The following is a 57,671-nucleotide window of genomic DNA, read 5'->3' on the forward strand; positions in this document are numbered from 1 at the left end:
GCGCGAATCGCGTCATCATTACCTGGGATCACATAGTCGATTTCATCTGGATCGCAGTTTGTATCAACGATACCTACAATTGGGATACCCAATTTACGTGCTTCAGCAACCGCGATACGTTCTTTACGTGGATCAATGATGAACAGAGCGCTTGGAAGGCCCTTCATGTTTTTGATACCGCCCAAGAATTTTTCAAGACGATCTTTTTCTTTGCGAAGGATGATAACTTCTTTTTTAGGAAGAACTGCGAATGTGCCGTCCTCTTCCCAAGTTTCCAACTGTTTCAAGCGGTCAATACGCTTTTGAATGGTTTGGAAGTTAGTCAGCGTTCCACCCAACCAACGTTGGTTGATGTAGAATTGACCAGCGCGTTCTGCTTCTTCTTTAACAGAATCTTGCGCTTGTTTCTTAGTGCCTACGAACAGGATTGTACCGTTCTCAGCTGCAATGCTTTTTACAAAGTTGTAGGCTTCCTCAACTTTTTTCACTGTCTTTTGCAAGTCAATGATGTAAATACCGTTTCTTTCAGTGAAGATATAACGATCCATTTTCGGGTTCCAGCGACGTGTTTGGTGACCAAAGTGAACCCCAGCTTCCAAAAGCTGTTTCATGGAGATTACTGCCATCTTCACGCACCTCCTAAGTTTGGTTTTTTGTGTGTCCTCCGCCGACATCATTTTTCATCAAGACTTTTCAGTTGAAAAGCACCCTTCATGAAATTAACCGACGTGCGTTTTTAACACCGTCAATTAATATACCATAACATTTGCATCGTTGCAACCAGCTTTTCGACATCGTTGAATCCATGCAAATTATGGCAGATCGCTTCCTTCTGGCAAGCATTTTGCGCAAATAAAAAGTCGTCCACTTGCCAGTTCGGTCAGTTGGACGACTTCTTTGTAATTTTGGTAATAATAGAACCAAAATCCTCACCTTTAGCAAATTCGTAAGTACCGGTACGGATTTTGGAATTAATTCTTTGAGCTTTAGCTGCCGCCTCGAATGCATCGGCATCCGAAACAACACCCGCCTTTTGCAGCCCGGATGCCACACTTCTTAAACTACTCCCCGATGCAATACTATATTGGATCTGCGGAGCAGCAGGCTGCTTGGGGATACCTGGAGCAGATGCAGCACCAGATTTTTTCGCAAGCGGCTTATCCGGATTTTTCGGTATAGACGTGCTGGACGCAGGTTTGGAAGCATTCGAGGGTGCGCTGTTCGCCGGTGTCTTTGGTGCTGATGGCGTTTGAGCCGGCTTGGCCTTTTGGGGCGCAGTCGGTGTTTTTCTACCTTCCTTGATCACCTTATTCCGCCATTCCTCTTCTGTCATCCTCGGATCAGAACTGTCGCTGATCTGAAGATTTAACCTAGCGGCCGCCTGTTCCAATTGCTCACGAGTCATTTTTTTCGGGTCAATTGGAGATTGCTGTGATTGTCCCTGACCGATCATGGCCAATTGCAACAGCAGCGCACCTGTTATAAGCCCAGTACCCATACCCAACATAAATGAACGATTTTTGATCATCTCAGATCCTCCCGTTCTTCCAGTTGCAATATGAGCTTTACCTCGCCCCGCTGGATGCCTAATTGCTTGGCTATGTAATCCACCGATTTCCCCTGCTCATGCAGCGCAAACAGCTCCTGATAACGATCGCGGATAGATTCCGTCTTCTGTTCAGTTTCAGTCTCTTGCAACACTGCCTGCTCATCCCCGGTTACGAGGAGAGCGTCCGAATGAGCATGCTCCTCTTGTGCGGGCCTCGCGGACGGCGGCCGATAGAACTGGCCATACGCAGCCGCAGCCTGTTGTGGAATCCCTGCATAGCCTACATTTTCATTTGTAGACTCCGCTTGTGTAGAGGCAACGGCAAATGCAGCCTGCCGCTCAAGCTCTACAATACGGTTCCGAAGCTCGGCTACCTGCTCCTGTAATGCAACCTGCTTAGCCGCATGTTCCTGCTTCATGCCGGATACAAGCTCAATCAGCTCGTTATTGTCGCTTTCAATATCGGCCATATATTGCTCCAGTGTGGCCTCGACCTTTTGGACGACTGCCTCTTCTGTTCCGCGGCCCGGCTGACGTTTAGGCAGCAGCAAGGCGTAGACAACAGCTGCAGCGCCCAGCAGAACGATATAAATCCATGGTTGGTCCACTCCCCATCGTCTCCTTTAATAATGCTTCTCCGCCTGTCGTATCAGAGCGAAAAGTCAATATGGTGCCCCTTGTACGGATGCTCTGCCGGATGCTCCTTAGGTAGCTCATTCTCACCAGACCGGGAGCGGCTTGGCTGTGACGGTTTCCTGCCTTGCTCTCCTGTTTGCCGCTCACCGACAAATGTTTCCGCAGACTCATCTACCCCGCTGCTTCTCTGACGCATATTTTCCGTTTCCAACGCGGCTTTTTGCCCTAGCAACGCCTGATCATTCATCGGCCGCTGCAGGAACTCATTTTGGTATTTACCCGCTTCACTGGTACGAGGTACGGCAATTTGCAATTCAACAGCTTTCAAGCTCATTGGACCACGTCCTTTCCGATTGAGCATCTGTATCTGTCTTCGAGGAATACAATGTTGAGTTATGATCTGTATATCAAAGTTAAACGTAAGCGGACATGCTGATGTCTCCCTCATGATAATAAAACGCCATTCTATCCACTGAATCTTTAATATATTTCGTATATCTGCCGATAACTATTTTAGAGCCGCCGTAAATTGTATTTTTCACTTCTACCCGTGCCTGGCTCGTATCTTCCAATGTTCGTTCAATTTCAAGCATTCTGGATTTGGTCTCCAAAAGCTCTTGTTCGTTCGATTTTTTAGTAGATGTCAGCTTGATCCGCATCGCCATTCTTTCAGGCGCAAGCTGTCCAGAGGCCGCCAGCTGATCCAAGATGGCAAGAGCCTTATTGGTTTTATCCTGACTGTCAGTCTGCTGCTTCAAACGCGCTCGCAGTTCTGTCAGCTCATCACGCAGTTCCGGAAGTACGCCCACTTCGATCGTGGTAGCTGTGGACATCGTGTTACCAATCGTACGCGCCACTACCTTTTCGCCAGCTTGTATATTGCCGCCTACGATGAGTCCTTTGGTTCTCTCGCAGATTACATTCCGGCTCGCCTTAAGCCTGGAATGCATAATACTCTGGGATACAAGTATATCACCTCCCGCTATGACGTTACCATCCTGTATAAAGGAGCATTTGACGTTTTGTGCTGCTTTTACATAGCCTTTGTGGTATCCAATAATACCCCCGCTGATCTCCACCGAACCTTCCGCTTCCAGTTCAGCACCTTCCACACCACCGACGACACGGATGTCGCCAGCCGCTCGAATACGAAACCCTGTCAAAACATTTCCACGAATGACGACGGTTCCAACAAAATCAATGTTTCCGATACTGTAATCCACGTCCCCTTTCACTTCATATACAGGGAATACATTAAGTTTGCCTTTTTCAGTTGTTGTCACCAATCCATCAATAGCCGCATACATCGCAATGCCTTCAGGATGAACCACTACATTTTTACCAACCTTGAAGCGCGCCTCCTTACCCGGAAGAAAAGGAATTTCCTCTCCGGTTACAGCAATCCCCGGAACACCAGGTACAGGTTCAACCCGTTCGGCAATCAGTTGTCCACGCCTTACATTTTTCAAACGGGTTAATTCTTTATAGTTCACCCGTCCATCAACGGTTTCAAGAGGCTTATGTTCATCTTCCCCGGTTACAATATCAGCCAGATTAATTTTTCCATTTTTTCCATGAATCGGTTGCTTTCCCTGAGCTATCAATAATTTGGTAAAGAAATAATCTTCCGGACATGCCGCAAAAGTATGAATCGCATCAGTAATCAAACCATAGGATATTTTTTGGTTGCGCAAATAACGTTCTAGTTCTTCCACAGAACAGGCAAAGCCTTCTTCACGCTTGGCAAATTCTAAGTAGGCGGTTTGTTTGTCAGGTGAAACAACCACTTTTAAAAATTGGTCCAAAGCAAATTGCTTCTCCATAAGGGGTGCTCCTTCCGTCTAACTGATACTGTAACCTCCCGTATGTTAATCTTTACGCATTAACAAATCCCGTTGTTTATCCAATGTCGCTCTCAAACGTAGTATTGCTTTGGAATGCAACTGCGAAATTCTTGAAGGAGAAAGCGACATGACCTCAGCAATCTCGCTGAGTGACAAGTCCTCGTAATACAATAAAGAAACAACGATACGCTCTTTTTCAGTCAATTTGTCAATGCCTTGTGCAAGCGCATCGCGGAGTGTAAATTCATTGACTTTATGATCCGGATTTTTTGCCTTTTCGTCCACCAGCAGGGAAAGCCGTGTTTCCGACTCTTCCTCGCGGATCGGGTCCTCTAGTGAAACGATCGACATCACGGCGACTTCCTGAATCATATTTTGAAATTCTTTTTCAGAGACGTCTAAATAATGGCTCATCTCTTTATCGCTTACCGTACGCAAATATCTCTGTTCCAAGTGCTGGTAGGCATCTTCAATTTTCTTTGCTTTTTCCCTTACCGAACGAGGAACCCAATCTCCTTGACGAAGACCATCCAAAATCGCTCCGCGAACACGCCAAGAAGCATAAGTCTCAAACTGTAAACCACGTTCATAGTCAAACTTTTCCAAAGCATCAATCAAGCCCATAACACCGTTACTCGCCAGATCGTCTTTGGATACATTTTTAGGTAAGCCTACTGCAAGCCGACCTGACACATACTCCACAATATGAAGATACTTTTCAATTAACTGCTTTTTTGCTTCCTTGTCACCGTGTTCTTTCCATTGCTCCCACAGCTCCGAATGGTTTAAATGAGCGGCTTTTCGCTCGTTCATCGGCTTCACCCTCCTTATTTGTCTGTCAGGTGACGAACGGCCTTGGCCAATTCTTCAGGGTTCTTGTTGGAAACCAGCTTAGGCGGGTTTAAAGGTGCAAAACCGTTATCTCCCACGTCCGTCTGCTCTGGTTTCGGTTTCAGCAAATCATTCAGATTCTCATTTTCGTCTGGTGTCGTCAAGTCCAGATTTTCTCCCACGCCATCCACTTGAGAGCTTGCCCGGCTTTGGGCGTTCCCCAGATCTGGCCGCGCTACAACACCAAGTGTCCAGCGCAGCACAAATGCAAGCAGGAACCAAAAAACAAAGGCGATCAAGCCACGAATTAAGCTCGTGGTCAGCAGATTGCTGCCAACGGACAACACAAAAGTCAGAATGAATCCGACTACTCCAGACCAAAGATTAATGCGTAAGCTGCCAAATAACATGATTATAATTCCTTTACACCTTTTTGTACGCTTCGAATGTTCAAAACGCCAGTTTCACTATCCAACTCAATCGTACGTCCGTAATTACCGCCCGTATCCTCTGCCACCAAAGGAATACCGAGATGTACGAGCATTTCCTTGCATGATTCTACATTACGCGGGCCAATCCTCATGGTATCTCCGCTTCCGGCGAAGGCAAACATCTGCGCTCCGCCTGCCATTTTGGCAATCAATCTGCGGCGTTCGGCTCCCAATTTCAGCATCCGCTCCAATAGCTCGGGCAGGGCTGTATCCGCGTATTTGGCAATGTTCAGTTGTCCTTCACGTGCAATGTCCGAGGACGGTAGCATCACGTGTGCCATACCTGCCAGTTTCAAATGCGGATCATAGAGGGTCAATCCGACGCAGGAGCCAAGTCCTGTCGTGCGAATCAAATTCGGGCTGCTGGTTACATTCAAGTCAGCCATGCCGACCTTAATAATGCTTTTATCCTCAATCATCGTTCAACGGGACTCCTAACGACCTAAATATTTTCTCGAACGAGTCTGGATCAGGAATCAGGAAAAATTGACCTTCAATCTGATTCTGCCCTTCCAAAAACGATGTGTCAATCAATAAAGCCGCATCCCCCATTTGCCCAAATTGCAGCAGGCCGTAGCTTAGGATGGCTCCCGCCATATCCATAGCCAGCGCAGGAACTGTCGGATACATAGACAAACGTGTGAAATCGGCCAGTGAGGACAGGTATGAGCCTGCTAAAATATTACCGATCTCGGATAAGGCTGAATGCTCCATTTCGTTAAAGCTGTCCTCGTCATCAGAAGGAATGCTCGCCAAACGGGAAAGAAGACTTTTGGCTGCCTGAGGCTGCAATATAAAAAACAGATTGCCGGGTGCTTCCCCTTCGACTCTAAAAAACACTGCAACAACAAGTTGTTCATAGCCGCCGACTTTTTCGGCAATTTCCTCAAAGGGTAGCATTTGTACTTTAGGCACACCCATGTCAATCGGTTTATTGAGAAGCCGGGAAAGCGCTGTAGCAGCGTTTCCCGAGCCAATGTTGCCAACTTCTTTCAAAACATCTAGCTTGAAGTCTTCGAGATTTCTAAGATTTTCCATAAAATTAATCCTCTAAGCCTTCCAGTTGGTTCATTTCGCTTCGATTGAGGACTTCGGACAAGTTCAGCATGATCAACAGGCGCTCTTCACCAATTTTAGCCACTCCGCGAAGGTATTTAGCCTTGACTCCGCCGATCACTTCAGGAGGTGTCTCAATGTTATCGGTATTCAGGTCGATAACGTCATTCGCTGAATCGACGATAAAGCCGACTTGCATCTCACCGACTGCAACGATAATGATCCGGGTTTGATCCGTATATTCAGCCTCAGGCAATCCAAAACGGCCGCGGAGGTCAATAACCGGAATGACTACGCCTCTCATGTTGAATACGCCTTTAACAAAATCATATGTTCTTGGGACCCGTGTAATCGGCATCATGCGTTCGATCGATTGGACTTTTTCTACTTCAACACCGTATTCTTCTTTACCAAGCTTAAATACGATAACTTTAATTTCTTCTCCCATGTCTAAAAACCCTCCTTATTGATGTCAGCAATCTCACATTTTCTTTCATTTTTAATGAAGACATTATTTAATGAAAACATTCGGGTCGATGATCAAAGCAACCTGACCGTCACCCAGAATTGTGGCGCCTGAAATTCCTTGGATGGCCGGAAGATACTTGCCCAAATTTTTAAGGACAATTTCACTTTGTCCCAAAAAGTCCTGCACAGAAAGAGCTGCCAGACGGTCTCCCTTACGGATGACCACAACTTCTGTCTCTTCTTCTTCATCCTCATTGAAGTCCGGCACCTCAAATAGCTGACTCAAGGAGATAAGCGGGATATGGGAATCGCGGAAAGCGATCATTTTATTACCATGTACCGAACGAATTTGTGTCCGTTTGACGATCGCAGTCTCCACAATGGAGGACAGTGGAATGGCGTATTTTTCAGAACCGATCTGTATCATCATAGCTGCAATAATGGACAGGGTTAGCGGCAATTGTACAGAGAAATTGGTGCCTTTGCCGAGTGTAGAATGAACGGTAACATTGCCGCCCAAAGCGGTAATTTTGGATTTAACCACATCCAGACCGACACCCCGACCGGATACGTCTGAAATGACCGCAGCTGTGCTGAAACCTGGAGCAAACAATACCTGATAGGCTTCCTCGTCAGTCATGACGGCTGCCTGATCTTCTGTTAAAATTCCTTTGGAAATAGCACTGTTTAGAACCTTCTCACGATTAATGCCATTGCCGTCATCTTCGATTTCGATAAACACGTTGTTTCCGCTATGGAAGGCACGCAATTGTACCGTTCCTGTCTCCGGTTTGCCAGCCGCAATACGGTCAGCTACTGGCTCGATACCATGGTCCACGGAGTTACGAAGCAAATGCACCAGAGGGTCGCCGATTTCATCGATAACAGTACGGTCCATTTCGGTATCTGCGCCAGTGATAACCAGCTCCAGTTTTTTATCTAGCGATTTGGCCAGATCTCGTACCATACGCGGAAAACGATTGAAGACCGTATCCACCGGAACCATCCGCAATTTAAGCACGACGTTTTGCAAATCGCTGCTCACTCGGCTCATATGCTCCACCGTCTCGGTGAGAGCCGGATTGGAAGCCTCGCTCGCCAGTTGCTCCAACCGCACACGGTCAATGAGCAGCTCGCTGAATAAATTCATCAGCACGTCCAGACGTTCAATATCTACACGAATGGTACGATTATGCGTAGGTGCAGCCGCTTTGGCTGCTGGTGCTTTACCCGCCGCCGGCTTAGCGGCAGAGGCCGCAGCTGAAGACTGCGGCTGGGATGGAGCGGGATGCCCTGCGGTAACAGATGCCTCCTGCACCACAGCAGCCTCTGCCAGTCCAGCAGTAACTTCGCTCATTTGTCTAAGCGATTCCTGATCCAACTTTACTACGGAGACAGTGTCGATTTCAGAAATACCCGCGATTTCCTTTTCCAGCTCCCCGACTTCTTTCTGCGTTATGTAATATAACGAGAAGCTTTGATCGAATTTCTCTTGTTCAATATCTTGTACTGATGGATAGGATTTGACAATTTCACCGGAGTTTTCCAAGGTGTTGAAGACCATAAAAGCACGTGCTGCCTTCAGTTGGCTGTCTGAACTGATGGTTACCTGTATATAGTGAACACGATGTCCCTCGGAAATGGATTGTTCCAGTACAGAATATTGAAATTGATCCAGCACAAGCCCCGTACTATCGCTGCTGTCCGCATTTTTGGATGAAGAGTCCTCAGAAACAGCACCCCTACCGGACTTTTGGAAATCACCGCTCACAATGGATTGCAGTGAAGCTACAATGGAGGAAACATCCGCTTTTCCATCGCCGCCCTCTGTAATGTTCTGCACCATGGACTCCAGAGCATCCAATCCTTTGAATAAGGTATCGAATATAAATTCATGCATCGCCAACTTGTTGTTACGTACCAGGTCAAGAACGTTTTCCATTTGGTGAGTAAGCGATGCAAGGTCTTCAAACCCCATCGTTGCAGCCATTCCCTTGAGGGTATGGGCAGAACGGAAAATCACCTGAACGATGCCGAGATCGGTAGGGTTACTTTCCAATTGAAGCATATTTTCGTTAAGAGATTGCAGATGATCATTCGACTCATCAATAAACATGTTTAAATATTGGTTCATGTCCATTGAGAGACACCTCCTCCATGAGTTACACTCCGATTATTTCACAACCTGTACAAGCTTGGGGGCGATCTCCTGCATCGGCAGAAGGTGACGCACACATTTTAACTCCACTGCTGAGCGGGGCATTCCGTACACTACACAGGTTTCCTCATTTTCGGCAAATGTAGATTGTACCCCGGCATCATAAAGCTTTTTCATCATTTTGGCTCCATCGCTTCCCATACCAGTTAACAACACCAGATGCCTTTCCAGCGATGTTAATGAGAGCAAGGATTCAAACATCGTATCAACCGAAGGACGGTGACCATTACGTGCCTCTTCCATCTTCAGGGACACGGTGTATTTGCTGCCCGCTCCTGATACAATTCTTAACTGATATCCCCCTGGAGCGATGTAAGCAGTACCAGTCTCCAGCGTCATTCCCTGCTCTGCCTCCACTACCCGAAGTGGACTGAGCGTATTCAGACGCTGTGCCAACGAGCGAGTGAAGTTGGGCGGCATGTGCTGAACGATGACGATGGGAGCCGGGAAATCTCCCGGAATACGCTCCAGCAGCGTCTTGAGCGCCCGTGGGCCGCCTGTAGAACAGCCAACTGCGACGAGCTTGCGAAAATTGGACGTATGCAGACCCTTTTTATGAGACAGTTCTTTGGGTGTAGTCGAAACCGCAGGTGCCGTTACCGGAGTCGCAGCGGCTGCAGGAGTGGAAGAAGCCGATGAAGTTACGGTCTTCCGTGTCTCCGGCTTGACGAGCCCTGCCTTGTCCATACTGTGCAGCGATTTGGCAGCAGTCGTACCGGAAATATTCAGCTGCCCCGGCGTTCGTGCCGTTCCCTTCGAAGGTTCCGGCTTCGGCTGCGCAGCAGGTGTCTTCCCTGGCTTGCCCGGCTGAGCCGAGGATGAAGCTTTGTGCTCACCTGCCACAGATGAGCCTGACTGCTGCCGTTTTGTTTCTGGCTTGGCCGCGGCCTGGGCGGACTTGCCGGCACCTCGCTTTGGTTGCGCCGATGCAACAGGTGGCGGAGTCATGCGAGCCTTCTCTGCCAATGCTTCCGTGCGTTTTTGTGCCGCCGGTTCCGCTGAAGAGGTCGCGGACGGTGTTTTTTCCGCTTGCTCCAGCGCCGCTTTGCGCTCATTAGCTTCCTTGCGCTCCATGCGGCTGCGTACGGCTTGCATAGCAGCATGCATCTGCTCCAGCAGCTCCTTACTCACCTGCTCAATGTCTTGCGCATGGGTAATGGAAGGCTTTCTTATGAAATCGAAAGCTCCTGCTTCCAAAGCCATGATCGTCTCCTTCATCCCTTGTTCATTAATGCCAGACAGCATAATAACAGGCAACGGATGTGCTGCCATAATCAGCGGCAATGCTTCAAGCCCATTCATTTCAGGCATTTCGACATCCATAGTAACCAGATCGGGCTGCAGTTCCTTCACTTTCTCTACAGCCTCTTTGCCATTGGCGGCAGTACCTACGATGTTGAACGACTTATCCCTTACAATTAAATCTGAAATAATTTTGCGCATGAAGGCCGAATCATCTACAACCAGCACCCGGTAAGCACACATGTTAAACACCTCTGTTTTCTCTCATCAAAATCAATGCATCGAACGCCGCAGCCATTTTTGCATAAAACCCTTAATTCCGCTGGGTGTACCTGATTGCGGGGCCTGTGGCATTGCTGCAAAACGGTGTGCCAGATTCAATACATCTCTGGAAGCCGCACATCCCGGGAAAGCAACCCAAAAAGGTACTTGTCTTTTGACCGCCTGTATGACATGACGATCATCACTGATATGCCCGAGCAACGGGATCTCGATCTCCAAAAAGCGTCTCGCAACAAGTGCGATCTTATCGGCAGCTTGACGAGCCTCATTATCGTTATCGGCACGATTGACGATAATTTTGAATACCGTATCCTTCTGCACCCCACTCACGACTTTGATTAGCGCATAAGCATCTGTTAAGGACGTCGGTTCCGGTGTGGTTACAACCAAGCATTCATCAGCAGAGGCGATGAATTTAAGACTTTCCTTAGACAAACCTGCACCCGTGTCAAACAAAACATAATCCATATTTGCCGCCATTATCTCCACTTCATTGGCAAAATAATTCAGATCATCATCTGACAGCGAAAACAGCTCACTTAAACCCGAACCTCCAGCAATATAAGGCAAACCACCTACACCATACTGAATAATTTCGTCTATTGATTTTTCCCGTTTTAGCAGGTGAAGAAGATTATATTGTGAATTGACCCCCATCAGGACATCAATATTGGCCATACCAATATCAGCATCAAATACAAGTACCCGTCGACCAAGGGATTGCAGGGCCAGAGCAAAGTTGAGCGTGAAATTGGATTTGCCTACTCCGCCTTTGCCGCTGGTGACCGTTACAATTTTCGCTTGGCGATCACGTGGGGGCAATCGGAATTTATTCAAGGCTAAAACCATTTGTCTAAGTGATTGAGCTTGGTCACTCATAACGAATCTCCGTTATCCCCTGATGATGATTTGGTTCCGAGCAGCATGTTTGTCACCATTTCTACGTCTGGATGAAGAAGGTCGTCAGGAACATTTTGTCCATTCGTGATATAAGCCAGCTGCATCGGAAAATGATGCAACAGATTAAACACTCCGCCACAACTGCCTGTCTCATCCATCTTTGTGAATACCACCTTGCCAAGACCGAACTTGCTAAAATGGCCGGTGATATTGAGCATATCCTTGCTTTTGGACGTCATGCTGAGCACCAGATACGTCTCACTTTCCTCAATAGGTGAAAGCAGGCTTTGCAATTCGGAAACCAACAGCTCATTCCGATAGTTTCGTCCCGCAGTATCCATGAGGATCAGGTCACAATGGTCCAGACGCTGAATGGCTCTCTGGACATCTCCAGGAGATTGCACAACCTCAAGCGGTACATTCAGTATCGCAGCATATGTACGCAATTGCTCGACGGCTGAAATGCGATACGTATCCGAAGTAATAAACCCAACCTTCCGATTATGCTTAAACAACTGCTCGGCTGCCAGTTTGGCAATGGTTGTCGTTTTCCCCCCCCCTGTGGGACCTGCCACATACACAATTTTGGTATCTCTGGAGATGCCCTTGTCCAGCCTTGTCCGAATAAATTCGCTTACTTCTTCGCGAAGGGCCTGCTCCCAATCAAATGACTCCGGAGCAAAAGGATGTACACTGCGGCGCTCATATACCCGCTCCAGCCAATACTCCAGCAGCTCACGTTCAACTTCCTGATCCAGCAAATGCTCACACATTTCATGCAGTGGCTCAGGCCAAGCATTTTCTAATGAAGAGTTCCGGGAAAAGCGAGCCATCATGGCTTTCATTTCCCGCAGCTCATTGAGCATGGTCTGACTTTCTTCTGTCTGGCTGTCAGCAGTGCCGATCATGGCTGCCACCCCTGTTTCAACTGGTTGCCTCAATTGCTCACCGGATGTCTTCAGATTTGAAAGTAAAGATTCCTTTTTGAGTACTTGAGAATGCTCAATTGCTGAAGCAGCTTGTTTTATACCAGCTGTTACAACAGCCGATCCCTCTCCGGTGGCGCTCGTCATTTGCGTCACTTGTCGGTAAGCTTCTGGGGCGGCTTGTCTGGGAACCACTGGCGCAGACGGCATCTCCGTCTGCTTAGGCTCCTTCCCCATAGGAAAAAGTTGTTGTGGCGGGGTTTCCATCTGCTGAAGCTTTTGAGATTGTTTCTCTTCTATCGCAGCGATCACTTCGATTTTCTTTTTAGTGAACATCCCCATAAACCCGCCGACCTTGATTTCTTTCGTGCTTAAAATGACGGCATCCGTCCCCAGGTTACCCCTGATCTGCAGCATAGCTTCCGGTATCGTATCCACTACGTATCGCTTAACTCTCATAAGTTCACCACCCCGACACTTTGAATTTCAACGTTCGGCTCCAGCTCACTATAGGAGAGTACCGGGACATCCTGCATGGTCCGTTCCATCACCTGCCGCAAATACATTCGAATCGTCGGTGACGTTAATACGATTGGCTGCTGACCGGATTGAATGAGACGATTGATTTGCTCCATCATCTTCTGATACACGGTTTGCGTTGACACCGGATCAAGAGCTAAATAACTACCTTGCTCCGACTGTTGTACACTTTCGGCAATTTTTTTCTCCAGTCCCGGCCCTACGGTAATGACACGCAGTGTCTCACCTTGCTGGGCAAACTGCTGTGTAATCTGACGGGACAGCGCCTGACGTACGTATTCTGTCAGTACATCAGGATCTTTGGTATAGGTACCGTAATCAGCCAGCGTTTCGAAAATGGTCACCAAATCGCGAATGGAGATTTTTTCTTTCAACAGCTTGGCCAATACCTTCTGTACATCTCCAATGGTCAGCACCGAAGGAATAAGATCGTCGACCAGCACCGGATAATTCTCCTTGAGATTATCGACGAGCGACCGCGTTTCCTGTCTGCCAAGCAGCTCATGAGCATGCTTCTTGATCGTTTCTGTCAGGTGAGTAGCGACGACTGAAGGCGGATCAACAACGGTATAGCCTGATAGTTCGGCAACATCCTTGGTATTCTCATCAATCCAGAGCGCAGGCAGTCCGAAGGCAGGTTCTGTCGTTTCGATCCCTGAAATCGAATCATCGTCAAATCCCGGACTCATGGCAAGGTAATGGTTCAACAACAGCTCTCCGCCGCCTACCGTGTTGCCTTTGATTTTAATTACATATTCGTTAGGCTTGAGCTGAATATTATCCCGTATGCGAATGACTGGTACAACCAGCCCCAACTCCAAGGCGCATTGACGGCGAATCATAATAATCCGGTCCAGCAAATCCCCGCCTTGCTGCGTATCAGCCAGCGGAATCAGGCCGTACCCGAATTCAAATTCAATTGGATCAACTTGAAGCAAATTAATGACACTTTCCGGACTGCGTACCTCTTCAATCTGTTGTTCCTCCTCCAGCTGTTCATCGGCTATCTGCTTGCGTGTCATATTGCCCTGCATTCTTCGGGCTGCGAAAAATAGCAGAACCGCCAGCGGGAGCGTTGTAATGATATGAATTGGTGTGAAAAAGCCTAATAGTGCAATCGTGACAGCTACAATATAGATCAGTTTTGGATAAGAGAAAAGCTGTCCAGTCAAGTCCTCTGCCAGATTTCCATCCGACGTGGCACGTGTAACAATCAAGCCTGACGCTGTAGATATAAGCAGTGCAGGAATCTGGCTTACCAGTCCGTCACCGATGGTGAGAACAGAATAAGTTGACAGCGCCTCTTGAAATCCTTTTCCCTGAATGGCGATACCGATGATAAAACCGCCGACCAGGTTAATGATCAAAATGATGATACTGGCGATGGCATCCCCTTTAACAAATTTACTGGCACCATCCATCGCTCCGTAAAAATCCGCTTCCTGTTCGATTTTACCGCGTCGTTCACGGGCTTGCTGCTCGTTGATCAGACCTGCGTTCAGATCTGCATCAATACTCATTTGTTTCCCCGGCATCGCGTCCAGTGTAAACCGTGCGCCTACCTCAGCAACCCGCTCCGAGCCCTTGGTGATCACAATAAACTGTACGACCACGAGAATGAGGAAGACTACAAAACCGACTGCAATTTGTCCGCCTGCTATCCAGCTGCCGAAAGTTGCAACAACTTCCCCTGCGTGCCCCTCGCCTAAAATGAGCTTGGTTGTAGAAATGTTAAGCGCCAAACGAAACAATGTCGTGATAAGCAGCAATGAAGGAAAGATCGAGAATTGCAAAGCTTCCTTCGTGTTCATAGAAACCAGCAGAATCATCAATGCAATAGATATGTTGATGACAAGTAGAATATCGAGCAGCCATGAAGGGATCGGGAGAATCATCATAAGAACGATGCCGATGACGCCTGCAAGGACAGTTATTTCTTTCATTTTCATGGGTCTCTAGGCCTCCGATCCCTTTATTTCACTTTACCTTTTAATTTATATACATACGCCAGCACTTCAGCGACGGCCTGGAACAGGTCAGCTGGTATCGCATCCCCGATTTCGGCTCTTTGAAACAGCGCCCGCGCCAGCGGCTTGTTTTCCATCGTTATAACGCCGTGTTGCTTGGCTATTTCCTTAATTCGGAGCGCTACGTAATCTTGCCCTTTCGCAATAATCTGAGGGGCTTCCATCTCCGCACCGTCATATTTCAAAGCCACAGCAAAGTGCGTAGGGTTGGTAATGATGACATCTGCATTAGGAACCTCCTGCATCATGCGCTGCATGGCCATCCGGCGCTGCCGCTCGCGGATTTTTCCTTTGATCAGGGGGTCACCCTCCATTTTCTTGTACTCATCCTTGATATCCTGTTTGGACATCCTCAGATTTTTCTCAAATTCAAAGCGTTGATACAAATAATCCAGTACCGCTAAAATGAACAGCACCACACCGATTTTAAGCCCAAGCTCCATCGTTAATGAAGCCGTAAAGCTCAGCATTTGATCGCCGGACATTTCAGCCAGTTTGGGCAGGTCGGCCTTCGTTTTCCAGAGCACGCTGTACACCAGATAACCAATCACGGTCATCTTTAACACAGATTTCAGGAATTCAACCAATGACCTCATGGAAAAGATATTTTTGAAGCCTTTAATCGGATCAATCTTGCTAAACTTGGGCATGATGCCCTCTCCGGTCAATAAAAAACCGATCTGCATGTAATTCGCCGCTACCCCGATGACAATAGCTCCTATAAAAATAGGTGCCAGCATAATTATGATTTGCACACCATATTCACCCATCATGAGCAGCGTTGAATTTGGAGTTACCTCTGTAGAAAGCCGGTTCATAAAAATATCCTGAAACAAGCGGACCGCATGTTCCTTGAAATATCCGCCAAAAACCATAAGACAAAAAAACGTAACCAGCAGGACACCTGCGGCGGGCAGCTCCATGCTTTTGGCAACCTGCCCTTTTTGTCTTGCATCCTGCTTTTTTTTGGGTGTAGCTTTTTCCGTTTTTTCCCCTGAGAATAACTGCAGGTTCATAGCATATCTAAATGTCAAACTACGTTCCTCCAGACCAGACATTAGGGACGATGGCCCATAACATCTAACAAGTTGCGCATGAATTCGAACATCATGGAAAACAATTTTTCGAATATAAAAGCAAAACTCGGCATAAGAAGCAGCAACATAAACAGTCCCACAATAATCTTAAGCGGTACACCAATGACAAAAATGTTAAACTGAGGTGCTGTTTTGGCTAAAAAGCCGAGTCCGACATCCGTCAAAAAGGTAGCCACGACGATAGGAGCGGCAATTTGGAAGGCCAGCAAAAAGGATTCCGCAAAGGAGCGAACCAGGAATTCAGACACACTGCCACCATACAGCTTTACAAAAAAATCATTAGTCAGCGGTATCCAATCATAGCTGTATAAGATTGCGTTAAGCAAATGATGATGCCCATTGATACTTAGAAAGAACAATACAGCTACGGCAAACTTGAAATTTCCCGTTAAAGGCGTTGAAGCCCCTGTCATAGGATCAAACACACTGGCCATCCCGAATCCGACCTGCAAATCTATAAATGAACCTGCAGTTTGGATCGCTGTTATGAACAGATATGCAGTAAACCCCAACAACAACCCGATCAACACTTCACGACCCACCAACAGCACATACGCTGCATCAGTCGGCACCTGCTGATGTGTACCGTAGGTAAGATACACGACCAAAGCAATAAATCCTGAAATTCCGATCTTAAAGATATTAGGTACCCCTCGGGTTGAAAAAATAGGCGCTACTACAAAAAATGAGGTAATCCGACAAAAAATCAGCAAAAAAACAGGAAAACTCTCTACCAACATGTTCATAACTTTCAGCCTAACCTATATATTTGTACAAATTGTCCAGAATGTTATACGTAAAGTCCACCAGTGTGGTCAATATCCAGGGTCCGCACAAAAGCAATGCCAGCAATACGGCGACAATCTTCGGAACAAAGGCCAGTGTCTGCTCCTGAATTTGGGTTGTTGCCTGAAAAATGCTGATAATCAAACCCACGACTAGCCCCATAATCAGCATCGGAGCGCTCACCTTGAGTGCAATGTTCACCGCTTGTCCAGCCAGGGAAATAATAAACTCCGAAGTCATTGCCGTCCTCCTCGATTGCTGTCCTTGCAGAAAATATTCATGTGTTAAAGCTCAAAAGCAATGATTTGACGACCAAATACCAGCCATCTACTAGCACAAACAGCAGTATTTTAAAAGGAAGTGAAATCATTACAGGCGGCAGCATCATCATCCCCATAGCCATGAGTGTACTCGACACCACAATGTCTATTACTAAAAATGGGATGAAAATCATAAATCCCATCTGAAATGCCGTTTTCAGCTCACTGATTGCATAAGCCGGGACCATCACCGTTAGCGGAATATCCTGATAATTTTTAGGTTTTTCCATCTTGGTGTACTTCATAAAGAGCAGCAGATCCTTCTCACGTGTATGAGAGAACATAAAGGTTTTGATCGGTACCGATGCCTTGTCCAGCGCCTGAGACTGTGTAATTTCCCCTTTAAGATATGGCTGAAGTGCAGTTTCATTCATGGCCGAGAACGTCGGTGCCATAATGAATAAAGTGAGAAACAAAGCCAGTCCGACAAGCACCTGATTTGGCGGCATCTGCTGTGTTCCCAGCGATGTTCGCACAAAGCCAAGCACGATCACAATTCGTGTAAAACTTGTCATAAGCACAAGCAACGCCGGCGCTACACTAATGACCGTAATAAGTAAAATAATAGACAGCGAGGTGGCACCGGGCTGTCCTTTATCCGAATTGCCGACTTGAATACCAATGTTCGGAATCGGTTCTGCAGAGGCCGCCGTCACCGAAATAAAGCTGAATAAGACAAGCAGCAAACATGCTAGTATAATCTTTTTTCTCATGAATCTCCCGACCGATCTGTAATATTCTCCTCATTGCGCAGCTTTTCAATCTTTTCCTTGCGATTCGGCATCAGCCGAAGCTTGGCTTCAAACATCTCGTGAAAAGATGCCTCCTCTTCAGGTTGCTGCTGTACCGCGTTGTTCCGGCGAAGCTTATCCGCAATTTTAGCGATTAGCGGGGCAATTGGGCCGCGCTGCAGAGAAGCTTCCTGCTCGAGTGCGGCCAATATTTGCTCCACTTCTTCAGGATCGGATACTTTGTCAACAAGCCGGATATCCTCTCCCACACCAATGAGGTACACACTGCTACCAACTTCAACAAGCTGAAGGGATTTATTGGGGCCCAGCCCCACGCCTCCCAGTATGCGAACGGAGCGGTTGCTAAACCAGCTCTGATTTCTTTTGCTCAAAAACCGTATCAAGTACACGATCAGTACGATGATCAAGATTAGCACGAAAAGGACCCAGGCGATGTTACCTATATTGCTGGATGTACTCAATGCGTCAGAGGCACCCTGTTTTGTACCCATACCGGATGCGCCTTAGACACCCAGCGTTTTGTTGATCGCTTCGATAACCCGATCCGATTGGAAAGGCTTAACGATAAAATCTTTTGCACCAGCTTGAATGGCATCAATAACCATTGCTTGCTGTCCCATCGCAGAACACATGATCACCTTTGCGTTGGCGTCAATTTGTTTGATTTCCTTCAGAGCGGCAATGCCGTCCATTTCAGGCATCGTAATATCCATCGTAATCAGGTCCGGACGAAGCTCCTTAAATTTTTCAATCGCCTGTGATCCGTCCTGAGCCTCTCCTACAACTTCAAATCCATTTTTGGACAGGATGTCCCGAATCATCATTCTCATAAATGCAGCATCGTCCACGATCAAAATACGGTTTGCCATCTGAAATAAATCCTCCCTAAAATTATGCTATTATTGTAATTTTTGAATACGGTCCCATTGGCTTACAATATCTGTTACCCGCACACCAAAGTTCTCGTCGATTACGACAACCTCGCCCTTGGCAATCAGTTTGTTGTTAACCAGAATGTCCACCGGCTCCCCGGCAAGTTTGTCCAGTTCAATAATTGAACCTTGCGAGAGCTCCAGAATATCTTTAATTTGCTTTTGGGTCCTTCCTAATTCTACGGTGACTCTAAGGGGAATGTCCATCAATAAATTCAAATTGTTTTCATCCACATGTGAAAATGCACCCGACTGCAAGTTAGAAAATTGTACAGGCTGTACATTTACATTACGTCCCGGTAATGCACCGTAGTGATTAGGCGTTCCATAAGGAGCTTGCGGCGGCATACCTGCTGATGCTCCGTAACCATAGCCTGGAGCGCCTTGCTGCCCATATCCCGGGTCTTGAGGATATGCTGGCGGCTGCTGTCCGTAGCCTGCATTTTGCGGTGCCTGAGCGGCTACCGGTGGCTGCTGGTAGGCTGAAGCAGGCGGTTGCTGCGAAGCCTTGGCTTGTTGCGACATTTCCGGAGCTGCTGTTGCTGCTGTTGCTGCTGTCTGCTCAGCAGACGTTTGTGACTTTTCGTCATCTTCTCCGCTATTCATCAGAGTGGCTACCATCTTTTTGGCAAAGTTTACAGGCAGCAGTTGCATCAGTGTAGAGTCAATGAGTTCTCCAATCAATAAACGGAAGGAAACGGTAATAAGCGTCTCTTCATCTGGCAAACTGGATACACCGTCGCCGTGCATCGGATCTAAAATATCAATTCCCGGCGGTGAGATATTTACAAAACGGTTAAATATGGTAGACATTGAGGTTGCCGATGATCCCATCATCTGGTTCATCGCTTCCTGTACGGCACTGATATGAATTTCATTTAAATCTTCATCCGCCGGATTTCCTTCACCACCAAGCATCAAGTCCGCTATAACCTGTGCATCGCGCTTTCTGATTACGAGCGAGTTAATGCCTTCAAATCCATCGACATAATTCACATGTACTGCTACGTGCGGCTTTGGAAATGCGATTTCAAATTCGGAACGGGTAATAATTGAAACTTCCGGTGTCGTAATGTCCACCTTTTGACCTAGCAATGTGGAAAGAGCCGTTGCTGCGCTGCCGAACGTTATATTACCGATTTCCCCAAGAGCATCCTGCTCCAGGGAAGTCAAAAAATCGTCAACGTTCTTGCCTGCGGGAGTAGAATCCGTCCCCGCTTCAGACTGATTCAGCAAGGCATCAATTTCCTCCTGGGACAAATAGTCTTTACTCGTCAATTTCTTCAACTCCTTCGTTGACAATTTCATCAATTTGTACGGCAACACGATCTCTCACCATGCCGGGGCTTCCTGTAAACTTCAATCTTTCGCCTATCCGGATGGCTAGTCCTTCCTTGACAGGTTTGTTCAATGAAATGACGTCCCCCACCGAAAGGCCAAGAAACTCAGCCACATTTATACGGGATTCACCCAGTTCAGCAATAATCGGAAGCTCTGCTTTGGTGACCCGTAATCTCAAGGCGTCGATCTCTTCAGGCGCCCTTGATTTCTTTTGAGATGTAAACCACTGGTGCGTGGACAGTCTGGCCATAATAGGCTCCAAAACCACATGCGGGATACAGAGATTAATCATCCCTGTGGTATCTCCAATTTTGGTACTGAGCGAAATCAGCGCAATCGTTTCATTCGGCGAAACAATCTGCATAAACTGCGGATTGGTTTCCATCGTCTCCAGTCGCGGCTCAATGTCTAATACCGTTTTCCAGGCCTCTTGCAGGCTATCAAAGGTACGACTAAAAATCCGCTCCATGATTGTCGTCTCGATTTCCGTCAACGCTGTAACCTTGGTTGGGGCCGAGCCTGTTCCCCCGAGAAGCCTGTCCAGCATGGCATAAGCTATATTCGGGTGCACCTCAAGCACCATTCGGCCCTCTAGCGGTTCCGCTTCAAAAATGTTCAGAATGGTCATTTTCGGAATGGAGCGAATGAATTCATCATAAGGAAGCTGCTCCACCTGTACGACATTAATTTGGACAAATGTACGGAGCTGAGCTGAAAAATAAGTGGTCAGAAACCTCGCAAAATTTTCGTGTATTCGCGTCAGACTCCGAATGTGATCCTTGGAAAAACGAAGCGCTCTTTTGAAGTCATAAGCGCGAACTTTCTTTTGGGTATCTTCCTTTTTAAGTTCTTCTGCATCCATTTCACCGGACGAAAGAGCTGCTAAAAGGGCATCAATTTCCCCTTGAGACAGTACATCCACCAATGTTATTCACCCCCCTTACGTGATCCCGACAAGTTCACCTGTCATCAAATGCTTGCCAGTAAAAAGTCTGTAATTTTGGTGTTCCCCAGGTGACCTTCAGGGAGCGACTTGTTGATGAGATCCGTCAGCTTGTCACTGAATTGACTCCGGCCTCTAGCCGATCTGAGCTCATCCGGTTTGGTGTCTGCAAGTAACTGAATAACAATCGGTTTAATGCTAATATCTTTAATTTTTTCAAAAGCTTCTTTTGCTTTGGCATCGTTCAATTGGAAAGAAAGATTCATCTGTACAATGTAATCGGCGTCCGCTAAATTCGTTTTGATACCAGTGATTTCAGAACTTACTTCCACCATTTCTTCTGCTGACAATCTTGGAAGCTGTTCTGTTTCAGCGGCTTGCGCTTTCGGAGTGGCTTCCGACTTCTTCCCGCTAAGCGCTGGTATAAGTACAAAGGCCGCGCCTGCAATCAAAGTAATCGCGAGCAAAATTGTAATGAGCCATGGCAGCATCTTTTTCATTCGTCTTCCTCCATTTGTTGCACTTTTATCGTGGCGGCATGAATGCCGATTTCACGGCTGTAGCCCTTGACCAAGGAGACGACATCTGCCGCTTTTTCCAATACAATCAACCGTTTGCCCGTTACCAAAGTAACGTATGTATCCGGCGTTTCCTCCACAGTCTCAATGAGCAGCGCATTAAGCCACATAGGCGAACCGTTCAGCCGCGTTAACGGGATCATCGTAATACCAACCTCCTGATAGATGCGGAGGAGTCTCTACTCCTCCGCGTTTAAATGAGATTATCGTTTCAAGTTTACAACTTCCTGAAGCACTTCATCCGAAGTCGTAATGATACGCGAGTTCGCCTGGAAACCACGCTGAGCCACGATCATTTCGGTAAATTCGCCAGTCAGATCAACGTTGGACATCTCCAGCTGACCAGCGACGATGGCGCCTGTGCCATTTTCTGTACTGTTTGCTTCCATAGGAGTAACTGCACCTTCTTCACCGGAGTTAACGGTTGCTCGGTACAAGCTCCCCCCGATCTTTTCCAAACCCTCAGGATTGATGACTTTAGTTACCCCGATTTTAGTTTGATTGTCTACAGTGCCATCTGACAACTGCTGGACAATCGTTCCATCCGGAGAAATAGAAAATGAGGTAGTTGAAGAGTTCAACTGAATGGGAGCCCCCCCGCTTGAATCTGCGACGAGTAACCCGTCTGATGTAACCAACTGTCGATTTGCGTCAACATGAAAATCTCCAGCCCGGGTCAAATATGGAACGTCTTGGTCCCCTGTCATTTTGACCAGAAAAAAACCATCACCATTAATTCGCAAGTCCGTTGGATTGTTCGTTGTCATGGCACTTCCGGGCAAATGAAGCGTGTCAATTGAGCCTACAGTCGACCCTAATCCAACTTGCTTAGCGTTAGTACCCCCGGTCGCGTCTCCAGGTGCACTAGCCCCCTTACTTGTTTGACTCAAAATATCCTTGAACATCACCCGGCTGGACTTGAAGCCTGTTGTATTTACGTTAGCAATATTGTTACCGATAACGTCCAGCTTCGTTTGGAAGCCCTTCATGCCCGATACACCTGAATACATTGATCTCAACATTGAGTATAAATCCTCCTCTGTTTGGTTGCTTCGTTGAACCGCATCAGTCGATCCGCGGCTTTTTCATGGCTTTCCTGTTCGGGCCAGCCACTTCGTATATGTTTTTTTATGAAATAATTACGGCACTGTCGATCTGCGTAAATACATTATCCTCCATGGATTGCTTATCCATTGCAGTAACTACTGTCCGGTTAGGTACACTTACAATCAACGCCATATCCTGCATTAAAATCAAAGATTCCTTGGCACCTTTGGCAGCCGCTTTATCGACAGCGGAGTTGATCTTCTCCATCTGGTCACTTCTCAACTCTATTCCGCGCTGCTCCAGCCGCTTGACTGCATGATTGCTCAGCTTGAGTACCTGTTCCTGCAGCACCTGATCGAATGGTTTGACATCCTTCGACACTGAAGTTGTCCGGTTCTGCGAGATTGCTGTCGGAGGAACATTGGCGGGAAAAAGACGTCCAACCGTTATTTTGCCATTCATGAATTCTCACCGCTTCTAGTAGAGGAAGAAGGCGTAGTATCTGACGTTTTTGTTGCGGAAGCCGCTGAGTTAGCCTGGCTTACCGATGTAACATCTTTTAATGCTACCTCGGACGCTCCCATTTTGGCATACTGCACACCGTCGCGAATAACGATGGAATCTACGATTCCACTTTTTGTCGTACCTGCGGCTGCTTCGCCTGTCAGTGGGTCTTTTTTACCTGCCTCAATCCAGCTCACTTCTTTTCCTATCAATCCGGAAGCTGTACCCAAAGACTGTCCCAATGCATTCAACTGCGTAGAAATGTTCATCAGTTGTTCTACCGAAGAAAACTGGGCCATTTGAGCGATAAATTCTTTATCCTCCAACGGCTGCATCGGGTCCTGATTTTGCAGCTGGGTGATCAGGATTTTCAAGAATTCATCCTTCCCCATCGTTTTGGTACCCTTGGCACTGGCAGTTTTGACATTATTCACATTGTAATTCGGCCAGACGTTAGTGGTGGATACATTGTTGTCTGTCGTTGCCACCTGTGTTCTCACCTCCATCGTTACGCTTGTGCTGTAAAGGAGCCTGTTGGGTTCACATCATCTGCGCGTTGTTCTGCTGTCCAGTTGCGCAGTTCTTCTGCCATTTCAGCTACCTTCAAAGCATCCTCGCTCTCTTCTCTGCCTCGGGCTTTGGAACGCTGGTTCGATTGCTGCTGCTGATTACTGCCGGAGCCGCGGCCATCCTGATACATATGGGAAGAAAGCGATTCATTTTGCGTTACTTCCACCTTATCCACCTGGATTCCCTGGCTTTGCAGGCTGGCACGAAGCTGTGACATTTGCTGTTCCAGCAAATCCTTCGCACCGCGATGTTCGGTCATAAACTGAGCAACCAGATGACCGTTCTGCATCGTCAGCTTAACCTCCAGCTGGCCCAGATGCTCTGGACGAAGCATGATCGTCGCTTCCGATAAACCGGTATGCTTGACAATATCAAGCTTCTGCACTACAAATTCCGTCATTTCCTTGGCAAATTGTCGGACATGCACAACAGGTTGAGCCGGAGCCGAAGGTACTGTTCCTTGAGTCTGTACCGAAAGCTGTCCTGCAGTCGTAATCATCGGAGCCGGATTGTCAGATGCTGCCGGATCCGTTTGTTCAGCTGCAGTTTGTTCAGCTGCATCTACGAATGTAGCGGTTTCATCCGCGGCAGTCGCCTTCACTGCGGATTGAACATGCAGATTAGTCGCCGAACGCTGTCCTTCTGAGCCTTGTTGGCTTGTTCCGCCTTGACTCGTTTGCTGCTCAGGAGCAACAGCCTGTTTGTCTGTCGAAGCTACAGCTAACGTCTGAGTGCCGTTTGTCCGATTCGCAGCAGGCTGAGCCGTTTTTGAATCTCCGCCATCAGCTAGCTCCACTGCTTTCATGACACCCGCCCACTGCTCATCGGAAATAGCGCCAGTATCAGCCGTTACGCTTTGAAGCGATTGTAGCAGCTGTGTCACCTGGGATTTTTGTTCTCCCGAGGCCTGCTCTGCTACATTGGCAAGCTGTGACAAAGCGTCCTGTAATGCAAATCGAAGCGTAGCCGGATTCGCCGCCAAAGCTGTTAAACCTGTTGCCGCTGTCGTTGCTCCATCGACTGTCTGCCCATCGGTTCCACCGCCTTGCAAAAACTGCTGAACTTGGTGAATCCATGATTGCAATGCAGCAAGCAGGGCAGGATCGGCAGCGATCTGATCATCCAGCTGCTCAAGATTTTGCAGCAAAGGCGCCAATGTCTCGACAAGCGGCTCGGTTGGAACTTCGCTAGATTCACCAGCTGCAATAAGCGGAAGCACCATTACTAACGGGGTAGGGGTTGGGGTAGCATTAGCATCTGCGCTGGTTGAGCCCGTTTGTCCGCCTGTCATCATTTGCGTAAGTGTCTGATTAAAAACACCGTTAGCTGCTTCAGCAGCCGCTGTATTTGTCGTTGATGCTGTCGTCGCACTGCCAGCTGTTTGACCTGAACTAAGTGATAAACTTTGAGAAATAAGGGTCATTTAAGTTTCACCTCCCTTCATTACTTACTGCCCATCAGCTTGTTCAAAATTTTTGCGGTCTGACCCGCATCTTTGGCAGACATATTTTGCAGTAAAGAAGCACGTGTGGAATCATCTACTGTGTTTAATATGTTCAGTGCCTTGTCCGGGCTGATTTTGTAGGTTTGTAAAATAAGCTCGGCACCGCTTTTCTTGTCCATGGAAGCAAATGTACTGCTGATTTGAGTATTTTGCAGGCTTTTACTCGTTGTTCCTGCTGTGCTAGCCTGATCCTTTTTCAGACGAGATTGCAATGCCGCTACTGACAAGTCCGTCGATGGCGTTACGTTTTTCAGAGCCATTGTAATATCGGCTGCCTTTTTAGTATCCATCTTTTGCAGGATTTTCGCACTGTTTGCAGGGTCCATATAGCTTAAGAGCTGTACGGTTTCTTCCGTAGTCAGGTTTTCCATAATGGGTGCCGCTTTGCTGGCTGTCATTCCTTCATACATGGAAGAAAGTTCTTTCGCCTGCTTTACATAAGGATCTTCAGTCGTTGTTCCATCTGCAGATTGGGTACCTGTCTGTCCCTGCTGCCCCGTCTGCGGCTGCTGTGTCTGCCCCGTCTGCAGCGTATTGACCTGATTCTGTAGCTCTGCAACCTTTTTATCCTGGGCCGTCTTGGCCTCAGCAGCCTTTTTGAGCTCCTCTGTCTGTTTTGCCAAATCTGTCTTTAATTGCTCAATCGTTGCTTCAGAACTTTTAGACTGGGCCTTCTGATCCGCCTCTTTCATCTGATCGGCTTTATCTTTCGATTCAGGAATCCAATTTTTCACAACCGGGATTTTGCTCCCTAATGAAATCATTTCACTTCTGAAATCCATGTTGAAGAGTGTAAGCAGGACTCCGACCAGAACGATTGTGAACACAATCGGGATCAGGAAAAACATAAACCGTTCAAAGCCGCCGCCTGACTCTTTTTCTAAATCCATATCCAGTTCATTATCTGCTAACTTCTGTGCCATCGTCTTCCTCCTCAGGCAGCTGATATGCGTATCCTATGACTTTCCGCTTACCGGGCTCTCATGGCAAATCGCACGGAAGCCATTTCATCCAGCTCGTTCTGCTCGTGCAGGAGCATTTCCTGTTGGAATTTCACGTTGGCCTTCTCTCTTGCTTTCAGCCAAACTTGTTCATCCAGCATTTTATCGGTCAAAACGGTTTGTTTGTTTTGCACATTTTGCTGCGCATATTGAACATCTTTATGCTTGCGTGTAATACATTGGTCCAGATGATTAACATACGCTTGTAATTCCTGAATGGTAGAGAGTGAAGCGCAAGATTCGGCAGCCTTTTGAATGGCTGTTATGACCCGATTCCTTTCGCCAACAAGCTGTATCAATGTCTGCTCTTCAGCCTGCAATTGTCCAACAGCACTGGAAAGCATCCACTCGGCCTGTGATTTTTCGTTCGTTTTCAAGTCTACAACTTTCTGAAAGGAATACTGAAATCTCATCGTTCAACCTTCATCTCCTCGTAAATTCAGAAATCAAACGTTCCCGTACCTCATCCAGCTCCGTCTTTTCATCTGTTCGTTGTCTGGTAAAATCCCATATATCCCGTATGCGCTCTATAGATTCGTCAATTTCTGCATTTGACCCCTGCTGATAGGCCCCGATGTTAATCAGGTCCTCCGAATCTTTGTAAATGGCCATCAAGCGCTTGATGTTCTCAGCTGCTTCAGTCTGATCCCGTGGTGCAATGTCCTTCATGACCCGGCTAATGCTCGCTAACACATCAATTGCGGGAAAATGCCCTTTGTTCGCAATCCCCCGGTTCAATACAATGTGTCCATCCAAAATACCTCGCACCGCATCTGCTATAGGCTCGTTCATGTCATCACCATCAACCAGCACTGTATAAAATGCGGTTATGGAGCCAGTAGGCCCGGTCCCTGCCCGCTCCAGGAGCTTCGGAAGACTGGCAAATACGGAAGGGGTATACCCTCTCATTGCCGGCGGCTCTCCGATGGCCAGTCCTACTTCACGCTGTGCCATGGCATACCGGGTAACGGAGTCCATCATCAGCATGACGTTCAACCCGCGGTCCCGAAAATACTCTGCGATCGTCGTCGCAATGAGCGCACCCTTAATGCGGATCAATGCAGGCTGGTCGGAGGTAGCCACGATAACTACAGAACGCTCGAGTCCCTCCGGACCCAGGTCCCGCTCGATAAAGTCCAGCACCTCGCGTCCCCGTTCTCCGATGAGCGCAATTACGTTCACATCGGCTTCCGTATTGCGGGCAATCATGCCCATCAGCGTACTCTTGCCTACACCGGAGCCTGCAAAAATACCGACCCGTTGTCCTTTGCCGATGGTAAGCAATCCGTCAATAGCCCGTACCCCGATACTGATCGGCTCCTGCACACGCGGACGATTCAGCGGATTGGAAGGAATATTGAAGGTCGAATACCTTGCCATTCTTGATGGAATCAACGAGCCATCCAGCGGCTGGCCCAGACCATCCAGTACTTTGCCTAACAGCTCTGAGCCGACCTGAACATTTAATGGCTTCCCTGTCCCCACAACATCACAGCCGGGGCCAATGGACTGTAGTTCCCCAAGCGGCATCAGAAGCACTTTGTTGTCTCTGAAGCCTACAACCTCCGCTTGCAGCGGCTTGGCCGTTTTGCCTGGATAAATGTAGCAAACGTCCCCGATGCTGGCGTCTGGACCTTCCGATTCCACCATCAAACCGATAACCTGTGTAACCTTGCCGTTTATCCGAACCGGGTCCAGCTGTCGCAAATGATCCATGTAGCGCTGTGTATTAAGCCCCTTCATGTCTTCGCTCCTCATTCTCATGTGCCAGACGCAGCAGTTCTTTTTTGATTTCCGTCAGTTGTGTATCAATCCGTGCATCCACGCTTCCAAAGGAAGAGCGGATAACACATCCGCGATCCTTCACGGTGCCATCAGGGATGATTTGCAGCTCTGCCTGTGAATCGACAGCCAGTGACAATTCTTCGCGCGCGCCTTGTACAAATGCAAAATGCTGTGGCGACACACATAATGTAATCGTTCCCTTTTCCCGCTTACGAGCCAGATTTTTGCGAATAAGCTCAATTGTATATTCCGGCTCAAGACTAAGCTGCTTTTCAATGATTTTCTCAGCAATTGCGCTGCTCAGCTCGACCAAAAACGGCTCAGCCTCCTGAATAAGCTGTTCTTTAATATCATAGGCCTGACGCAGAATTTCCTGTGCTTCCTCCATCATCTGCTCCGATTTGGTCTGGAGCTCGGCCTCAGCCAATTTTTGGCCTTCTTCATAGCCTTGCTGGAACCCGTCAGCTTTTAACGACTCGGTTAACTGATCGTCGTTTTCCCGTCGCTCCTGCCACCAGGCTTCAATCTGCTGCTGTGCTTCCTGGAGCATCCGCTCGGCTTCTTCAGCGGCCTCACGAACCTGCCGCTCCGCAAAATCTTTGGCATCATTCAGCATTTCATCCCGGAGTCGCTCTGCCTCATGGTCTCGTTGGGGCTCCGGCTCCGTAAATTCCGTGTTGACCTCTTCGTCCGTCGTTTCCGGTTCATACGTATGCGCCACATCAATGGTTTTCAAAGCTCCAACAGGCACATATTGGAAAGATTTGATCAAGTTAGACAATGATGTCATCTCCTCCGCCACGTGCGATTATAATCTCACCGGCCTCTTCCAATCTCCGGATCGTCGCTACGATACGTGTCTGTGCTTCTTCCACATCACGCAGCCGCACCGGTCCCATGTACTCCATTTCCTCTTTGAAGGTCTCTGCCATACGTTTCGACATATTCCGGAAAATTACATCGCGTACTTCCTCGCTGGACACTTTAAGCGCCAATTGCAAATCCGAATTGTCGATATCGCGAATAATGCGCTGGATGGAACGATTGTCGATATTGACAATATCCTCGAATACAAACATTCTCTTTTTAATTTCCTCAGCCAGTTCAGGGTCCTGAATTTCAAGCGAGTCGAGAATAGTACGCTCGGTTCCGCGGTCTACGCCGTTCAGAATCTGAACAATCGACTCGATACCGCCTGCATTTGTATAATCTTGTGTTACGGTTGCCGACAGCTTCTGCTCCAGCACACGTTCCACTTGTGAAATGACTTCCGGGGATGTGCTGTCCATGACAGCAACACGCCGGGCCACATCTGCCTGCTTCTCCTGAGGCAGGGACGACAGAATGGTCGACGCCTGCTCGAATTGCAGGTACGAAAGCACGAGCGCAATCGTCTGCGGATTCTCATTTTGGATAAAGTTCAAAATCTGGTTTGGATCAGCCTTGCGGGCAAAATCGAATGGTCTTACCTGCAGCGTTGCCGTCAGGCGGTTAATAACTTCAACCGCTTTTTGTGATCCAAGCGCTTTTTCCAGTATTTCTTTCGCGTAGTTGATACCACCTTGGGAAATGTACTCCTGAGCCAGACAAATTTGATGAAACTCGGCCATAATGGAGTCTTTTTCCGCGGCATCGACCTTCCGTACATTGGCAATTTCCAATGTAAGTTGCTCGATCTCATCATCACGCAAATGTTTGAATATTTGAGCAGATACTTCTGGTCCCATTGTAATTAGAAGAATAGCTGCTTTCTGTCTTCCCGTTAAACTTTGACCGCTTCCCTTTGCCAATGAATTCACCTCTATTCGTCAGCCAGCCATGTACGAAGCAGATTGACGAATTCGTCGGGTTTCTTTTTCGCCAGACTTTCAAGCTGTTTACGCACTTGACTTTCATTTGTCACACTTTCCATGGTTATAGACGGGAACTCCGTCGGCGTTGGCATGAGCTCCAAATCTTCTTCCAGCTCTTCTTCCTGTTTACGACGATTGCGTACGATTAGGAAGATTGCGCCTGCCAACAATGCCAGAACAGCAGCTCCGATGCCCCATACCCAAGGGTTCGATGCCGAGAAGAACGTGTTGGTGTTCGCTGGCGCCGGGACAGGTTGAGAGAACACTGAAACTTTTTTAGCCAAATCAGCGTCTGTAATAGTAGTACCGGAATTGGCCAACGAAGCTCTTACGATATTAACCAAAATATTTTGAATAGCTGCCTGAGTTGCTGTATCCAACGTTTGTTGTCCTGTTGGTGGTACAACTGCCACATTAATGGTTAAATCTTTTACAGTATACGGACTTTGAATAATATCCTTCGCAATTCGGTTAACTTCGTAGTTAATTGTGCTTGAGCTCTTATCTGAGCTGCTGTTGCCGGAATTGGATCCTCCAGGGTAACCTGGAATATCCTGGGTCCCTGTTCCTGCAACTCCTCCGGTCTGTCCACTACTGCCCGTATAGCTTTCCTGAATTTGTTGGGCACTGATTTCAATACCCTTCATTTTCGCTTGGTCAACAGGTGTAACCAATTGTTCTTTGGAGGTTACTTTATCGAAATTTAGCTGGGACATAACCAGTACATTTACCTTGTCTTCCCCAACAATTTTCGACAAAAATTGTTGAACATTATTCCTAACATCGCTCTCGAACTTCTTCTGCAGAGCCATGTTTTCCTGAACACCACTGGAGAGTCCTCCTTGGCCGCCCTTGGCTGTTGGAATCAACTCATATTCCTTGTTGGTGATCGTAATGTTCTCCACTGGCAAGTTCGGCACAGCCGTTTTTACCAGATTAAAGTAACCGTCGATGGCTTGTTGATTAGGTGTAAAGCCTGGTTCGAATTCCATTTGTACGGAAGCAGAAGCTTTATCCTTTTCTTCAAGTCCGGCAAAAATGTTTTCCTTCGGCATATTAATGACAACTTTGGCGCTTTGGACACCATCCATCCGTTCCAAAAGCTGCTGCACTTCGCCGTTCAATGCGTTATTGTATTTTACATTGAACTCGTTCTCCGTCATGCCGATGGCTGAGGAGGACTGCTCAAAAGCGCTCATGCCGATGGAACCCTTTTGAATCAGGCCTTGAGACCCAACATCTACCTTTACCTTATCCGCATTTGCGGTTGGGACTGAGATTTGTGTCCCGCCAGCATTGAGCTGATACGGTATCCCGGCTGAATCGAGATATTTAATGACTCCGGCAGCATCGCTGGCATTTAAATCACGGAAAGCCACTTCATACTCGGTTTTAGTAAACTGCATCGTTAGTACTACAATTGCAATAATAATGAATGCTAATGTCGAAACAAGCAGTACCTTCTGTTTTTTGCTGAAATTATTCCAATACCCGGAAATCTTATCCCGATATTGGGCGATTCTCTCGTTCACTCTGTCACCCCATCCGAAACTTTGCTAGACCCTCTTTACATCTGTGTGCGCATGATCTCCTGATAGGCTTCGATTGCTTTGTTTCGGACCTGAGCAGTAAGCTGCAGGGAAAGCAGCGCTTGTTGGGAAGCGATCATGACCTGATCCGCATCTACTTTGCCTGCCATGAATTGATCGGACATCTGGTGTGTAGCAGCTTCCTGTTGTCCAACTTCATTGAGAGCATCCTTTAGAAAAGAACCGAAATCCTTTAAAGATTCGGAAGGTGTCGATTTCGTCAACTCATTGTTAGGTGACTGAATCTGCTGTATTGCTGGTGTCTGTACATTAAACATGGCGTTTTGAATCATGCTTTACTCTCCTTATTCAGTTTAGTTAGTATCCCTGAAACTTAGCGACCGATTTCAAGCGCTTTGGAAACCATCGCCTTTGATGCATTCAGAGCTGTTACATTGGCTTCGTACGAGCGTGTTGTAGAAATCATGTCTACCATTTCTTTCATAATGTCTACATTAGGCATATATACATATCCATCTTTATCTGCATCTGGATGCCCCGGATTGTACACAGGCTTCAAAGGTGACGGATCTTCCTGAATTTGTGCAACCTTAACGCCAGCGGCACCCGTACTATTTCCTTCCATTTGAGCCTTCAAAACATCAGTAAAACTAGACTGATTTGGCTCCAAAACAACCGTTTTTCTCCGATATGGAATTGCTTGTCCATTCTCCACTTTGGCCCGGGTTGTCTCTGCATTGGCAATGTTACTTGATATAACATCCATCCGCAGGCGCTGGGCTGTAAGTGCAGAGGCACTAATATCAAAGGCGTTGTTAATCTTCACCTAGTCCTATCTCCCCTCAACCGCTGTTTTCATCATTTTGATGCGATCATTAATTTCTTGAATGTAGGTATTATATCTCAGTTGATTTTCAGCTATAAGACTCATTTCCCTGTCGATATCTACGTTGTTCATATTATTGTTCATGACTGAGTACTCATCTTTGGTGACCGTGGCATCCGGAATGGAGTTCACAGGTCCTATCTGAAAATGTCTTGCATTGGTAACTTTCCCACGTAGTGGTGTTACATCACCATCCATTTGCTGCTGAAGCAGTTCTTCAAATGAAACCTCCGAACGTTTAAAATACGGGGTATCATTATTGGAAATGTTATCGGCTAGTACACGTTGTCGCATATTCGCGGCCTGTACGCCTGCCTGAAGCTTTTGAAAGCTCATATCACCCAGTAGATTCATTTGCTCTCCCCTTCTAGCGTCTACTCCAAAGTAAGATTCAATAAAGCAAGATTTTTCACTTTTTTTCGACAATTAAATTTCATAATTATACATTTCTCTTAGGTCTTAAGTAGAAAATAATTGCTTTCTGTCATATATTCTAAGTTTCGTAGAGTTGGGACCTAATTACAATAAGAAAAAAGCCCTATCTTTTTAAAAAAAGAGGGCTTTAGATGCATAAAATGTTAATTTTTTCAGATTTATTTTAAGGATATGAACGATTTTCTAGCACTTTGCACCTGCAAAAGATTACACGTCCTACTTTTGGAATAGACAGTAAAATCATCAACTTAATTTTTGCCTAGGTCTATTTGAGGGTGCAAGATAGTGTTATTCTGGATCACATCCCCTATTTTTTTAGAAGCCTTATTCATAAAATATACTGACTAAGGTCCCTGTTTTGGGCAATATCACCCAGCTTCTCACGTACATATTCGGGAGTAATAATCATGCGATCCAAAGTAAGCTCAGGCGCTTCGAATGACAAATCCTCCAGCAGCTTCTCTAAGATGGTGTGCAAACGACGTGCCCCGATATTTTCCGTGTTCCGGTTTACAGACTCGGCAATGCTCGCAATCTCACGGATCGCATCGTCCGAAAATTCGACTTCGATATCTTCGGTGCGAAGCAGCTCCGTATACTGCTTGGTCAGTGCATTTTTAGGTTCCGTTAATATCGACACAAACTCATCCAGGGTCAAGCTGCTCAGTTCGACACGGATGGGAAAACGACCTTGGAGTTCAGGGATTAGGTCAGACGGCTTGGCGACATGAAAAGCTCCTGCAGCAATAAACAGAATATAATCCGTTCTTACCGGACCATATTTGGTCATAATGGTAGAGCCCTCGACGATAGGCAAAATATCGCGCTGGACGCCCTCTCTCGATACGTCAGGACCACCGCCCTTCCCCTGGCTGGCAATCTTGTCTATTTCATCGATGAAAATAATCCCTGACTGTTCGGCACGTTTCACTGACTCCTGAATTACGTCATCCATGTCGATCAGCTTGGCTGCCTCATCCTGAATCAGAACTTTACGGGCCTCTTTCACGGATAGCTTGCGCTTTTTAGTCCGCTTGGGCAGAAAACTTCCGAACATCTCCTGCATATTCATACCCATTTGTTCATTCCCCTGCCCGGTAAACATGTCGAGCATATTGGGTGCAGTATCCTCTACATCAATCTCTATGATCTCATCTTCAAGCTTGCCGGACAGCAGATCAAATTTGACCTTGCGTCGTTTCTCTACCAGGGAGGCGTCTTGCTGTGCCGGTTCTTCTTCTACCGTAGTTCCCTGGTTATTGCCGAATAACATTTCAAAAGGATTCCGCTGCGATTTGTTTGACTTCTCGGCAGGCACAAGGATGCTGACGATCCGTTCGTTGGCCATGTCCTCTGCTTTATCCTTTACATTCTCTGTTCGCTCTGCCTTAACGATGCGAATGGAGGTTTCCATCAGATCACGCACCATGGACTCCACGTCACGGCCAACGTAACCCACTTCAGTGAATTTGGTCGCTTCAATCTTGACAAAGGGAGCCCCTACGAGCCGTGCAAGTCTGCGTGCAATTTCAGTTTTACCTACACCAGTGGGCCCAATCATCAAAATATTTTTAGGGACAATCTCATCCCGGATCTCTTCCGCCAGCTTGCTGCGCCGATAACGGTTGCGCAGGGCAACAGCGACAGATTTCTTAGCCTGCTTTTGTCCGACAATATATTTATCCAGCTCGGATACAATTTGTCTGGGCGTCAACGATTGATTTTTCATTTTGCACTCCTCCACCCTTGAATTCTCAGAGCCGATTTACACTTCTTCCACAATAATCTGATTATTCGTATAGACACATATTTCAGAGGCGACCTCTAAAGCCTCCCGCGCCATGTCCTTGGCATCCATATCAGAGCCATGACGCTTGAACGCACGGGCAGCCGCCAATGCGAAATTACCACCTGAACCAATCGCAAGCACATCATCGTCAGGCTCGATAATTTCCCCGCCTCCGGAAATGAGCAGCATTCCGGACGAGTTCATTACAATCATGAGCGCCTCCAGCTTGCGCAAAACACGATCCTGTCGCCAGTCCTTGGCCAGTTCCACAGCCGCCCGCTGCAGATTGCCGTGATGTTCCTCCAGCTTGTTTTCAAATTTTTCAAACAAGGTGATGGCATCCGCCACCGAACCCGCGAACCCCGCAACGACCTGCCCACGATACAATCTGCGCACTTTCTTGGCAGTCTGTTTCATAACGACACTATTGCCAAACGTTACCTGTCCATCACCCGCAATAGCTCCTTTGCCATTGTGGCGTACAGCGCAGATGGTGGTAGCATGAAAGGACATATCCATTAACGTGCTCCTCCTTTTCCTTCATCTCTATGCCTGTACTTCGGCTGGCATAACTCCCGTTTCATTGATGTAACGGCGCAAGCTTTCCAGCGCACGATTCGCAAGCGCTTCGTTCTTTTCCTTTTTATTGCGAATTCGTGTCTCCAGTTTGGGCAGCAGACCGAAGTTGGCATTCATTGGCTGAAAATGTTTAAAATCAGCAGTCGTAATATACCGCGCCATGCTGCCAAGTGTCGTTTCCGCAGGGAATACAAACATCTCCTGCCCGCGTGCCGCGCGTGCTGCATTCATTCCCGCCAGCAAACCTGAGGCCGCTGATTCTACATAACCCTCGACGCCAGTCATTTGCCCGGCAAAGAACAAATTGCTGCTCCCTTTAAACTGATAGGTTGGACGAAGCTGCTGAGGGGAATTGATGAAAGTGTTACGATGCATCACACCGTAACGTACAAACTCTGCCTTTTCGAGACCCGGTATCATCGAAAATACTCGCTTTTGCTCCCCCCATTTGAGGTGTGTCTGGAAACCAACCAAATTATACAGCGTACCGGCAGCGTTATCCTGACGAAGCTGAACAACTGCATGCGGCAGCTCACCGGTATGTGGATTTACGAGTCCGACAGGCTTCATGGGCCCAAACAATGCCGTCTGTTTCCCGCGCTGCATCATGACCTCGATCGGCATACAGCCCTCAAAATAAATTTCTTTTTCAAATTCCTTAACTTGCGCCACCTCAGCCGTAATCAAAGCCTCATAAAAAGCGTCAAATTCCGCTTCGTTCATCGGACAATTCAAGTAAGCCGCTTCTCCCTTGTCATAACGGGAAGCCAGATAAACCTTGCTCATGTCGATGGAATCCTTCTCAACAATCGGGGCTGCCGCATCGTAGAAGTAAAAATACTCCTCTCCCATCAGCGCTTTGATCTGTTCTGACAAAGCGGGAGAAGTCAGCGGCCCCGTTGCAATGACCACAATGCCATCCTGCGGAATGGTCTGAAGCTCTTCATTAACGACCTCGATCAGCGGATGCTGATGAAGCGTGTCTGTAATATGACCGGAAAACCCGTCGCGGTCCACTGCCAATGCTCCACCTGCTGGAACAGCATGATGATCCGCTGCGCTCAAAATCAAGGAGTTCAGCATTCTCATTTCTTCCTTCAGGACGCCTACGGCATTCGTCAGGCCGTTAGCCCGCAAGGAGTTGCTGCACACCAGCTCGGCAAATTTATCTGTATGATGTGCCGGTGTTTTTACAACCGGTCTCATTTCGTATAACTTAACAGGTACTCCACGGCTTGCAATTTGCCAGGCAGCTTCGCTGCCCGCCAAACCTGCTCCGATGACTGTTACCTTTTGGCTCTCACTCACGTTTAAATCCCCCTGCCATTGTTGTTCTTAGGAAGTCTCTACACCCTCATCGCTTTCTTCAAGCATTTCGCTGTGATCACAGACGGTACAGTTGAGCTTTGTTCCCTGTTTGGTGCGTTTCTCAACCATCAGGCTGCCGCAGCTTGGACAAGGCTTGTTGGACGGTTTATCCCAGGATACAAAATCACATTCCGGATAGCGGTCGCAACCGTAAAAAACACGTCCTTTTTTACTCCGTCGTTCAACGACATGGCCCTCACCGCATGTAGGACAAGGAATGCCGATATCCTTGACAATCGGTTTGGTATTGCGGCAATCCGGGAAGGCAGAGCAAGCCAGGAATTTACCAAAGCGGCCTAGCTTATATACCATCGGGCTGCCGCATTTATCGCAAATGACATCCGATACTTCATCCTTGATCTCGATTTCTTTCATTTCCTCCTCGGCTACTTCGAGGCGCTTCTCAAATGATTCATAAAAGTCGCTCAAGACCTGAACCCAATTGCCTTCTCCCTCTTCTACATGATCAAGATCATCTTCCATATTGGCCGTAAATTCCACATTCAGAATTTCAGGAAAGAACTCCTCCATCTGTTCAATGACCAATTCTCCCAGCTCGGTAGGGAAGAACTTCTTATCCTCAATGGCGACGTAACCACGCTTTTGAATGGTTTCCAGCGTCGGTGCATAGGTACTTGGACGCCCTATACCCAATTCCTCCAGCGTCTTTACAAGACGTGCTTCCGTATACCGAGGAGGCGGTTGTGTAAAATGCTGCTTGGGCTCAACCGATTCCTTTTTCAGCTTATCGCCTGGCTGAAGTGGCGGCAGCAGCTTATCTTCCTCGGTTTTACCATCATCATTCCCCTCTACATACACTTTCATGAAGCCTGGGAAACGAACCTTGGAACCGGCTGCCCGGAAAATCGTTTCACCCGCTTCAATATCAACGGATAGGGTATCCATAATAGCAGAAGCCATCTGGCTGGCCATAAAACGTTCCCATACCAATTTGTACAACCGGAACTGATCCCGACTCATAAACGGCTTCACGGTGTCCGGATTACGCAAGGCAGAGGTTGGACGAATCGCTTCATGCGCATCCTGAGCATTAGTCGATTTTTTCGAATATTGACGAGGACTTTCAGGTACATAATCTTCGCCGTATTTTTGGATAATGAGTTCTTTTGCTTCCTCCTGGGCCGAAGCAGCGATTCGTGTGGAATCTGTACGCATATATGTAATCAGACCCACTGTTCCTTCTTTGCCCAGGTCCACGCCTTCGTATAATTGCTGGGCTACAGACATCGTTTTGGACGCGCGGAAATTAAGCTTTCGGGCCGCTTCTTGCTGCAAGGAGCTGGTAGTAAATGGTGAAGAAGGATTGCGCAAACGCTCTTTCTCCTTCACATCGCGGACCTTGAAAGATGATTTGCCGATCGCCTTCAGCACTTCCTGTACGTCAGCTTCGCTGGAGAGCTCTTTCTTCTCGCCGCGCAGCTGATGGAATTTGGCTTCAAAGGTGCTGTCCTTAATGGCGAGTTTGGCTGTGATCGTCCAGTATTCTTCCGGTATAAAATCATTGATCTCCGCTTCGCGGTCCAAAATAATCTTCACCGCAACGGACTGCACACGCCCTGCGGACAAACCTTTTTTCACCTTTTTCCAGAGCAGCGGACTGATTTTATAACCCACAAGCCGATCCAGAATCCGTCTCGCCTGTTGGGCATTGACCAGATCCATATTGATTTTGCGTGGTGTTTTAAAAGCATCCTTAACAGCCTGCTTTGTAATTTCATTAAATACAACACGGCAATCTGCTGTATCATCCAGTTCCAGAGCATGTGCCAGATGCCAAGCGATAGCCTCACCTTCGCGATCCGGGTCAGCCGCCAGATATACTTTTTTTACTTTTTTACGGGCATCTTTTAATTCTTTTAGAATTGAGCCTTTACCTCGAATGGTAATGTATTTGGGATTAAAATCATTTTCGACCTCAACACCGATCTGACTCTTTGGTAAATCCCTGATATGACCCATGGAAGCCTTGACGATATATTTGCTGCCTAAGTATTTGCCGATCGTCTTCGCCTTGGAAGGCGATTCCACGATGACGAGTGAATCCGCCATAGGCTCTTCCTCCTCTCGATTATTACATGAATAGAATTGTCTTCCTGAAATGTGGTGAGCTATAGTTCGTAGAGGAGCTGCACGATGGATTTGACCTTACAATCGCTGTTATAACGGAATTCTTAGATTTTATAAAACCTTCGATAAGGTTAGAATTCCATTGCAAAGGCGAACGCTGTCGCTTTTCCAGATTCAAATCCAACGCTTCACTAGTACGAGCTATAAATCCAACACATTTCAGGAAGCAGGGAGGGAATAGGAATCCGCGATGCATATGAAAACCGTCTTCCCTCCACCTGACGATTAAAATTGAATTGGTGCAATTACCAATTTAAGGACTTTGCAAAATCAACTATTAAATAAGCTTGTATTTTGTGCCCGCCAGCTGGGCGATCCTTTTTTTTATGATTAACGATAACAGAACTGCGTGTAAAAGTCCAAAATCCCATGCAGTGGCTTCAAGCAGTTCATCCAATGTCATGGTTCCCTGCTCCAACAGCAGCACGATACGATTCTCCTCAGAGGTCTCATGCTCTGGCGTGCTGGGGACCACCTTCGCATCGCGACTCTGCTCTCTATTGTATGAAGAAACATCCCTTGTACGCAAATCGGCGGTATACTCCTCAATAATGTCCGAAGCTTCAGTGACCGTTTTGGCCCCTTGCTTAATCAAATTCAGTGTGCCTCTGCTCTTCGGTGAAGTAATCGGTCCGGGAACTGCAAACACATCCCGATTTGCCTCCAGAGCAGCATCGGCTGTAATGAGTGAGCCGCTTCTGGCATCTGCTTCGACGACAAGCGTCCCTCTCGTCAGACCGGCAATAATCCGGTTGCGCTGCGGAAACATCCCCGGATGTGACCTCGTTCCTGGTGGATACTCCGATACGATCAAGCCTTTGCTTGCCATCTCAGCAAATAAAAACGCATTTTGAGGAGGATAAATTTGGTCAATCGCCGTTCCGAGCACGCCAATCGTCTTCCCTCCCCGGCGCAGCGCTGTTTCGTGGCAAATACTGTCGATTCCTTTCGCTAATCCACTAACCACTGTAATTCCTGCATGACACAATCCCTCTGTTAGTATCTCCGCTGCTCTGCGTCCATAAGCAGTAGGAACGCGAGTTCCTACCATCGCTACCGCACATGTATGCAAAAGTGATTTATCCCCTTTTGTATACATTACCCAAGGAGGGTCAACCGTTTCCTTCATTAATAGGGGATAATCCTCGTCCACATAAGTTATCGTTCCAATATCGCCGGTTTGAGATCGCCGATATCGCTCATGAACCCATTCTTCGTCGTAACACTGTGCCGCAATGCGAGCCTGAGCAGGACTTAATCCGATGTCAATCCATTTCTGCTCACTAAATTGCAGCAGCTCATGCAGTCGATAATCACTCGACCAAATACGCTGAATTGTTTTTCTTCCGATTCCCTCTAATTCATGTAAACCTAACAAAAGCCATCTTTCTTCCAAACTGCGGTTCCCCCATTCACGGGAGAGAGAACCCTCCCTTATTTTGTGGCACATTGAATCATTTTGCAAGCGTTTCCCTGATAAGCCTGTCCCAATGCAAAAAAAAGCAACCCTTTCATCCCCTGTTTTCGAAGACGAAAAGGTTGCTTACCTTTCTTTTATTATACACGAGCAGGCAACAAATTTCGATTTGTTTTACAACCCATATATAATGAAGAAACACGATTTAATGTGTTGTACACAAATTCAGAATCCCGCGTTCTTCGAGCACACTGACAAGCGTCGAGCCCATTTCGGAAGGAGTCGGCGCCACCTTGATCCCGCAAGCTTCAAGTGTAGCAATTTTCTCCTTCGCTGTTCCTTTCCCACCGGAAATAATGGCGCCTGCATGCCCCATTCGTTTGCCTGGAGGTGCAGTCACACCTCCGATAAAACCTACCACCGGTTTGGTCATATGGTCTCGAATCCACTCGGCAGCTTCCTCCTCGGCTGTACCACCGATCTCCCCAATCATAATAACGGCATGAGTATTGGGGTCCTGATTGAAACGCTGCAAAATATCAATGAATTCCGATCCTTTAACCGGATCACCGCCAATACCAACCGCAGAAGATTGTCCTATGCCCCGGGTTGTCAACTGATGCACCGCTTCATAAGTCAACGTACCACTACGTGAAACAACACCTACATGACCTGGCAGATGAATGTACCCTGGCATAATGCCGATTTTACATTCACCTGGTGTTATAACCCCCGGACAGTTCGGACCGATCAGCACGGTCTTTTTACCTTCCATAAAACGTTTGACCTTAACCATATCCAGCACCGGAATGCCTTCGGTAATACAAATGACAAGATCCAGATCCGCATCCACAGCTTCCAAAATGGAATCTGCTGCAAACGCTGGCGGCACATAAATCACGCTTGCTGTTGCACCAGTAGCTTCCTTAGCTTCACTCACTGTATTAAACACAGGCAGCTTGACCTGCTGACCATTCTCCAGCGTAATTTCCACCTCGGTGCCGCCTTTACCCGGAGAAGTGCCGCCTACCATCTGTGTGCCATAATCAAGTGCACCCTTGGCGTGAAACAACGCCGTTTTTCCCGTAATCCCCTGTGTAATCACCTTTGTATACTTATCGACCAAAATACTCACGATCTTCACATCCCCTATCGTTTATTCGGCATATCGGAATGCAAACAGGCTATTGAACAAGTTCGACGATTTTTTGGGCACCATCCGCCATCGAATCCGCTGCCACGATATTCAACCCGGATTCCGCTAAAATCTGTTTGCCTAACCCGACATTCGTCCCTTCAAGACGGACAACAAGCGGACGAGTCAGCCCCAATTGCTTGGCAGCCTCCACTACGCCATTTGCAATGATGTCACACTGCATAATCCCGCCGAAAATGTTCACGAAAATACCCTTTACCTTCGGATCGGCCAAAATGATTTTAAACGCTTCAGTTACCTTTTCAGTCGTCGCGCCGCCCCCTACGTCCAGGAAGTTGGCCGGATCACCACCGTAATATTTGATAATATCCATCGTTGCCATCGCCAAGCCCGCACCATTGACCATACAGCCAATGTTACCGTCCAGAGCGATATAGCTCAGATCGTATTTGGACGCCTCAATCTCCTTTGCATCCTCTTCATCCAGATCGCGCAGTTCCAAGAGATCCTTATGACGGAACAACGCGTTAGAGTCAAAATTCAGTTTGGCATCCAGCGCCAATACATTTCCATCACCTGTAACGACCAGGGGATTGATCTCTGCAATCGAACAATCCTTGTCCACAAAAGCCTCGTACAATGCCAGCATAAATTTGACCGCTTTGTTTACCAGCTCATTAGGAATGTTAATGTCATAAGCCAGCTTGCGGGCCTGATACACTTGCAGCCCAATCGCCGGATCAACGACCGCTTTAAAAATCTTCTCCGGAGTAGCCGCAGCCACCTCTTCGATCTCCGTACCGCCTTCTTCTGAGGCCATCATTACGATACGTCCGGTTGCACGATCTACAACAACACCGACATAATATTCTTTGCGAATATCGCAGCCTTCCTCTATCAAAAGACGTTTGACCTCTTTGCCTTCAGGTCCGGTCTGATGCGTCACCAGCACCTTACCCAAAATTTCAGAGGCATAAGTTCGCACCTCATCCAAGCTTTTGGCTACTTTCACGCCGCCTGCTTTACCGCGGCCACCAGCATGAATTTGCGCCTTTACCACCGTAACAGCGCTTCCAAGCGATGTTGCCGCAGCAACGGCTTCTTCCACCGTATAGGCAACCTTGCCGTTCGGTACAGCCACTCCATACTGCTTTAATACTTCTTTACCTTGATATTCATGGATATTCATTTTGGAATCCTCCTATCAACATGACTGCAACAAGGGCGGTTCACAAGGAAATCTATACTAAACCTACATCATTGTAACATGTTTTTAAAACGCTTTCCTTATAATTTAACGTCATGAATTACAGTATTTTGATATCATTATCATTCCCAAAATCGAATGTTTGGATATTAATGGATATTGTTTTCTAATACAAAGGGGAGTTAAAAATGTGAACAAAAAAAGCACCTCTGCAACACGGGATTACCCCATCCGCAAAAAGAGGCGCTTCATTTCATTAGACATAGACCTTCTTTCAGCCAAAAAAACTCATGCAATGAGATTGTTGAACGTAGCTGAATATCCGATTATGATTTCTCAACCTGTACATTCGCTTGATGGACACGGTCCAGCAGATTATTGAACTGCAGCAGGAGCGAACCAAATTGTTCGCGGGTCATGCTCGTTTTTTCCCGAATACAGCTTGGTACAGATAGAGCCTTCTCTCGCAACGCACTGCCCTCGTCTGTCAAAGATATCAGCACTTTACGCTCATCCTGAGTCGAACGCTTGCGATCAATCAGTCCGGCGTTCTGTAATCTTTTCAATAGAGGCGTCAATGTTCCGGAGTCCAAGTACAACGCTTCACCCAGTTCCTTCACTGTACATTCTTTGCGCTCCCAAAGCACGATCATCACCAGATATTGTGAGTAAGTCACACCAAGCTTATCCAGGTAGGGCTGATACAGCTTCGTAATCTCTCTGGAGCACGCATATATGGCAAAGCATAACTGATTATCAAGTTTTAACGCTGCATCTTCATTGTGATTATGGTCCATGTTGTCAGATCACCTACTTTCGTCCCTATTTTAGCACATTATATAGCAAATTACATCCTAATTGCACAAAATCCTTTACAATTCATAATTATTTTGTTAAATTAAATTGTGTAAAATATATATTAAACGAGAGGCAGTGATTAAATTATGATGACCATTCAACAAAAAATGTATGAAACAACAGTAAAAGCGGTTGGCGGACGCAATGGTTATATCGAGTCTTCCTCCCCTGAACTTCGTTTGAATGTTGATACTCCAAAAGAAATGGGCGGTGCCGGCGGTGCAGGTACGAATCCCGAGCAATTGTTCGCAGCAGGGTATTCCGCCTGCTTTGACAGTGCTTTAAATATGGTTGCCCGTATGCAACGTGTTAAGCACGAAGGTACTGAAGTAACAGCTACAGTCCAATTCGGCAAGGTGGAAGACGGCGGCTTCGGAATTGGAGTAAATCTCGATGTACTGGTAAAAGGCGTAGATCATGAGACAGCAATAAAGCTGGTAGAAGGCGCACATGAGCAATGTCCTTACTCACGCGCTACCCGTGGAAATATTGAAGTCAAGCTGAACGTCTTGTAAAATGGCGTTTCTTCCATCAAGTAACATGGTAGATGATGTATAAATGTATATACGAAAGTGATATACTCATAGTATAATCACATTGTCATAATCTTTTTTTCTTCTCCAGAACTTTGCGTCTGGAGCTTTTTTTTGCCTTGATCTTCTTCCAATCTGGCCTGCAAATTGTTATATACATAAAATATGCGCAACACTTGCAATCTACATTAGTCTCCAGAAAAACTGATATTTATCTTATCCATATTTCGATATTGAATAGCCTCGGCAACATGCGAGGCCTTGATTTTTTCCGAACCGTTTAAGTCCGCAATCGTGCGAGACAGCTTGAGAATCCGATCATATGCACGCATGCTCACCGCAAGTGCATCCATCGTCTGATTGAGCAGCTCAGCCGCGCTTGGTTCCAGTACCGCATATTTGCGCAGCATCTGACCGGACAATTCACTATTCCATGAAAAAGAAAGCTTCGCGTATCTGTGAATTTGTATCGCTTGAGCAGCCAGCACCTGGCTCCGCATTTCAGCGGACGACAGTGATTCTTTTTCCTCCCGCCAATCCTTCGGTTGCGATACTTCAAGCTGTAAATCAATCCGATCCAGCAGCGGACCGGAAATACGTGACCGGTAGCGGGTTACCGCCGCTGGTGAACAGATACAGCGCTGCTGCCCCGAGTCATTGCCAAAAAAACCACAGTGACATGGATTCAGAGAGGCAGCAAGTAAAAAATGGGCCGGATACTTAAATACAGCACGTGAACGGCTGATCGTAACATTGCGGTCCTCCAACGGCTGACGCAGCACCTCCAGCACATGGCGGCTAAACTCAGGCAGCTCATCGAGAAATAGTATCCCCCGGTGGGCAAGGCTGATTTCTCCCGGCTTGGGAATGCCTCCTCCCCCCACCAATCCAGCAGCAGAAATGGTATGATGCGGGGAACGAAAGGGGCGAATGTTCATCAGGTGGGGCGATGATTCCTTCCATTTCCCGGCCGCACTATATATTTTGGTCACTTCTAGTGCTTCAGTTTCAGTCAAGGGCGGCAGAATGGACGGCAGCCTGCGAATAAGCATCGTTTTTCCGGCACCTGGCGGGCCCATAAGAATGATATTATGCATGCCAGCCGCAGCGATAACCAGTGCGCGTTTGGCGTGCATCTGACCAAGCACATCGCTATAATCCTCTATGCTGCTGATTGCCTCTTTAGCCTCACACAACGGTACATGCTCTGCCTGAGTTAAATGGTCATAGGAATGGATGAGGACCTGTTGTCTAACCCTAGGCTTGTGTTGTCTAGAGTTTGCAGTGTGATTCACAACTGCTTGAGCAGCCTCATCTATCGTCAAGTTATCGGCTTCGTTCATGGTCTGTCCGTCGAATGGATGCGGTGCAGAATCAGAACTCCAATCGGTTGCTTGACCGTCAACAGTGCATATTGCATGATCTTTAGCCGGGATGAGATCTGTCAGATGACGAATAACGTAACTACGTATCCCCGTAATTAGACGAGCCTCGCTCGCATTTTCCTCAGGAAGCAGCACCGAATGGAACCCTTCCCGCTTGGCCAGATCAACCATAGACAGCACTCCGTTTACAGGCCGAATGCTGCCGTCCAGCGCCAGCTCACCAATAAACAGCGTCCGTTCTCCATCAGGCAGAACAACTTGTCCACTGGTGGTCAGCAGCCCTAAAGCGATAGCAAGATCAAAAGACGAGCCTTCCTTGCGCAGATCAGCAGGGGCTAAATTAATCGTTACACGCTGGGATGGGTATTTAAAGCCGCAGTTTTTAATTGCTGCTCGCACACGTTCCACTGCCTCCCGGATCGCCGAATCCGGCAATCCGATGATTGCAGTCTGAGGCAATCCATTGGACAAATCCGTCTCAACCTCAATCAAAACGCCATCTATTCCATACAGACAAGCTCCATGCAATTTTCCATACATACAAAAAAGCACCTCTCCTCATACTGAAATGTCTCCCGATAGGAATCATTGCATATATGAAAAAAGGTGCTTCCATATTTTCATTCATCGCAAATGTAATGTTCAAAAAAATAAAGTTCTAAATATTGCTGTTATATGACTTATTTGAGAATATCTCACAACCAGTTATTTGTCAAATAGAGTTAGCTTATCAGCTGCCGATGTACGTGGTCTTGGTTCAGGGATCACCTCGGGATAGCCTGCATATATCATTCCAATTACCTTTTCTCCCGGCTTAATTCCCAGGTGCTCGCGGAATTTGGGCGAATACAAAAATGGCTTTGTCACCCAAAACGTTCCAATGCCTTTACTCCATGCAGCGAGCATAAAGTTTTGCACAAGCGCGCTGACTGCTGCAAAATCCTCATCCCAAACCGCTTGGCGTGGATCTTCTTCTAGCACGACCAGAAGCTGAATCGGGTTGTGCAAAATACCGCTCTCAAACTTGTTGTCCTTGCCTACATCGGCTGCGACAGCTTCTGCAAGCTTGTACCGCCCCTCGCCAGCAAACAACAAAAAACGCCATGGCTCACGCATTTTATGATTAGGAGCCCATACAGCGACGTCCAGCAGTTCTTTGATCGTGTCTACCGGAATGGGATCAGCTTTGAATTTTTTGATCGTTCGGCGGTCCTGAATGACATCTATGACATGTTCACTAAAGGTTTGCTTTGTCACGTATATCCTCCTTAACAGGTACAGCTTTTCAGATGTACATGATTTATTGAAAATGATAACCATTTTCAATAAAATATACCTTTAGTTTTTCTTTCTGTCAACTGTAATGTCAACTTTACATATGGAAATCCAGTCCGCTTGTTAACCTTTGAACGGCTCCCACTTTTTTTAGAACGCATCGATGAAATGTTCCGTAACAACAGCCGCTTCGCCGGTCAGCTGTACAGCAAGCATATCAAAACGGATTGGAGCATCTCCAATCCCGTTCATATGCAAATATACAGCGGCTGTTTGGCGAACCTGGGTTATTTTGCGCGCTGTGACCGATTCTGCTGGTGTTCCATATTTGGAGCCGCTTCGACTGCGTACTTCAATAAACACGAATGTACCCTTCTGTTTGGCAACCAAATCCAGTTCACCGCTGCGGCAGCGCCAATTACGCGCTAAAATATGATAACCCCGTTCTTCCAAATACAGAGCCGCTGCCTGTTCGCCCATCGTTCCTTTTGCTTTCCGTTGATCCCTGCCCGGAGTCTTCATTTCATTGCTCATCACCTGTCATCCCTTGATGCAAGCCTATCCATTTGATAAATATAGGTAAGCACCTCTGCTACCAATTGATAGAGCTCCGCAGGGATTTGTTCGTCCAAATCAAGCTTGGACAGTACTTCAACCAGCGCGGCATCCTCCTGAACAGGAACACCATGCTCTCTGGCCTTTTCTAAAATGCTATCCGCAACCCGGCCGGTTCCCTTGGCAACGACAATCGGTGCTTCATTCTCACCGGGCGTATATTTAAGGGCGACCGCCTTCCTCATGGAGGGAGAAGGAGCTTCCGACGGATCTTTCATATTTTAAGATCGACTCCTTTATAAGACTGAGGTACATAGCTTTGCACCTCAGAAGAGACGGGGCCTTCCGGCTCAGTCCTTACGGGCATAGGCTCGGTACGAAGTGATAGAAGCTGATACCCTAGTGACTCCAGTGCCGCCTGAATGGATTCACGTCCACTGGTTAGCAGCGAAGCCGCCCATTCCTGATCGTTATGGAGCTTGAGACTTACAATCCGGTCTACCACTTGTACATCCACTAATGTCGGTCCAAGCCCTTTCATGTCCAGATCAAACCAAAGGCGACAGTTGGATGCATCCAGTTCCCCCCGTTTGCCGCGGCGAGATTGAATCTGGATCGTAGCCGTTTCACGCCCGTCCGGCCCGACAAACGGAATAAACAGATGCACTTGCGCAAAAGGCGCCGTTCGGTCTGTATTTAGCAGCAACTGCTGACCCGTCAGGTGCTGTACGACCTGCTGGGCCGCCTCCTTCAAGGCGGGCGGCACATCATCGCTGCTCAGCAGTTGGAGCAGCGCTCCTTTTACGGTGTCTGTGTCTGCTGACACCGTACCGCCTGCCGCAGCCGCTAGCCCCGGCAACGGCTGCGGTGCCTCCTCCGGCTGCGCCGAACGCACAGCCGTCCCTTGCACGGCTGCGCGGTGTACCTGTTGCTCGTGCTCTGCACCGAGCAGCTTGAGCACGCGGCCCACCCACGGCGCCTCCGCAGGAGTGAGCTGCGTGCTTGGCGCTCCAGATGCCGCTGGCTGCGAAGCAGCGGTATCTGGAGCCCGCATCGCGCTCGCCGTGGCTTGCTGCGCTTCGGCCACGGGCCGCTCCGGCGCATCCGTGCCCAGCGCTGGCGGAACGGCTGCGCGCAGCTCTTGCAGCAGCGTGTGCAGCCGCTGGAGCGGCGGCTCGTGCGCAGCCGTGTTGCCTGCCGCGGATTGCGGCACAGGGCCGCCAGTCGGCTGTGTCGCAGCGCGTTCTGTTGCGTCAGCGGTTGCCGCTGGCTTCGCCCCGGCAGGCTCTGCCGTTGCTGCCGCTGGACTACCGGCGGCATCTTTAGGCTGCGTGCCTGCCGTGCCGACTGGCTGCGCCTGCTCCGCTTTGGCGCGGGAAGGACCGCTTGACGCATCAGCGCCCGATTCAGGCATATGGGAGGCAGCGTCCGAAGTTGCTGCCGCTCCGCGCCCATTGGCTGTCTCCGCTGCATCTGGCGCAGTCCCTTGAGCTCCAGATGCAGCTCCGGTCTGAGCCTTTGGCTCTGCGGCCATGGCATTTGCTTCACTCTCCGCGGCAGCAACCAGATTGGCTGCTTGAGTCCCTTTCAGCAATTCCTTGCCGCCTGTTGCTTGTCCGGCTTCTGCCTGCTTTGCAGTAGCCGAGACATCCTTGGACAATACAGGAGCCTGAGGGGCTTCCGCTGCACCTACTACCCTAGTGGTGGAGGCACCAGCTGAGGCGGAGCCAGATAATACCTGATCAGTTACCTTAGCAGCTATTGCTTCTCCCTTGGTCCGGGCTGTAGAAGAGACTCCCTGTCCTTGCTGCTTTAATACTGCTTCAAGTTCCTGCTGCAGCGTTGACAACAAGTCATTTAAAGAGGGACCAAACATCGCTTGCCGTAAGCCATTTATGCTTTCAGCCGTTAAGGGAAGCCCGCGCTGAAAAGCAACGGCTGCCGCCTGCACGAATGTTCCTATTGGTATATTGCCGGATTGCTTCGCCAAAGCATTCTGCAAAGATGCTGCATTTTCCGATGTCAACGGCACACCATTCTTTTGCATAGCCTGAATAAGTGCTCTGTTCTGAGCTGTATCCGGCAGTCCCACCGATTCCAATATATCGGCAAGAGCAACGGTTTGCTGTGGTCCTTGAGTTGCATCGTTCAAAGGCTTAAGCACCGTCATGCCACTGGAGGAAGTGGGTTGTACCTGAAATGTTGCAGTCTGTCCGGGCTGAAGAGGGGTCTCCAGCTTGGCTCTGACTTGGGAACCTTGTATTTGCAGCACAGCCTCACCGCCGTCCTCGGACACCTTTAATACGACGCCTCTTACGACTTGACCTGGCTGCATATCGAGCTTTTTGACCTCGCCCGCCTTCACATCACCAAGTAATCCACGAAATACGGATCCGATGTTCATATCGCCCCTCCTTTCTTCGTCCCTTTTTCAAAGGGCCTATTTATTGGGTATACATTATATCGGCATAGTCCGGTTTGATAATAAGGTTTTACAGATCAAACAGCGTCGGCTGCTCTGTCAGCAAATTGCCCAAAAAGCTGCGTCTGTGCATCTCTGTCGGTCCCAGTGCCAAAATTTGTTCCCTGTGCAGCTTGGTAGCGTAGCCTTTATGTATGCTAATTCCGTATTCAGGATACTTTGCATCCCATTCGCCTTTGCATAGCCGATCACGAGTAACCTTGGCGATAATAGAAGCCGCGGCGATAGATTGGCTGTTCGCATCTCCCTTAATGATAGATAGCTGCGGAACAGGTACATCTACCTTTTCGGCATCCACCAGAATATAATCGGGAGATACAGATAAAGCCTTAACAGCCTGCTTCATCGCCAAACGAGCTGCTTGTTTAATGTTGATCTCATCAATCGTCCGCGCATCCACATAGCCAACTCCAACAGCAATCGCCTTCTCCATAATCAGCTCGTAGTATGTTTCTCTCTTTTTGTCGGTCAGTTTTTTGGAGTCATCCACGCCTTCCAGCACTTCACCTACCGGTAAAATAACTGCTGCAGCCACAACATCCCCGAACAAACACCCTCGGCCTACCTCATCAACACCAGCAATTCGCTCACAGGATTGCTCCCAGCATTTTTTTTCATAGTGAAGCATGTCCTTCACCACTACCTCTTTGTTTTCCATATCCCATACCTGCCCATCCTATGTAGTTTAAGGCTTCCTTCATGCCGCACTCTTTGGATAAAATTCAGCTTACCACAGACCTACACCGTCCAAAACCTTTTTCTGTCTGCCTTTACATACCAAAAAAAACATAACAAAAAACCTTCCTCCTCTCCAGAGAGATGGGGAAGGTTCTTCCTTGCCGCAATATGCGATGTTCTGCGCCAGGTACGCTTACGACAATCAGTAAGGAGCCTCTAGGCTGAAGCGTCCCAGCTTTCCCGCACGCAGTTCACGCAAAATTATTTTGGACGCTTTTTCAAGATCTACACGTCCACCGCTAACAATACAGCCACGTTTACGTCCGATGGCTTCCATAACGTTAACAACTTCATCAGGATTTTCGATGTCTTCAGGACGTTCGGTAAGATCGAAACGCTCTGCCAGGGCCTCCCAATAATATTGGACAAAATATTTGGTCGCGAAAAAAGCAATATCCTCGACATTCAGAATTTCTTCCTTGATCGCACCCGTAACTGCCAGGCGGTAACCAACATTCTGATCCTCAAATCTAGGCCACAAAATCCCCGGTGTATCCAGCAACTCAATGTCTCCAGTCTTGATCCACTGCTGTGCCTTCGTTACCCCCGGACGATCACCTGTCGCTGCAATATTACGTCCTGCCATTCGGTTGATCAGTGTTGATTTGCCGACATTCGGAATACCGACAATCAAGGCACGGATCGGACGGGGATTCATTCCTTTGGATATTTGCCGATCTATCTTTTCCTTAAGCAGCAGCTTGGCCTGAACCGGAATTTCCTTCATTCCTGTCCCTGTCGTGGCATCAACCTGAAAGGCTGTATGCCCCTGCTCCTTAAAGTAGGCAATCCACTGTTGCGATACTGCCGGGTCCGCCAAATCCGCCTTGTTCATCACAATCATTCTCGGCTTTCCCTGCAAAATATCATCAATCATTGGATTTCGACTGGAAAGTGGCAATCGAGCATCAATCAGCTCAATCACCAAATCGATCAGCTTTAATTTTGCTTCAATTTGGCGGCGCGCTTTGGTCATATGACCAGGAAACCATTGAATCGTCACCGTCATCACCTCATTGATCGTAACTTCTGTCCTTAGCATTAGGCTTCTAGTTAGTAATTACGCTGCATTTTAGTTATTTGAGTGGTTAATCCACTGCATATCTTTCGCCGGCCAGAAAATAACGTCGGCCCGGCCCACAACTTCCTTTAAATCAATATACCCAATCATTCGGCTATCTGTACTATTGGAACGGTTATCTCCCATAACAAAAATATGCCCAACCGGAACTTTTCCATCCTTAAACTTTTCATTCGGGAAATTTGTGAACTTGTTGTAGAGCTCGCCATTTTGATGCGCTTCTTCCAAAGGAGCTTTGAGATAAGGCTCCTGAATCGGCTTGCCATTCACTGTAACCGTGTCACCTTCTACCTTGACCGTATCACCCGCAACGGCAATGACACGCTTGATGAAATCCCTTCCTTCCTCCGGCACATGGAACACAATCACTTCGCCCGGTTTAGGGTCGCGGAAATCATACAAAATCTCATTTACAATGACGCGTTCTCCGGTATGGAAGTTAGGCTGCATCGATGGTCCATCCACAATAAACGGCTTAAAGAGAAGCCAACGAATTAAAAAGACAAGCACTAACGCAATTATGATGGCCTTTAGCCACTCAAAAATCTCCCTTTTTGGTTTACGCTTGGGCGTACCATCCTGATCGGGTGGCTGCACAGCCCCTTGTCCTACTTCATTCTTCATAGCTCACTGTCCTCTCTTTACGGTCATTAATCCACAGTTCCCTATGTACGTAGAAAAAGCGAAAGGAGCTTGTAAACAAGCCCCTTTCGTTTCGTTGTATTAACGACGAATTTCTTTAATTCTCGCTGCTTTACCGCGCAGTTCACGAAGATAATAAAGCTTCGCACGACGCACTTTACCACGGCGAGCCACTTCGATTTTATCGATTTTTGGGGAATGAAGCGGGAAAGTTCTTTCCACACCTACACCGTAAGAAATTTTACGAACTGTAAAAGTCTCACTGATTCCACCACCACGGCGTTTAATAACTACACCTTCAAACAACTGGATACGCTCACGAGTTCCCTCAATAACCTTCACGTGTACTTTCAAAGTATCACCAGGACGAAAGTTAGGCAGATCTTTACGCAGTTGTTCTTCAGTGATCGCTTGGACGATATTCATCTATGACTCCCTCCTTCCGTACAGGTGTTCATGCTTCTTCTGGAAACACATCTATTTCCTTCATCATCCACAGAGGACCACCGTATTACACACAACAGATTCATTGTATCATGGAGGTTACCGTAATGCAACAACAAAAGGGATTTGACCAAACATTTTATTTAATTGACTTCATTATAAAACACGTCACTACCTGCTTTCAAATCTGCTCTAGGCTAAAGCGCTTTAACACTTGTCTCCCGGACCGTCCGGTTGGCGTTGCTCTTCAATCCAGGCGCGTTCCTTGTCTGTCAGTTCGGCCTTCTCCAGCAGATCAGGCCGGCGTTCCAATGTACGGCGCAATGCTTCCTGTCTTCTCCAGGCATCAATATTCACGTGGTGCCCTGACAGCAGCACATCAGGTACTTTCCAGCCCCGGAATTCGGCAGGACGGGTATAATGGGGATACTCTAGCAGCCCCGTGCTAAACGAGTCTGTAATGGCACTGGTTTCATTACCCAGCACACCCGGCAGCAAGCGTGTCACACTATCAATAACGACCATGGCAGGCAGCTCCCCGCCAGTCAGTACATAATCGCCGATAGAGAGCTCATCTGTCACCAAATGCTCCCGAATCCGCTCGTCATAACCTTCGTAATGTCCACATATAAAAATAAGATGGTCCTCTTTGGCCAGCTCTTCCGCTTTCTGTTGCGTAAAAGTCTCACCCTGTGGACACATCAAAATAATCCGCGGCGCTTTCAAATCAGCATTTCCTTTGTTCTTTTCATGATGGACGACTTTATCGACAGCCTCTAATGCAGGCCGCTCTGAATCATCCAACAATGCTTCCACTGCAGCAAAAATGGGGTCCGGCTTCAACACCATGCCGCCCCCGCCACCATAGGGCGTATCATCTACCTGTCCATGCTTGTTTCCGGCATACTGGCGAAAATTAATCGCTTGCAGCGATACAATTCCCTTATCTCTTGCTTTTCCCAGAATACTTGCATTAAATACACCATCAAACATTTCAGGAAATAGAGTCAGCACATCCACCCGCATTTTATAGCAACCCTTCCATTAACCGCACCGTTACCCGCTTTTCACGCACGTTTACATCCAGAATAACACTTTCTATATACGGCAATAACAGTTCCTTGCCATTAGGCATTTTGACCACCCATACATCATTGGCGCCCGGAGTCAAAATTTCTTTGACCACACCAAGCTTATCTCCGTCTTCAGTCATTGCTTCCAGGCCAATGACTTCATGAAAATAGAATTCATTTTCTTCTAGCTCGCCTAGCCGTTCAGCAGATACCTTCAACATCGAACCTTTGTATTTTTCAACATCGTTGATATTGTGATATTCCTTGAATTTAACGATAACCATATTTTTGTGAAGACGCGCTGTTTCCACGGTAACGGGAACCGGTGCTTTATCATCCGACGAAACAATCAATAACTCGCTACCTTTAGCAAAACGATCCTCAAGAAAATCAGTCGTCGTTAATATTTTAAGCTCGCCGCGAATTCCATGCGTATTCACAATTTTTCCGACATTAAACAATTGCTGCATCGTGTTCCTCCCACACGTAATCGGTTCCGCTCTACATCATCTTCATCATGTACGAAAAAGGGCTAGGACATACATCCTAACCCACTTTCGTATATCTTTAAGATATGATGTCTACGGTAACCCGTTTATCCATCTTAACGGCTGCTGATGCAACCACAGTGCGAAGCGCCTTGGCGATACGTCCCTGCTTGCCGATGATTTTGCCTACATCATCAGGATGCACACTAAGCTCATACACAACAAGCCGATCCTTCTCCAAGGTCTTCACAGTTACATCTTCCGGATGATCTACTAAAGCCTTAGCAATGATTATCACTAATTCTTCCATAATTGACCCTCCGCATCAGCACCTTATTTCTGTTGTCTAAGCTCATGAAACTTTTTCATCACGCCCGCTTTGCTAAGCAAGTTGCGAACTGTGTCGGATGCTTGTGCACCATCTTGCAACCATTTCAGCGCTTTATCTTCATCAATTTTTACAACCGCTGGTACTGCGATAGGGTTGTAGTAACCGATTTCTTCGATAAAACGACCGTCACGCGGGGAACGGGAATCAGATACCACGACGCGATAGAAAGGAGCTTTATGTGCACCCATACGTTTCAGACGAATACGAACTGCCACGAAAATTCACCTCCTTCAAAAAATAGACTATAGATTGTTATCCATCATTCCTAAAGCCTCAGAACCTTAACGGAATGGAAACTTCAAGCCTTTGCCCATATTCTTCAACTGCTTAAGAGCCTTGTTTTTACCACCCTTAGGCCCCATCATATCCGAGAATTGCTTCATCATACGGCGCATTTCGTCGAATTGCTTAATCAGGCGGTTTACCTCAGCCAGCGATGTCCCGCTGCCAGCAGCAATCCGTTTGCGGCGACTATGATTAATCATGTCCGGGTTTTGCTTTTCCTGTGTAGTCATTGAATGAACGATAGCCTCAATACGGCCCATCTGTTTATCATCCACTTTGACATCTTTCATTTGCTTCATGTTGCCCATACCGGGAATCATATCAAGAATCTGATCGATCGGACCCAGCTTTTTAACCTGATCCATCTGATCCAGAAAATCCTCGAAAGTGAACTCGGCATTGCGCATTTTCCGTTCCATTTCCTTCGCCTTGTCAGCGTCGATATTGGATTGCGCTTTTTCAATCAGGGACAACATGTCGCCCATGCCCAAAATCCGTGAAGCCATTCGTTCTGGATGGAACGGCTCCATGGCATCCAGCTTTTCACCCAGCGTAGCAAACTTGATCGGACATCCCGTCACAGCCTTGACCGACAGAGCCGCACCGCCACGGGTATCGCCATCAAGCTTTGTCAATACGACCCCTGTCAGCTCCAGGCTGCTGTTAAAGTGTTCAGCAACGTTAACCGCGTCCTGACCCGTCATGCTGTCGACAACCAGCAAAACTTCGTCCGGATTGACATTTGCATGAATCTGGCGAAGCTCTTCCATAAGCTCTTCATCAACGTGCAGACGGCCGGCGGTATCGATAATAACGTAATCATTGCCATTATCCTTGGCGTGCTGCAAGCCCTGCTTTGCAATCTCCACCGGGCTTGTCTGATCTCCGAGTGTAAATACAGGAGCCTTGATCTGCTCCCCAAGAATCTGGAGCTGCTTGATCGCAGCCGGTCTATAAATATCACCAGCTACCAGCAACGGGCGATGATTCTGCTTTTGCAGGAGCTTCGCCAGTTTACCGGACGTGGTCGTTTTACCTGCGCCTTGCAGACCCACCATCATAATGACCGTAGGCGGCTTGTTGGCCTTGGCAAGCTTGGCCTGGCTGCCACCCATCAACTCGGTCAGTTCCTTGTTCACGATGTCGATAATGACCATGCCCGGGGTAAAGCTATCCATGACTTCCTTACCAACGGATTTCTCTTTCACCTTGGCAATAAAGTCCTTTACAACCTTGAAGTTAACGTCCGCTTCAAGCAAAGCCAAACGCACTTCACGCATTGCCTGAGCTACATCATCCTCAGACACTTTGCCTTTGCCGCGCAATTTGCTGAATACATTTTGCAAGCGTGTCGATAATCCTTCAAATGCCATACTTTCGCACCTCCTTGTCTACTAAGGATATTTATATACTAATCTATAAGACCTACAATTCCTGCAGGCGATTTACAATTTGATGAACATGCTGCACAGTGCCTTCATGAGCTTCGCCCATCTTACCGAATGCCTCATGCAAAGCCGTATCCAGTTCTTTTAAATCTTGGACTCTGCGTTCATGCTTACTGAGCAATCCAAGCTTTTCCTCATACATTTCCAGTACTTGTTCAGCACGTTTAATATGTTCATACACTGCCTGACGGCTAATTTCAAATTCCGAAGCAATTTCTCCCAGTGAAAAATCATCATGGAAGTAATATTTCAAAAACATCTGTTGCTTCTTCGTAAGCAGAGGTTCATAAAAGTCAAACAGTCGGTTTATCCGGTTCGTCTTTTCCAGCCGATTCTCCTGACTCATCACCTATACCTCCATCGTCAAGGAAAAACACTTTACAGTTCTTTTCAACGTTCCTTATCATACATAAAAGAAAAGAAGATGTCAAGCGTTATCCCTTGTCATACAAAAAAAGCCGATCCACAGCCCTTAAACGGAAGTACGGATCGACTTTTGCCATCTGTTTCTTATACTCTGACTGGAGTAAGATACAGTAAAATAGCGAGAAAATGAAGTATGCTGCCTGCCAAAACAAACAGATGCCAGACCGCATGATGATACGGAAATGCCCGCCACACATAAAAGATCGTGCCCAACGTATACATGATACCGCCCACGAACAATAACATCATCCCGCCGGCTGGCACCACTGTCATTAGAGGATTCCACGCAATGATGATAAGCCAGCCCATCACAACATAAAACACGGTAGACATGAACAGAAAGCGTTTGGTGAAGAACGCCTTGAACAGCACACCGGCCAAAGCGATTCCCCAGATTACCCCAAACAACGTCCAGCCCAAAATTCCTCGCAATGCAACGAGCAGAAACGGGGTGTAGGTTCCTGCAATGAACAGGTAAATGCAGGAATGGTCGAATATTTCGAACAAGTCCTTCGCTTTCCCTTCACGCAGGCTATGAAGCAATGTGGAATTGGTGTACAACAATAGCATCGTAATCCCGTAAATCGTAAAGCTGACGACATGCCAAGCAGTCCCTTTTATACTGGCAAAAACAATGAGCAGCACAAGCGCCGCTACGCTTAAAACGACGCCAATTCCATGTGTAACTGCGTTGGCCACTTCTTCCCGCCGGGAATAAGTATAGGTGTTCACCATCGGTTCTTCACCTGGCTTTCTGTAAATTTGGTATACACGAAAAATATCTCTGGCATCGATAGACCCGTTGCTCTCATTATATCGCTCTATGATCTTGGACAGCAAACACGATCCAACTTAGACCAAACCTTTATAAGGCCATATGATCCAGAGGATTGTCGAACTTTACGGTAAGTCCTGCGCAGGCCTGAATCAGTGTAGTTCTTCCTCGCCGTCAGCAGCTCCTTCGCCAGCCTCTTCCTGAATCAGGCCTGCAAACAGTGCATGGACGAAC

At 47.5% G+C, this 57,671-nt stretch carries 64 protein-coding genes (2 of these 64 cut by a window edge); 1 reads left to right on the plus strand and 63 read right to left on the minus strand.

Annotated elements, in window-relative coordinates:
• The 46 genes from rpsB to JO375_RS18940 form a co-directional block, all read right to left on the minus strand.
• Window positions 1-626: the 5' portion of a 30S ribosomal protein S2 gene (gene rpsB, locus JO375_RS18715; RefSeq protein ID WP_229525886.1), read on the minus strand. The gene continues 73 nt to the left of window position 1, outside the view; 626 of the gene's 699 nt are visible here — the first part of the coding sequence; the start codon lies at window positions 624-626; the stop codon falls past the left edge of the window.
• 254 nt (window positions 627-880) lie between these two features.
• Window positions 881-1,528 (minus strand): endolytic transglycosylase MltG, encoded by a 648-nt coding sequence (locus tag JO375_RS18720; protein ID WP_229525887.1) that lies wholly within the window; start codon window positions 1,526-1,528, stop codon window positions 881-883.
• Window positions 1,525-2,157 (minus strand): DUF6115 domain-containing protein, encoded by a 633-nt coding sequence (locus tag JO375_RS18725; protein ID WP_229525888.1) that lies wholly within the window; start codon window positions 2,155-2,157, stop codon window positions 1,525-1,527. The genes JO375_RS18720 and JO375_RS18725 overlap by 4 nt, the downstream gene beginning before the upstream one ends.
• 41 nt (window positions 2,158-2,198) lie before the next feature.
• A complete protein-coding gene (locus JO375_RS18730) occupies window positions 2,199-2,519 on the minus strand; it encodes a hypothetical protein (RefSeq protein ID WP_229525889.1) in 321 nt (106 codons plus the stop codon).
• A gap of 79 nt (window positions 2,520-2,598) precedes the next feature.
• The gene (locus JO375_RS18735; protein WP_229525890.1) at window positions 2,599-4,008 is read right to left on the minus strand and encodes a DUF342 domain-containing protein; all 1,410 of its coding nucleotides are present in this window, start codon (window positions 4,006-4,008) and stop codon (window positions 2,599-2,601) included.
• Window positions 4,009-4,053: 45 nt separating this feature from the next.
• Complete coding sequence (locus JO375_RS18740; RefSeq protein WP_229525891.1) at window positions 4,054-4,842, minus strand: FliA/WhiG family RNA polymerase sigma factor; 789 nt, start codon at window positions 4,840-4,842, stop codon at window positions 4,054-4,056.
• 14 nt (window positions 4,843-4,856) lie between these two features.
• A complete protein-coding gene (locus JO375_RS18745) occupies window positions 4,857-5,270 on the minus strand; it encodes a hypothetical protein (RefSeq protein WP_229525892.1) in 414 nt (137 codons plus the stop codon).
• A 2-nt stretch (window positions 5,271-5,272) separates the two neighbouring features.
• The gene (locus JO375_RS18750; protein WP_229525893.1) at window positions 5,273-5,770 is read right to left on the minus strand and encodes a chemotaxis protein CheD; all 498 of its coding nucleotides are present in this window, start codon (window positions 5,768-5,770) and stop codon (window positions 5,273-5,275) included.
• A complete protein-coding gene (locus tag JO375_RS18755) occupies window positions 5,763-6,389 on the minus strand; it encodes a chemotaxis protein CheC (protein WP_229525894.1) in 627 nt (208 codons plus the stop codon). Before JO375_RS18755 ends, JO375_RS18750 begins: the two co-directional genes overlap by 8 nt.
• A 4-nt stretch (window positions 6,390-6,393) precedes the next feature.
• Entirely contained in the window at window positions 6,394-6,855 is a 462-nt protein-coding gene (locus tag JO375_RS18760) for a chemotaxis protein CheW (RefSeq protein WP_229525895.1), read from the minus strand.
• Between the two features lie 63 nt (window positions 6,856-6,918).
• Window positions 6,919-9,015, minus strand: coding sequence for a chemotaxis protein CheA (locus tag JO375_RS18765; RefSeq protein ID WP_229525896.1), 2,097 nt, complete (start codon window positions 9,013-9,015; stop codon window positions 6,919-6,921).
• 33 nt (window positions 9,016-9,048) lie between these two features.
• The gene (locus tag JO375_RS18770) at window positions 9,049-10,578 is read right to left on the minus strand and encodes a chemotaxis protein CheB (RefSeq protein WP_229525897.1); all 1,530 of its coding nucleotides are present in this window, start codon (window positions 10,576-10,578) and stop codon (window positions 9,049-9,051) included.
• A gap of 30 nt (window positions 10,579-10,608) precedes the next feature.
• Complete coding sequence (locus JO375_RS18775; RefSeq protein ID WP_229525898.1) at window positions 10,609-11,496, minus strand: MinD/ParA family protein; 888 nt, start codon at window positions 11,494-11,496, stop codon at window positions 10,609-10,611.
• On the minus strand, window positions 11,493-12,902 hold the full coding sequence (gene flhF, locus JO375_RS18780; RefSeq protein WP_229525899.1) for a flagellar biosynthesis protein FlhF: 1,410 nt from the start codon (window positions 12,900-12,902) through the stop codon (window positions 11,493-11,495). The genes JO375_RS18775 and flhF overlap by 4 nt, the downstream gene beginning before the upstream one ends.
• Window positions 12,899-14,932, minus strand: a complete 2,034-nt coding sequence (gene flhA / locus JO375_RS18785; RefSeq protein WP_229525900.1) for a flagellar biosynthesis protein FlhA — start codon at window positions 14,930-14,932, stop codon at window positions 12,899-12,901. The genes flhF and flhA overlap by 4 nt, the downstream gene beginning before the upstream one ends.
• 23 nt (window positions 14,933-14,955) lie before the next feature.
• Entirely contained in the window at window positions 14,956-16,068 is a 1,113-nt protein-coding gene (gene flhB / locus JO375_RS18790) for a flagellar biosynthesis protein FlhB (RefSeq protein ID WP_229525901.1), read from the minus strand.
• Window positions 16,068-16,853: a flagellar biosynthetic protein FliR gene (fliR, locus tag JO375_RS18795; RefSeq protein ID WP_229525902.1), complete on the minus strand. Its 786-nt coding sequence runs from the start codon at window positions 16,851-16,853 to the stop codon at window positions 16,068-16,070. The genes flhB and fliR overlap by 1 nt, the downstream gene beginning before the upstream one ends.
• Window positions 16,854-16,863: 10 nt before the next feature.
• Window positions 16,864-17,133, minus strand: a complete 270-nt coding sequence (gene fliQ, locus JO375_RS18800) for a flagellar biosynthesis protein FliQ (RefSeq protein WP_229525903.1) — start codon at window positions 17,131-17,133, stop codon at window positions 16,864-16,866.
• A gap of 37 nt (window positions 17,134-17,170) precedes the next feature.
• Complete coding sequence (gene fliP, locus JO375_RS18805) at window positions 17,171-17,926, minus strand: flagellar type III secretion system pore protein FliP (RefSeq protein ID WP_229525904.1); 756 nt, start codon at window positions 17,924-17,926, stop codon at window positions 17,171-17,173.
• Window positions 17,923-18,456: a flagellar biosynthetic protein FliO gene (locus JO375_RS18810; protein WP_229525905.1), complete on the minus strand. Its 534-nt coding sequence runs from the start codon at window positions 18,454-18,456 to the stop codon at window positions 17,923-17,925. Before JO375_RS18810 ends, fliP begins: the two co-directional genes overlap by 4 nt.
• Before the next feature lie 12 nt (window positions 18,457-18,468).
• Window positions 18,469-18,834, minus strand: a complete 366-nt coding sequence (locus JO375_RS18815; RefSeq protein ID WP_010346372.1) for a response regulator — start codon at window positions 18,832-18,834, stop codon at window positions 18,469-18,471.
• A 30-nt stretch (window positions 18,835-18,864) separates the two neighbouring features.
• Window positions 18,865-20,175 carry a flagellar motor switch phosphatase FliY gene (gene fliY, locus JO375_RS18820; protein WP_229525906.1) on the minus strand — a complete coding sequence of 437 codons (1,311 nt, stop codon included), beginning with the start codon at window positions 20,173-20,175 and terminating at the stop codon, window positions 18,865-18,867.
• Complete coding sequence (gene fliM, locus JO375_RS18825; RefSeq protein ID WP_229525907.1) at window positions 20,165-21,163, minus strand: flagellar motor switch protein FliM; 999 nt, start codon at window positions 21,161-21,163, stop codon at window positions 20,165-20,167. The genes fliY and fliM overlap by 11 nt, the downstream gene beginning before the upstream one ends.
• Before the next feature lie 44 nt (window positions 21,164-21,207).
• Window positions 21,208-21,681 (minus strand): flagellar basal body-associated FliL family protein, encoded by a 474-nt coding sequence (locus JO375_RS18830; protein ID WP_229525908.1) that lies wholly within the window; start codon window positions 21,679-21,681, stop codon window positions 21,208-21,210.
• A complete protein-coding gene (locus JO375_RS18835) occupies window positions 21,678-21,902 on the minus strand; it encodes a flagellar FlbD family protein (RefSeq protein WP_229525909.1) in 225 nt (74 codons plus the stop codon). The genes JO375_RS18830 and JO375_RS18835 overlap by 4 nt, the downstream gene beginning before the upstream one ends.
• 60 nt (window positions 21,903-21,962) lie before the next feature.
• Entirely contained in the window at window positions 21,963-22,781 is an 819-nt protein-coding gene (gene flgG, locus JO375_RS18840) for a flagellar basal body rod protein FlgG (RefSeq protein WP_229525910.1), read from the minus strand.
• A 106-nt stretch (window positions 22,782-22,887) separates the two neighbouring features.
• A complete protein-coding gene (locus JO375_RS18845) occupies window positions 22,888-23,268 on the minus strand; it encodes a TIGR02530 family flagellar biosynthesis protein (RefSeq protein ID WP_229525911.1) in 381 nt (126 codons plus the stop codon).
• A complete protein-coding gene (locus tag JO375_RS18850) occupies window positions 23,265-23,798 on the minus strand; it encodes a flagellar hook capping FlgD N-terminal domain-containing protein (protein WP_229525912.1) in 534 nt (177 codons plus the stop codon). The genes JO375_RS18845 and JO375_RS18850 overlap by 4 nt, the downstream gene beginning before the upstream one ends.
• Before the next feature lie 20 nt (window positions 23,799-23,818).
• Window positions 23,819-25,303 carry a flagellar hook-length control protein FliK gene (locus JO375_RS18855; protein WP_229525913.1) on the minus strand — a complete coding sequence of 495 codons (1,485 nt, stop codon included), beginning with the start codon at window positions 25,301-25,303 and terminating at the stop codon, window positions 23,819-23,821.
• Between the two features lie 20 nt (window positions 25,304-25,323).
• Complete coding sequence (locus JO375_RS18860; RefSeq protein ID WP_229525914.1) at window positions 25,324-26,307, minus strand: MotE family protein; 984 nt, start codon at window positions 26,305-26,307, stop codon at window positions 25,324-25,326.
• A gap of 47 nt (window positions 26,308-26,354) precedes the next feature.
• Window positions 26,355-26,798 (minus strand): flagellar export protein FliJ, encoded by a 444-nt coding sequence (gene fliJ / locus JO375_RS18865; RefSeq protein ID WP_229525915.1) that lies wholly within the window; start codon window positions 26,796-26,798, stop codon window positions 26,355-26,357.
• A 10-nt stretch (window positions 26,799-26,808) separates the two neighbouring features.
• Window positions 26,809-28,128, minus strand: coding sequence for a flagellar protein export ATPase FliI (gene fliI / locus JO375_RS18870; RefSeq protein WP_229525916.1), 1,320 nt, complete (start codon window positions 28,126-28,128; stop codon window positions 26,809-26,811).
• A complete protein-coding gene (locus JO375_RS18875; protein WP_229525917.1) occupies window positions 28,115-28,951 on the minus strand; it encodes a FliH/SctL family protein in 837 nt (278 codons plus the stop codon). Before JO375_RS18875 ends, fliI begins: the two co-directional genes overlap by 14 nt.
• Complete coding sequence (fliG, locus tag JO375_RS18880) at window positions 28,944-29,960, minus strand: flagellar motor switch protein FliG (protein ID WP_229526875.1); 1,017 nt, start codon at window positions 29,958-29,960, stop codon at window positions 28,944-28,946. Before fliG ends, JO375_RS18875 begins: the two co-directional genes overlap by 8 nt.
• A gap of 11 nt (window positions 29,961-29,971) precedes the next feature.
• Window positions 29,972-31,555, minus strand: a complete 1,584-nt coding sequence (fliF, locus tag JO375_RS18885; RefSeq protein WP_229525918.1) for a flagellar basal-body MS-ring/collar protein FliF — start codon at window positions 31,553-31,555, stop codon at window positions 29,972-29,974.
• A gap of 35 nt (window positions 31,556-31,590) precedes the next feature.
• The gene (gene fliE, locus JO375_RS18890) at window positions 31,591-31,905 is read right to left on the minus strand and encodes a flagellar hook-basal body complex protein FliE (RefSeq protein ID WP_229525919.1); all 315 of its coding nucleotides are present in this window, start codon (window positions 31,903-31,905) and stop codon (window positions 31,591-31,593) included.
• Window positions 31,906-31,946: 41 nt separating this feature from the next.
• Complete coding sequence (gene flgC / locus JO375_RS18895) at window positions 31,947-32,399, minus strand: flagellar basal body rod protein FlgC (RefSeq protein ID WP_229525920.1); 453 nt, start codon at window positions 32,397-32,399, stop codon at window positions 31,947-31,949.
• A gap of 6 nt (window positions 32,400-32,405) precedes the next feature.
• The gene (flgB, locus tag JO375_RS18900) at window positions 32,406-32,813 is read right to left on the minus strand and encodes a flagellar basal body rod protein FlgB (protein ID WP_229525921.1); all 408 of its coding nucleotides are present in this window, start codon (window positions 32,811-32,813) and stop codon (window positions 32,406-32,408) included.
• A gap of 409 nt (window positions 32,814-33,222) precedes the next feature.
• On the minus strand, window positions 33,223-34,623 hold the full coding sequence (gene hslU / locus JO375_RS18905) for an ATP-dependent protease ATPase subunit HslU (protein ID WP_229525922.1): 1,401 nt from the start codon (window positions 34,621-34,623) through the stop codon (window positions 33,223-33,225).
• 36 nt (window positions 34,624-34,659) lie between these two features.
• The gene (gene hslV, locus JO375_RS18910) at window positions 34,660-35,202 is read right to left on the minus strand and encodes an ATP-dependent protease subunit HslV (RefSeq protein WP_229525923.1); all 543 of its coding nucleotides are present in this window, start codon (window positions 35,200-35,202) and stop codon (window positions 34,660-34,662) included.
• A 27-nt stretch (window positions 35,203-35,229) separates the two neighbouring features.
• Window positions 35,230-36,570, minus strand: coding sequence for an FADH(2)-oxidizing methylenetetrahydrofolate--tRNA-(uracil(54)-C(5))-methyltransferase TrmFO (trmFO, locus tag JO375_RS18915; RefSeq protein ID WP_229525924.1), 1,341 nt, complete (start codon window positions 36,568-36,570; stop codon window positions 35,230-35,232).
• A 27-nt stretch (window positions 36,571-36,597) separates the two neighbouring features.
• Window positions 36,598-38,700 carry a type I DNA topoisomerase gene (gene topA, locus JO375_RS18920; RefSeq protein ID WP_229525925.1) on the minus strand — a complete coding sequence of 701 codons (2,103 nt, stop codon included), beginning with the start codon at window positions 38,698-38,700 and terminating at the stop codon, window positions 36,598-36,600.
• Between the two features lie 355 nt (window positions 38,701-39,055).
• Window positions 39,056-40,174 carry a DNA-processing protein DprA gene (gene dprA, locus JO375_RS18925; RefSeq protein WP_229525926.1) on the minus strand — a complete coding sequence of 373 codons (1,119 nt, stop codon included), beginning with the start codon at window positions 40,172-40,174 and terminating at the stop codon, window positions 39,056-39,058.
• Window positions 40,175-40,400: 226 nt separating this feature from the next.
• Window positions 40,401-41,330, minus strand: coding sequence for a succinate--CoA ligase subunit alpha (gene sucD, locus JO375_RS18930; protein WP_229526876.1), 930 nt, complete (start codon window positions 41,328-41,330; stop codon window positions 40,401-40,403).
• Between the two features lie 49 nt (window positions 41,331-41,379).
• The gene (gene sucC / locus JO375_RS18935) at window positions 41,380-42,540 is read right to left on the minus strand and encodes an ADP-forming succinate--CoA ligase subunit beta (protein ID WP_229525927.1); all 1,161 of its coding nucleotides are present in this window, start codon (window positions 42,538-42,540) and stop codon (window positions 41,380-41,382) included.
• A gap of 344 nt (window positions 42,541-42,884) precedes the next feature.
• The gene (locus JO375_RS18940) at window positions 42,885-43,355 is read right to left on the minus strand and encodes a MarR family winged helix-turn-helix transcriptional regulator (RefSeq protein ID WP_229525928.1); all 471 of its coding nucleotides are present in this window, start codon (window positions 43,353-43,355) and stop codon (window positions 42,885-42,887) included.
• 147 nt (window positions 43,356-43,502) lie between these two features.
• Here JO375_RS18940 and JO375_RS18945 point away from each other — a divergent pair, with 147 nt between their 5' ends.
• Window positions 43,503-43,931, plus strand: coding sequence for an organic hydroperoxide resistance protein (locus tag JO375_RS18945; RefSeq protein ID WP_229525929.1), 429 nt, complete (start codon window positions 43,503-43,505; stop codon window positions 43,929-43,931).
• Between the two features lie 206 nt (window positions 43,932-44,137).
• Here JO375_RS18945 and JO375_RS18950 read toward each other — a convergent pair whose 3' ends face one another.
• The 17 genes from JO375_RS18950 to ftsY all read right to left on the minus strand — a co-directional run.
• Complete coding sequence (locus tag JO375_RS18950; RefSeq protein ID WP_229525930.1) at window positions 44,138-45,874, minus strand: YifB family Mg chelatase-like AAA ATPase; 1,737 nt, start codon at window positions 45,872-45,874, stop codon at window positions 44,138-44,140.
• Window positions 45,875-46,039: 165 nt separating this feature from the next.
• Window positions 46,040-46,591, minus strand: a complete 552-nt coding sequence (locus tag JO375_RS18955; RefSeq protein WP_229525931.1) for a nitroreductase family protein — start codon at window positions 46,589-46,591, stop codon at window positions 46,040-46,042.
• A 168-nt stretch (window positions 46,592-46,759) separates the two neighbouring features.
• Window positions 46,760-47,143, minus strand: a complete 384-nt coding sequence (locus JO375_RS18960) for a YraN family protein (protein ID WP_229525932.1) — start codon at window positions 47,141-47,143, stop codon at window positions 46,760-46,762.
• Window positions 47,143-47,442 carry an EscU/YscU/HrcU family type III secretion system export apparatus switch protein gene (locus JO375_RS18965; RefSeq protein WP_229525933.1) on the minus strand — a complete coding sequence of 100 codons (300 nt, stop codon included), beginning with the start codon at window positions 47,440-47,442 and terminating at the stop codon, window positions 47,143-47,145. Before JO375_RS18965 ends, JO375_RS18960 begins: the two co-directional genes overlap by 1 nt.
• Window positions 47,439-49,568, minus strand: coding sequence for a DNA ligase (locus tag JO375_RS18970; RefSeq protein ID WP_229525934.1), 2,130 nt, complete (start codon window positions 49,566-49,568; stop codon window positions 47,439-47,441). The genes JO375_RS18965 and JO375_RS18970 overlap by 4 nt, the downstream gene beginning before the upstream one ends.
• 88 nt (window positions 49,569-49,656) lie before the next feature.
• On the minus strand, window positions 49,657-50,304 hold the full coding sequence (locus JO375_RS18975) for a ribonuclease HII (protein ID WP_229525935.1): 648 nt from the start codon (window positions 50,302-50,304) through the stop codon (window positions 49,657-49,659).
• A gap of 222 nt (window positions 50,305-50,526) precedes the next feature.
• Complete coding sequence (gene ylqF, locus JO375_RS18980) at window positions 50,527-51,387, minus strand: ribosome biogenesis GTPase YlqF (protein ID WP_229526877.1); 861 nt, start codon at window positions 51,385-51,387, stop codon at window positions 50,527-50,529.
• A 69-nt stretch (window positions 51,388-51,456) separates the two neighbouring features.
• Window positions 51,457-52,089 (minus strand): signal peptidase I, encoded by a 633-nt coding sequence (lepB, locus tag JO375_RS18985; protein WP_229525936.1) that lies wholly within the window; start codon window positions 52,087-52,089, stop codon window positions 51,457-51,459.
• A gap of 99 nt (window positions 52,090-52,188) precedes the next feature.
• Window positions 52,189-52,533 carry a 50S ribosomal protein L19 gene (gene rplS / locus JO375_RS18990; RefSeq protein WP_007429998.1) on the minus strand — a complete coding sequence of 115 codons (345 nt, stop codon included), beginning with the start codon at window positions 52,531-52,533 and terminating at the stop codon, window positions 52,189-52,191.
• Window positions 52,534-52,758: 225 nt separating this feature from the next.
• A complete protein-coding gene (gene trmD, locus JO375_RS18995) occupies window positions 52,759-53,577 on the minus strand; it encodes a tRNA (guanosine(37)-N1)-methyltransferase TrmD (protein ID WP_229525937.1) in 819 nt (272 codons plus the stop codon).
• A gap of 1 nt (window position 53,578) precedes the next feature.
• Entirely contained in the window at window positions 53,579-54,094 is a 516-nt protein-coding gene (rimM, locus tag JO375_RS19000) for a ribosome maturation factor RimM (RefSeq protein ID WP_229525938.1), read from the minus strand.
• 97 nt (window positions 54,095-54,191) lie between these two features.
• Window positions 54,192-54,422, minus strand: a complete 231-nt coding sequence (locus JO375_RS19005; RefSeq protein WP_229525939.1) for a KH domain-containing protein — start codon at window positions 54,420-54,422, stop codon at window positions 54,192-54,194.
• 23 nt (window positions 54,423-54,445) lie between these two features.
• On the minus strand, window positions 54,446-54,718 hold the full coding sequence (rpsP, locus tag JO375_RS19010) for a 30S ribosomal protein S16 (RefSeq protein WP_229525940.1): 273 nt from the start codon (window positions 54,716-54,718) through the stop codon (window positions 54,446-54,448).
• Window positions 54,719-54,784: 66 nt separating this feature from the next.
• Window positions 54,785-56,161 carry a signal recognition particle protein gene (ffh, locus tag JO375_RS19015; protein WP_229525941.1) on the minus strand — a complete coding sequence of 459 codons (1,377 nt, stop codon included), beginning with the start codon at window positions 56,159-56,161 and terminating at the stop codon, window positions 54,785-54,787.
• A gap of 52 nt (window positions 56,162-56,213) precedes the next feature.
• Entirely contained in the window at window positions 56,214-56,582 is a 369-nt protein-coding gene (locus JO375_RS19020; RefSeq protein ID WP_229525942.1) for a putative DNA-binding protein, read from the minus strand.
• Between the two features lie 164 nt (window positions 56,583-56,746).
• Entirely contained in the window at window positions 56,747-57,397 is a 651-nt protein-coding gene (gene trhA, locus JO375_RS19025) for a PAQR family membrane homeostasis protein TrhA (RefSeq protein WP_229525943.1), read from the minus strand.
• 192 nt (window positions 57,398-57,589) lie between these two features.
• Window positions 57,590-57,671, minus strand: the final stretch of a protein-coding gene (ftsY, locus tag JO375_RS19030) for a signal recognition particle-docking protein FtsY (RefSeq protein ID WP_229525944.1). It continues 935 nt past the right edge of the window; the window shows 82 of its 1,017 coding nt (coding positions 936-1,017); its start codon lies off the right edge, out of view — the gene reads right to left on this strand; it ends in the stop codon at window positions 57,590-57,592.

This window comes from Paenibacillus farraposensis, from assembly GCF_020736845.1.
Lineage (GTDB): Bacteria > Bacillota > Bacilli > Paenibacillales > Paenibacillaceae > Paenibacillus > Paenibacillus farraposensis.

Bases quoted from the DNA above. Each gene is read 5' to 3' on its own strand.
- JO375_RS19020 (WP_229525942.1), bottom strand. From the start codon at position 56,582: ATGAGTCAGGAGAATCGGCTGGAAAAGACGAACCGGATAAACCGACTG.
- flhF (WP_229525899.1), bottom strand. From the start codon at position 12,902: ATGAGAGTTAAGCGATACGTAGTGGATACGATACCGGAAGCTATGCTG.
- JO375_RS19005 (WP_229525939.1), bottom strand. From the start codon at position 54,422: ATGGAAGAATTAGTGATAATCATTGCTAAGGCTTTAGTAGATCATCCG.
- fliQ (WP_229525903.1), bottom strand. From the start codon at position 17,133: ATGACTTCGGAGTTTATTATTTCCCTGGCTGGACAAGCGGTGAACATT.
- fliI (WP_229525916.1), bottom strand. From the start codon at position 28,128: ATGAAGGGGCTTAATACACAGCGCTACATGGATCATTTGCGACAGCTG.
- flhB (WP_229525901.1), bottom strand. From the start codon at position 16,068: ATGTCTGGTCTGGAGGAACGTAGTTTGACATTTAGATATGCTATGAAC.
- JO375_RS18765 (WP_229525896.1), bottom strand. From the start codon at position 9,015: ATGGACATGAACCAATATTTAAACATGTTTATTGATGAGTCGAATGAT.
- hslU (WP_229525922.1), bottom strand. From the start codon at position 34,623: ATGAAAAATCAATCGTTGACGCCCAGACAAATTGTATCCGAGCTGGAT.
- trmD (WP_229525937.1), bottom strand. From the start codon at position 53,577: ATGCGGGTGGATGTGCTGACTCTATTTCCTGAAATGTTTGATGGTGTA.
- rimM (WP_229525938.1), bottom strand. From the start codon at position 54,094: ATGCAGCAATTGTTTAATGTCGGAAAAATTGTGAATACGCATGGAATT.
- JO375_RS18750 (WP_229525893.1), bottom strand. From the start codon at position 5,770: ATGATTGAGGATAAAAGCATTATTAAGGTCGGCATGGCTGACTTGAAT.
- JO375_RS18940 (WP_229525928.1), bottom strand. From the start codon at position 43,355: ATGGACCATAATCACAATGAAGATGCAGCGTTAAAACTTGATAATCAG.
- fliJ (WP_229525915.1), bottom strand. From the start codon at position 26,798: ATGAGATTTCAGTATTCCTTTCAGAAAGTTGTAGACTTGAAAACGAAC.
- trhA (WP_229525943.1), bottom strand. From the start codon at position 57,397: ATGGTGAACACCTATACTTATTCCCGGCGGGAAGAAGTGGCCAACGCA.
- JO375_RS18845 (WP_229525911.1), bottom strand. From the start codon at position 23,268: ATGAATGGCAAAATAACGGTTGGACGTCTTTTTCCCGCCAATGTTCCT.
- JO375_RS18730 (WP_229525889.1), bottom strand. From the start codon at position 2,519: ATGAGCTTGAAAGCTGTTGAATTGCAAATTGCCGTACCTCGTACCAGT.
- flhA (WP_229525900.1), bottom strand. From the start codon at position 14,932: ATGAAAATGAAAGAAATAACTGTCCTTGCAGGCGTCATCGGCATCGTT.
- JO375_RS18740 (WP_229525891.1), bottom strand. From the start codon at position 4,842: ATGAACGAGCGAAAAGCCGCTCATTTAAACCATTCGGAGCTGTGGGAG.
- lepB (WP_229525936.1), bottom strand. From the start codon at position 52,089: ATGAAGAATGAAGTAGGACAAGGGGCTGTGCAGCCACCCGATCAGGAT.
- flgB (WP_229525921.1), bottom strand. From the start codon at position 32,813: ATGAATCTACTGGGTGATATGAGCTTTCAAAAGCTTCAGGCAGGCGTA.
- JO375_RS18775 (WP_229525898.1), bottom strand. From the start codon at position 11,496: ATGAGTGACCAAGCTCAATCACTTAGACAAATGGTTTTAGCCTTGAAT.
- JO375_RS18970 (WP_229525934.1), bottom strand. From the start codon at position 49,568: ATGAACATCGGATCCGTATTTCGTGGATTACTTGGTGATGTGAAGGCG.
- JO375_RS18745 (WP_229525892.1), bottom strand. From the start codon at position 5,270: ATGTTATTTGGCAGCTTACGCATTAATCTTTGGTCTGGAGTAGTCGGA.
- JO375_RS18830 (WP_229525908.1), bottom strand. From the start codon at position 21,681: ATGAAAAAGATGCTGCCATGGCTCATTACAATTTTGCTCGCGATTACT.
- hslV (WP_229525923.1), bottom strand. From the start codon at position 35,202: ATGGATATGTCCTTTCATGCTACCACCATCTGCGCTGTACGCCACAAT.
- JO375_RS18960 (WP_229525932.1), bottom strand. From the start codon at position 47,143: ATGAGCAATGAAATGAAGACTCCGGGCAGGGATCAACGGAAAGCAAAA.
- JO375_RS18735 (WP_229525890.1), bottom strand. From the start codon at position 4,008: ATGGAGAAGCAATTTGCTTTGGACCAATTTTTAAAAGTGGTTGTTTCA.
- JO375_RS18860 (WP_229525914.1), bottom strand. From the start codon at position 26,307: ATGGCACAGAAGTTAGCAGATAATGAACTGGATATGGATTTAGAAAAA.
- ffh (WP_229525941.1), bottom strand. From the start codon at position 56,161: ATGGCATTTGAAGGATTATCGACACGCTTGCAAAATGTATTCAGCAAA.
- JO375_RS18760 (WP_229525895.1), bottom strand. From the start codon at position 6,855: ATGGGAGAAGAAATTAAAGTTATCGTATTTAAGCTTGGTAAAGAAGAA.
- JO375_RS18810 (WP_229525905.1), bottom strand. From the start codon at position 18,456: ATGGGTACAAAACAGGGTGCCTCTGACGCATTGAGTACATCCAGCAAT.
- fliR (WP_229525902.1), bottom strand. From the start codon at position 16,853: ATGAACATGTTGGTAGAGAGTTTTCCTGTTTTTTTGCTGATTTTTTGT.
- fliE (WP_229525919.1), bottom strand. From the start codon at position 31,905: ATGATTCAAAACGCCATGTTTAATGTACAGACACCAGCAATACAGCAG.
- sucC (WP_229525927.1), bottom strand. From the start codon at position 42,540: ATGAATATCCATGAATATCAAGGTAAAGAAGTATTAAAGCAGTATGGA.
- JO375_RS18975 (WP_229525935.1), bottom strand. From the start codon at position 50,304: ATGGAAAACAAAGAGGTAGTGGTGAAGGACATGCTTCACTATGAAAAA.
- topA (WP_229525925.1), bottom strand. From the start codon at position 38,700: ATGGCGGATTCACTCGTCATCGTGGAATCGCCTTCCAAGGCGAAGACG.
- flgG (WP_229525910.1), bottom strand. From the start codon at position 22,781: ATGTTGAGATCAATGTATTCAGGTGTATCGGGCATGAAGGGCTTCCAA.
- JO375_RS18720 (WP_229525887.1), bottom strand. From the start codon at position 1,528: ATGATCAAAAATCGTTCATTTATGTTGGGTATGGGTACTGGGCTTATA.
- JO375_RS18815 (WP_010346372.1), bottom strand. From the start codon at position 18,834: ATGGCAAACCGTATTTTGATCGTGGACGATGCTGCATTTATGAGAATG.
- JO375_RS18855 (WP_229525913.1), bottom strand. From the start codon at position 25,303: ATGACCCTTATTTCTCAAAGTTTATCACTTAGTTCAGGTCAAACAGCT.
- rplS (WP_007429998.1), bottom strand. From the start codon at position 52,533: ATGAATATCGTCCAAGCGATCACTGAAGAACAACTGCGTAAAGATCTG.
- JO375_RS18770 (WP_229525897.1), bottom strand. From the start codon at position 10,578: ATGTGTGCTTACCGGGTGCTGGTTGTAGATGATTCGGCCTTCATGCGC.
- JO375_RS18835 (WP_229525909.1), bottom strand. From the start codon at position 21,902: ATGATCCCGTTAACGCGGCTGAACGGTTCGCCTATGTGGCTTAATGCG.
- JO375_RS18945 (WP_229525929.1), top strand. From the start codon at position 43,503: ATGATGACCATTCAACAAAAAATGTATGAAACAACAGTAAAAGCGGTT.
- JO375_RS18965 (WP_229525933.1), bottom strand. From the start codon at position 47,442: ATGAAAGATCCGTCGGAAGCTCCTTCTCCCTCCATGAGGAAGGCGGTC.
- JO375_RS18755 (WP_229525894.1), bottom strand. From the start codon at position 6,389: ATGGAAAATCTTAGAAATCTCGAAGACTTCAAGCTAGATGTTTTGAAA.
- fliP (WP_229525904.1), bottom strand. From the start codon at position 17,926: ATGAGAAAAAAGATTATACTAGCATGTTTGCTGCTTGTCTTATTCAGC.
- JO375_RS18950 (WP_229525930.1), bottom strand. From the start codon at position 45,874: ATGTATGGAAAATTGCATGGAGCTTGTCTGTATGGAATAGATGGCGTT.